This window comes from Nocardioides marmorisolisilvae (assembly GCF_003725775.1).
Taxonomy (GTDB): domain Bacteria; phylum Actinomycetota; class Actinomycetes; order Propionibacteriales; family Nocardioidaceae; genus Marmoricola; species Marmoricola marmorisolisilvae.
The window spans coordinates 1,123,737-1,179,610 of record NZ_RJSG01000002.1 but is presented as its reverse complement, the minus strand read 5'-3'; the positions used below and the strand labels follow the sequence as shown (position 1 = coordinate 1,179,610).

At 69.5% G+C, this 55,874-nt stretch carries 56 protein-coding genes, 3 rRNA genes and 1 riboswitch (2 of these 60 cut by a window edge); of the genes, 5 read left to right on the top strand and 54 right to left on the bottom strand.

Annotation, left to right across the window (positions count from 1 at the left end; genetic code table 11):
* From EFL95_RS09710 to EFL95_RS09660, 11 genes are all read right to left on the bottom strand, one after another.
* On the bottom strand, positions 1–947 hold the 5' portion of the coding sequence (locus tag EFL95_RS09710) for an HAD-IIA family hydrolase (protein WP_246004883.1). The gene continues 37 nt to the left of window position 1, outside the view; 947 of the gene's 984 nt are visible here — the first part of the coding sequence; it begins with the start codon at positions 945–947; its stop codon lies off the left edge, out of view.
* 2 nt (positions 948–949) lie between these two features.
* Positions 950–1,963, bottom strand: coding sequence for a tetratricopeptide repeat protein (locus EFL95_RS09705; RefSeq protein ID WP_123233775.1), 1,014 nt, complete (start codon positions 1,961–1,963; stop codon positions 950–952).
* Between the two features lie 149 nt (positions 1,964–2,112).
* Positions 2,113–2,229, bottom strand: a 5S ribosomal RNA gene (gene rrf, locus EFL95_RS09700).
* 84 nt (positions 2,230–2,313) lie between these two features.
* Positions 2,314–5,420, bottom strand: a 23S ribosomal RNA gene (locus tag EFL95_RS09695).
* Between the two features lie 365 nt (positions 5,421–5,785).
* Positions 5,786–7,307: ribosomal RNA gene (locus EFL95_RS09690) — 16S ribosomal RNA — on the bottom strand.
* The 16S, 23S and 5S rRNA genes sit together here, the layout of an rRNA operon.
* A gap of 529 nt (positions 7,308–7,836) precedes the next feature.
* Positions 7,837–8,874: an alpha-hydroxy acid oxidase gene (locus EFL95_RS09685; RefSeq protein ID WP_123233774.1), complete on the bottom strand. Its 1,038-nt coding sequence runs from the start codon at positions 8,872–8,874 to the stop codon at positions 7,837–7,839.
* Between the two features lie 3 nt (positions 8,875–8,877).
* Entirely contained in the window at positions 8,878–10,140 is a 1,263-nt protein-coding gene (gene tyrS / locus EFL95_RS09680) for a tyrosine--tRNA ligase (RefSeq protein WP_123233773.1), read from the bottom strand.
* Between the two features lie 69 nt (positions 10,141–10,209).
* Positions 10,210–11,763 (bottom strand): succinic semialdehyde dehydrogenase, encoded by a 1,554-nt coding sequence (locus EFL95_RS09675; protein ID WP_123233772.1) that lies wholly within the window; start codon positions 11,761–11,763, stop codon positions 10,210–10,212.
* A 73-nt stretch (positions 11,764–11,836) separates the two neighbouring features.
* Complete coding sequence (locus tag EFL95_RS09670; protein WP_123233771.1) at positions 11,837–12,328, bottom strand: hypothetical protein; 492 nt, start codon at positions 12,326–12,328, stop codon at positions 11,837–11,839.
* 102 nt (positions 12,329–12,430) lie between these two features.
* Positions 12,431–12,898, bottom strand: a complete 468-nt coding sequence (locus EFL95_RS09665; protein ID WP_123233770.1) for a hypothetical protein — start codon at positions 12,896–12,898, stop codon at positions 12,431–12,433.
* Between the two features lie 44 nt (positions 12,899–12,942).
* The gene (locus EFL95_RS09660) at positions 12,943–13,536 is read right to left on the bottom strand and encodes a DNA-3-methyladenine glycosylase (protein ID WP_123233769.1); all 594 of its coding nucleotides are present in this window, start codon (positions 13,534–13,536) and stop codon (positions 12,943–12,945) included.
* A gap of 45 nt (positions 13,537–13,581) precedes the next feature.
* Here EFL95_RS09660 and EFL95_RS09655 point away from each other — a divergent pair, with 45 nt between their 5' ends.
* Entirely contained in the window at positions 13,582–13,932 is a 351-nt protein-coding gene (locus EFL95_RS09655) for an MmcQ/YjbR family DNA-binding protein (protein WP_123233768.1), read from the top strand.
* Between the two features lie 19 nt (positions 13,933–13,951).
* Complete coding sequence (locus tag EFL95_RS09650; protein WP_123233767.1) at positions 13,952–14,779, top strand: class I SAM-dependent methyltransferase; 828 nt, start codon at positions 13,952–13,954, stop codon at positions 14,777–14,779.
* A gap of 1 nt (position 14,780) precedes the next feature.
* Here the strand turns inward: EFL95_RS09650 and argH are convergent, their stop codons facing one another.
* The 8 genes from argH to argC are packed head-to-tail and all read right to left on the bottom strand — an operon-like array spanning position 14,781 to position 22,366.
* A complete protein-coding gene (argH, locus tag EFL95_RS09645; protein ID WP_123233766.1) occupies positions 14,781–16,193 on the bottom strand; it encodes an argininosuccinate lyase in 1,413 nt (470 codons plus the stop codon).
* Positions 16,193–16,711, bottom strand: coding sequence for an arginine repressor (locus EFL95_RS09640; protein ID WP_123233765.1), 519 nt, complete (start codon positions 16,709–16,711; stop codon positions 16,193–16,195). Before EFL95_RS09640 ends, argH begins: the two co-directional genes overlap by 1 nt.
* On the bottom strand, positions 16,708–17,640 hold the full coding sequence (argF, locus tag EFL95_RS09635) for an ornithine carbamoyltransferase (protein ID WP_123233764.1): 933 nt from the start codon (positions 17,638–17,640) through the stop codon (positions 16,708–16,710). Before argF ends, EFL95_RS09640 begins: the two co-directional genes overlap by 4 nt.
* Entirely contained in the window at positions 17,637–18,809 is a 1,173-nt protein-coding gene (locus EFL95_RS09630; RefSeq protein ID WP_123233763.1) for an acetylornithine transaminase, read from the bottom strand. The genes argF and EFL95_RS09630 overlap by 4 nt, the downstream gene beginning before the upstream one ends.
* Positions 18,806–19,750, bottom strand: coding sequence for an acetylglutamate kinase (gene argB, locus EFL95_RS09625; RefSeq protein WP_246004882.1), 945 nt, complete (start codon positions 19,748–19,750; stop codon positions 18,806–18,808). Before argB ends, EFL95_RS09630 begins: the two co-directional genes overlap by 4 nt.
* On the bottom strand, positions 19,747–20,898 hold the full coding sequence (gene argJ / locus EFL95_RS09620; protein ID WP_123233762.1) for a bifunctional glutamate N-acetyltransferase/amino-acid acetyltransferase ArgJ: 1,152 nt from the start codon (positions 20,896–20,898) through the stop codon (positions 19,747–19,749). The genes argB and argJ overlap by 4 nt, the downstream gene beginning before the upstream one ends.
* Before the next feature lie 14 nt (positions 20,899–20,912).
* Positions 20,913–21,329 (bottom strand): ACT domain-containing protein, encoded by a 417-nt coding sequence (locus EFL95_RS09615; RefSeq protein ID WP_183407119.1) that lies wholly within the window; start codon positions 21,327–21,329, stop codon positions 20,913–20,915.
* On the bottom strand, positions 21,326–22,366 hold the full coding sequence (gene argC / locus EFL95_RS09610; protein ID WP_123233760.1) for an N-acetyl-gamma-glutamyl-phosphate reductase: 1,041 nt from the start codon (positions 22,364–22,366) through the stop codon (positions 21,326–21,328). Before argC ends, EFL95_RS09615 begins: the two co-directional genes overlap by 4 nt.
* A gap of 78 nt (positions 22,367–22,444) precedes the next feature.
* Here argC and EFL95_RS19525 point away from each other — a divergent pair, with 78 nt between their 5' ends.
* Positions 22,445–23,164 (top strand): sortase family protein, encoded by a 720-nt coding sequence (locus tag EFL95_RS19525; protein ID WP_183407117.1) that lies wholly within the window; start codon positions 22,445–22,447, stop codon positions 23,162–23,164.
* Positions 23,165–23,174: 10 nt separating this feature from the next.
* Here the strand turns inward: EFL95_RS19525 and pheT are convergent, their stop codons facing one another.
* From pheT to EFL95_RS09555, 10 genes are all read right to left on the bottom strand, one after another.
* A complete protein-coding gene (pheT, locus tag EFL95_RS09595; protein ID WP_123233758.1) occupies positions 23,175–25,652 on the bottom strand; it encodes a phenylalanine--tRNA ligase subunit beta in 2,478 nt (825 codons plus the stop codon).
* Positions 25,653–25,655: 3 nt separating this feature from the next.
* On the bottom strand, positions 25,656–26,768 hold the full coding sequence (gene pheS / locus EFL95_RS09590) for a phenylalanine--tRNA ligase subunit alpha (RefSeq protein WP_123233757.1): 1,113 nt from the start codon (positions 26,766–26,768) through the stop codon (positions 25,656–25,658).
* 108 nt (positions 26,769–26,876) lie between these two features.
* A complete protein-coding gene (locus tag EFL95_RS09585) occupies positions 26,877–27,905 on the bottom strand; it encodes a sensor histidine kinase (protein WP_123234899.1) in 1,029 nt (342 codons plus the stop codon).
* Positions 27,906–27,944: 39 nt separating this feature from the next.
* Positions 27,945–28,109, bottom strand: a complete 165-nt coding sequence (locus EFL95_RS19520) for a hypothetical protein (RefSeq protein ID WP_183407116.1) — start codon at positions 28,107–28,109, stop codon at positions 27,945–27,947.
* Positions 28,102–28,311 carry a hypothetical protein gene (locus EFL95_RS09580; RefSeq protein ID WP_123233756.1) on the bottom strand — a complete coding sequence of 70 codons (210 nt, stop codon included), beginning with the start codon at positions 28,309–28,311 and terminating at the stop codon, positions 28,102–28,104. The genes EFL95_RS19520 and EFL95_RS09580 overlap by 8 nt, the downstream gene beginning before the upstream one ends.
* Positions 28,308–29,102, bottom strand: a complete 795-nt coding sequence (locus EFL95_RS09575; RefSeq protein ID WP_123233755.1) for a TrmH family RNA methyltransferase — start codon at positions 29,100–29,102, stop codon at positions 28,308–28,310. The genes EFL95_RS09580 and EFL95_RS09575 overlap by 4 nt, the downstream gene beginning before the upstream one ends.
* A gap of 5 nt (positions 29,103–29,107) precedes the next feature.
* Positions 29,108–29,491 (bottom strand): 50S ribosomal protein L20, encoded by a 384-nt coding sequence (gene rplT / locus EFL95_RS09570; RefSeq protein WP_123233754.1) that lies wholly within the window; start codon positions 29,489–29,491, stop codon positions 29,108–29,110.
* A gap of 32 nt (positions 29,492–29,523) precedes the next feature.
* On the bottom strand, positions 29,524–29,718 hold the full coding sequence (gene rpmI, locus EFL95_RS09565; RefSeq protein ID WP_123233753.1) for a 50S ribosomal protein L35: 195 nt from the start codon (positions 29,716–29,718) through the stop codon (positions 29,524–29,526).
* Between the two features lie 15 nt (positions 29,719–29,733).
* Positions 29,734–30,465 carry a translation initiation factor IF-3 gene (gene infC / locus EFL95_RS09560; RefSeq protein ID WP_123233752.1) on the bottom strand — a complete coding sequence of 244 codons (732 nt, stop codon included), beginning with the start codon at positions 30,463–30,465 and terminating at the stop codon, positions 29,734–29,736.
* 219 nt (positions 30,466–30,684) lie between these two features.
* The gene (locus tag EFL95_RS09555) at positions 30,685–31,209 is read right to left on the bottom strand and encodes an SseB family protein (RefSeq protein ID WP_123233751.1); all 525 of its coding nucleotides are present in this window, start codon (positions 31,207–31,209) and stop codon (positions 30,685–30,687) included.
* A 36-nt stretch (positions 31,210–31,245) separates the two neighbouring features.
* Between EFL95_RS09555 and EFL95_RS09550 the strand changes: the two genes are divergently transcribed.
* Together EFL95_RS09550 and EFL95_RS09545 are read left to right on the top strand one after the other, a co-directional pair.
* Entirely contained in the window at positions 31,246–32,481 is a 1,236-nt protein-coding gene (locus EFL95_RS09550; protein WP_246004881.1) for an amino acid deaminase/aldolase, read from the top strand.
* Positions 32,478–33,026, top strand: coding sequence for a nucleoside/nucleotide kinase family protein (locus tag EFL95_RS09545; RefSeq protein ID WP_246004880.1), 549 nt, complete (start codon positions 32,478–32,480; stop codon positions 33,024–33,026). The genes EFL95_RS09550 and EFL95_RS09545 overlap by 4 nt, the downstream gene beginning before the upstream one ends.
* 4 nt (positions 33,027–33,030) lie before the next feature.
* Here the strand turns inward: EFL95_RS09545 and EFL95_RS09540 are convergent, their stop codons facing one another.
* From EFL95_RS09540 to carB, 25 genes are all read right to left on the bottom strand, one after another.
* Positions 33,031–33,492, bottom strand: a complete 462-nt coding sequence (locus EFL95_RS09540; protein WP_246004879.1) for a PH domain-containing protein — start codon at positions 33,490–33,492, stop codon at positions 33,031–33,033.
* Between the two features lie 22 nt (positions 33,493–33,514).
* Positions 33,515–34,357 carry an ATP phosphoribosyltransferase gene (hisG, locus tag EFL95_RS09535; RefSeq protein WP_123234895.1) on the bottom strand — a complete coding sequence of 281 codons (843 nt, stop codon included), beginning with the start codon at positions 34,355–34,357 and terminating at the stop codon, positions 33,515–33,517.
* 92 nt (positions 34,358–34,449) lie between these two features.
* Positions 34,450–34,713, bottom strand: coding sequence for a phosphoribosyl-ATP diphosphatase (locus tag EFL95_RS09530; protein ID WP_123233750.1), 264 nt, complete (start codon positions 34,711–34,713; stop codon positions 34,450–34,452).
* A 79-nt stretch (positions 34,714–34,792) separates the two neighbouring features.
* A complete protein-coding gene (gene ribH / locus EFL95_RS09525) occupies positions 34,793–35,287 on the bottom strand; it encodes a 6,7-dimethyl-8-ribityllumazine synthase (protein ID WP_123233749.1) in 495 nt (164 codons plus the stop codon).
* Positions 35,284–36,555 (bottom strand): bifunctional 3,4-dihydroxy-2-butanone-4-phosphate synthase/GTP cyclohydrolase II, encoded by a 1,272-nt coding sequence (locus tag EFL95_RS09520; RefSeq protein ID WP_123233748.1) that lies wholly within the window; start codon positions 36,553–36,555, stop codon positions 35,284–35,286. The genes ribH and EFL95_RS09520 overlap by 4 nt, the downstream gene beginning before the upstream one ends.
* Positions 36,548–37,141, bottom strand: coding sequence for a riboflavin synthase (locus EFL95_RS09515; protein ID WP_123233747.1), 594 nt, complete (start codon positions 37,139–37,141; stop codon positions 36,548–36,550). Before EFL95_RS09515 ends, EFL95_RS09520 begins: the two co-directional genes overlap by 8 nt.
* A 1-nt stretch (position 37,142) precedes the next feature.
* The gene (gene ribD / locus EFL95_RS09510) at positions 37,143–38,177 is read right to left on the bottom strand and encodes a bifunctional diaminohydroxyphosphoribosylaminopyrimidine deaminase/5-amino-6-(5-phosphoribosylamino)uracil reductase RibD (RefSeq protein ID WP_246004878.1); all 1,035 of its coding nucleotides are present in this window, start codon (positions 38,175–38,177) and stop codon (positions 37,143–37,145) included.
* A gap of 87 nt (positions 38,178–38,264) precedes the next feature.
* A riboswitch (FMN riboswitch) is annotated at positions 38,265–38,395 on the bottom strand.
* A gap of 81 nt (positions 38,396–38,476) precedes the next feature.
* On the bottom strand, positions 38,477–39,892 hold the full coding sequence (locus tag EFL95_RS09505; protein ID WP_123233746.1) for a hypothetical protein: 1,416 nt from the start codon (positions 39,890–39,892) through the stop codon (positions 38,477–38,479).
* Positions 39,889–40,401, bottom strand: a complete 513-nt coding sequence (locus tag EFL95_RS09500; protein WP_123233745.1) for a SigE family RNA polymerase sigma factor — start codon at positions 40,399–40,401, stop codon at positions 39,889–39,891. The genes EFL95_RS09505 and EFL95_RS09500 overlap by 4 nt, the downstream gene beginning before the upstream one ends.
* 47 nt (positions 40,402–40,448) lie before the next feature.
* A complete protein-coding gene (gene rpe / locus EFL95_RS09495; protein WP_123233744.1) occupies positions 40,449–41,114 on the bottom strand; it encodes a ribulose-phosphate 3-epimerase in 666 nt (221 codons plus the stop codon).
* Between the two features lie 39 nt (positions 41,115–41,153).
* On the bottom strand, positions 41,154–41,561 hold the full coding sequence (locus tag EFL95_RS09490; RefSeq protein WP_123233743.1) for a VOC family protein: 408 nt from the start codon (positions 41,559–41,561) through the stop codon (positions 41,154–41,156).
* Between the two features lie 31 nt (positions 41,562–41,592).
* Complete coding sequence (locus tag EFL95_RS09485; protein WP_246004877.1) at positions 41,593–42,903, bottom strand: RsmB/NOP family class I SAM-dependent RNA methyltransferase; 1,311 nt, start codon at positions 42,901–42,903, stop codon at positions 41,593–41,595.
* Positions 42,896–43,333 carry an MmcQ/YjbR family DNA-binding protein gene (locus EFL95_RS09480; protein WP_123233741.1) on the bottom strand — a complete coding sequence of 146 codons (438 nt, stop codon included), beginning with the start codon at positions 43,331–43,333 and terminating at the stop codon, positions 42,896–42,898. The genes EFL95_RS09485 and EFL95_RS09480 overlap by 8 nt, the downstream gene beginning before the upstream one ends.
* A gap of 7 nt (positions 43,334–43,340) precedes the next feature.
* Entirely contained in the window at positions 43,341–44,270 is a 930-nt protein-coding gene (gene fmt / locus EFL95_RS09475) for a methionyl-tRNA formyltransferase (protein WP_123233740.1), read from the bottom strand.
* Positions 44,270–44,812, bottom strand: coding sequence for a peptide deformylase (gene def / locus EFL95_RS09470; protein WP_123233739.1), 543 nt, complete (start codon positions 44,810–44,812; stop codon positions 44,270–44,272). Before def ends, fmt begins: the two co-directional genes overlap by 1 nt.
* 48 nt (positions 44,813–44,860) lie before the next feature.
* Positions 44,861–46,897 (bottom strand): primosomal protein N', encoded by a 2,037-nt coding sequence (locus EFL95_RS09465; protein ID WP_183407115.1) that lies wholly within the window; start codon positions 46,895–46,897, stop codon positions 44,861–44,863.
* A gap of 75 nt (positions 46,898–46,972) precedes the next feature.
* Positions 46,973–48,169 (bottom strand): methionine adenosyltransferase, encoded by a 1,197-nt coding sequence (gene metK / locus EFL95_RS09460; protein ID WP_123233738.1) that lies wholly within the window; start codon positions 48,167–48,169, stop codon positions 46,973–46,975.
* A gap of 143 nt (positions 48,170–48,312) precedes the next feature.
* The gene (coaBC, locus tag EFL95_RS09455; RefSeq protein WP_123233737.1) at positions 48,313–49,557 is read right to left on the bottom strand and encodes a bifunctional phosphopantothenoylcysteine decarboxylase/phosphopantothenate--cysteine ligase CoaBC; all 1,245 of its coding nucleotides are present in this window, start codon (positions 49,555–49,557) and stop codon (positions 48,313–48,315) included.
* Positions 49,558–49,561: 4 nt separating this feature from the next.
* A complete protein-coding gene (gene rpoZ / locus EFL95_RS09450; protein WP_281272200.1) occupies positions 49,562–49,855 on the bottom strand; it encodes a DNA-directed RNA polymerase subunit omega in 294 nt (97 codons plus the stop codon).
* Positions 49,856–49,910: 55 nt separating this feature from the next.
* Positions 49,911–50,489, bottom strand: a complete 579-nt coding sequence (gene gmk / locus EFL95_RS19515; RefSeq protein ID WP_183407114.1) for a guanylate kinase — start codon at positions 50,487–50,489, stop codon at positions 49,911–49,913.
* A complete protein-coding gene (gene mihF, locus EFL95_RS19510; RefSeq protein ID WP_183407113.1) occupies positions 50,486–50,803 on the bottom strand; it encodes an integration host factor, actinobacterial type in 318 nt (105 codons plus the stop codon). The genes gmk and mihF overlap by 4 nt, the downstream gene beginning before the upstream one ends.
* 144 nt (positions 50,804–50,947) lie before the next feature.
* Positions 50,948–51,379, bottom strand: coding sequence for a hypothetical protein (locus EFL95_RS09440; RefSeq protein ID WP_123233735.1), 432 nt, complete (start codon positions 51,377–51,379; stop codon positions 50,948–50,950).
* A 5-nt stretch (positions 51,380–51,384) separates the two neighbouring features.
* The gene (pyrF, locus tag EFL95_RS09435; protein WP_123233734.1) at positions 51,385–52,212 is read right to left on the bottom strand and encodes an orotidine-5'-phosphate decarboxylase; all 828 of its coding nucleotides are present in this window, start codon (positions 52,210–52,212) and stop codon (positions 51,385–51,387) included.
* The gene (locus EFL95_RS09430) at positions 52,209–53,261 is read right to left on the bottom strand and encodes a quinone-dependent dihydroorotate dehydrogenase (protein ID WP_123233733.1); all 1,053 of its coding nucleotides are present in this window, start codon (positions 53,259–53,261) and stop codon (positions 52,209–52,211) included. Before EFL95_RS09430 ends, pyrF begins: the two co-directional genes overlap by 4 nt.
* Positions 53,258–55,874: the 3' portion of a carbamoyl-phosphate synthase large subunit gene (gene carB / locus EFL95_RS09425; RefSeq protein WP_123233732.1), read on the bottom strand. Its footprint extends 680 nt past the window's final position; the window shows 2,617 of its 3,297 coding nt (coding positions 681–3,297); its start codon lies beyond the right edge, outside the window; it ends in the stop codon at positions 53,258–53,260. Before carB ends, EFL95_RS09430 begins: the two co-directional genes overlap by 4 nt.

The following is a 55,874-nucleotide window of genomic DNA, read 5'->3' as shown; positions in this document are numbered from 1 at the left end:
GTCGCCGGTCGGCCGGTGTCGTCCAGGTGCGACCACAGAGCCGCAGCGACCGCGGCCCACCACCCGTGCAGGTCGCCGGAGCCGTCGACCTCCAGCGCGCCGTCACGCACCGAGGCCACCCAGCTGCCCGGTTCCGCCGGGGGTACCAGGAGGGCACTCAGGTCCGCTCCGAGGTAGGTCGGTCGACGCGCGGCCTCCAGCGATGCGAGCTCTGTCAGGCCGGTGACTCCGGTCATCACCAGCAAGGAGTCCCAGCCGACTGCGAGCGCGCCGTCGATGTCGGTGTCGAGCCGGTCCCCCACGACGAGCGGGTGCTCCCCGCCGACCCGGGCCAGCGACTCCTCGTAGAGCGGCTTCGCCGGCTTGCCCGCCGCGACCGGGCTGCGGTCGGCGTACTCGGCCACCAGCCGCACCAGGGTGCCGTTGCCCGGACCGGGACCGTGACGCGTCGGCACGGTGAGGTCCAGGTTGGTGGCGACCCACGGCAGCCCTCGGCGGACCAGGATCGCTCCGTTGATGACCTGGCGCCACGGCATGTCAGGGCCGTACCCCTGCACGACGGCAACCGGCTCCTCGTCGAGGTCGATCACCGGTACCAGGCCGCGCTCGCGCAGTGCCGCGTGCAGCCCGTCGCCGCCGATCACGTACACCCGGCTCCCGGCCGGCACCTGCTCGGCGACCAACCGGGCCGCCGCCTGGGCGCTGGTGACCACGTCGCTCGCCGCCGTGGCGATGCCGAGCTCGCTGAGGTGCTCGGCGACGTAGTCAGGCGTGCGGGCGGCGTTGTTCGTCACGTAGGCCAGGTGCAGGCCGGACTCGCGGGCGGCGTTCAGCGCTTCCACCGCACCCGGGACCGCGCTGGCCCCGATGTACACAACCCCGTCGAGGTCGAGCAGGGCGACGTCGTACGACGCCACCAAAGCGTCCACGGCTCCGGTCGCAGCCACGATCAGTCCTTGGGCAGGCTTCGCTCGATCTCCAGGGCCCGCGCTCCGGCGTCGGTGATCTCCTCGATGTCGGTCGCCTCGGTCCGGTGGAACCACTCCAACGCGTCCTCGGGACGCCCGGCGGCAAGCAGGGTCTCCGCGTAGGTGTAGCGCAGGCGCGCCACCCACGGAGCCCGCGAGCGCGAGTTCAGCGAACCGTTCTCGAGGGTGCGCAACGCGGCGTCGAGCTCGCCGCGGTCGCGACGGGCCCCCGCCTCGACGATGAGCACCTCGGCCAGCAGCGGCGGCGCGAAGTTCTCCCGCGAGGCGTTCTTGAGCAGGGTCAACGCCCGGTCCGGGCGCCCCAGGGCCCGCTCGCAGTCCGCCATGATCGCGATGTACTCCTGCGCGCCGTTCATGCGCTTGGCCGAGCGGAGCTCCGAGAGCGCCTCGGCGTAGTCACCCGCGGCGTAGGCGGCCTCGCCCACGGCTTCGCGCACGACCGCGAGCCGCCCGGCGCGACTGCGCGCAGCGAGGGTGTGCTGGTAGGCCGTCTTGGGGTCGCTGTCGAGCAGCTCGCCGGCAGCGACCAGGTGGCGGGCGACCCGGAGCATCAGCTTCTCGGGCAGCGACTTGAGCTGGTCGACGACCGAGCGGTCCAGCTCCTTGCCGGTGATCCACTCGGGGATCTCCGGTCCGTCGTACCGCTTCTGGTCCTCGGTGCGCTCAGCGTCCGTACGCCGCGGGCGCTGGTCGTCCCGCCGGTCACGGCTGTAGGGCCGGGACCCACCCCGCGCGTCGTCGCGCTTCCCGTACGGCTTCTTGTCGCCGTCCCGCTTGGGGTACGGCTTCTTGTCACCGTCGCGCTTCGCGTAGGGCTTGTCCCCGTCCCGCGACGCCGAGCGTCCGCCGGCGCCCCTGCTCGGAGCCGCGCCCCGCGAAGAACCACCCTGCGGCCGCCCACCCGCGCGACCACCCTGGCTGCGTCCACCGCCCGAGGACGGACGGGAGCTTCTGGGCTGACGATCTTCGGGCACGACGGCTCCTCCTGGGTGGTACGACACTCTTGAATTGGTTCGGTGCTGGCTAGGTGCTGCAGGTCGAGTTTGGAACACGAATCCCAGCGCAACAAGCCCGAAAATGACGCAAGGGCCGCCCCCGGAGGGGCGACCCTTGCTAAAAATATGTCCGGCGACGTCCTACTCTCCCACAACCTCCCGGTTGCAGTACCATCGGCGCTGAACGGCTTGACTTCCGGGTTCGGAATGGAGCCGGGTATTTCCCGTTCGCTATGGCCGCCGAAACTCTATTGAGTTATATCGAAGCCTGATTTCTCAGGTTCCCGACCGTAACTCGGGAACCACACAGTGGACGCGCAACATCTTTGAGGGACAAGCCCTCGGCCTATTAGTACCGGTCGGCTAGGCATTACTGCTGTACACCTCCGGCCTATCAACCCAGTCGTCTACTGGGGGCCTTACCCGGTTAACCCGGTGGGAAACCTCATCTTGAAACGTGCTTCCCGCTTAGATGCTTTCAGCGGTTATCACTTCCGAACGTAGCTAACCAGCCGTGCTCCTGGCGGAACAACTGGCACACCAGAGGTTCGTCCATCCCGGTCCTCTCGTACTAGGGACAGCCTTTCTCAAGTTTCCTGCGCGCGCGGCGGATAGGGACCGAACTGTCTCACGACGTTCTAAACCCAGCTCGCGTGCCGCTTTAATGGGCGAACAGCCCAACCCTTGGGACCTACTCCAGCCCCAGGATGCGACGAGCCGACATCGAGGTGCCAAACCATCCCGTCGATATGGACTCTTGGGGAAGATCAGCCTGTTATCCCCGGGGTACCTTTTATCCGTTGAGCGACGCCGCTTCCACATGCCAGCGCCGGATCACTAGTTCCGACTTTCGTCCCTGCTCGAGCTGTCACTCTCACAGTCAAGCTCCCTTGTGCACTTACACTCGAAACCTGATTGCCAACCAGGCTGAGGGAACCTTTGAGCGCCTCCGTTACATTTTAGGAGGCAACCGCCCCAGTTAAACTACCCATCAGGCACTGTCCCTGATCCAGATAATGGACCTAGGTTAGATGTCTAGAGCGATCAGAGTGGTATTTCAACGTTGACTCCACCTGAACTGGCGTCCAAGCTTCAAAGTCTCCCACCTATCCTACACAAATCGAACCAAACACCAATACCAAACTATAGTAAAGGTCCCGGGGTCTTTCCGTCCTGCCGCGCGTAACGAGCATCTTTACTCGTACTGCAATTTCGCCGAGTCCATGGTTGAGACAGCGCCCAAGTCGTTACTCCATTCGTGCAGGTCGGAACTTACCCGACAAGGAATTTCGCTACCTTAGGATGGTTATAGTTACCACCGCCGTTTACTGGGGCTTAAGTTCTGCGCTTCGCACAAGTGCTAACACGTCCCCTTAACCTTCCAGCACCGGGCAGGAGTCAGTCCGTATACATCGTCTTACAACTTCGCACGGACCTGTGTTTTTAGTAAACAGTCGCTTGGGCCTGGTCTCTGCGGCCATCAATGCTTTCTGCAGCAAGTGCATACACATATCCGGCCCCCCTTCTCCCGAAGTTACGGGGGCATTTTGCCGAGTTCCTTAACCATGGTTCACTCGATCGCCTTGGTATTCTCTACCTGATCACCTGAGTCGGTTTGGGGTACGGGCGGCGCATAGCTCGCTAGAGGTTTTTCTCGGCAGCATAGGATCATCGACTTCGCTCATAAGAGCTCGGCATCGTGTCTCAGGCATATAGGTGACGGATTTGCCTATCACCAACCCTACGCACTTACCCGTGGACAACCATCGCCACGGTTCGACTACCTTCCTGCGTCACCCCATCGCTTGACTACTACCGGTTCGGGTTCTGTGCTCCGCCTTGCCCTCTCGCCCCGAAGGGTCTGATAAGCAAGGTTTCGGACAGTTAGCATCACCGGGTTCGTCATGGGCGCTATTTTGCCGGTACGGGAATATCAACCCGTTGTCCATCGACTACGCCTGTCGGCCTCGCCTTAGGTCCCGACTTACCCAGGGCAGATTAGCTTGACCCTGGAACCCTTGATCATTCGGCGGAAGAGTTTCTCACTCTTCATTCGCTACTCATGCCTGCATTCTCACTCGTGTCGCGTCCACGGCTGGATCACTCCGCCGCTTCACTCGCGACACGACGCTCCCCTACCTATCCGTGCAACTGGACCACGAAGGCCTGTCTTACGCACGAATACCATAGCTTCGGTGGATAACTTGAGCCCCGCTACATTGTCGGCGCAGAATCACTTGACCAGTGAGCTATTACGCACTCTTTCAAGGGTGGCTGCTTCTAAGCCAACCTCCTGGTTGTCTGTGCGACTCCACATCCTTTTCCACTTAGTTATCGCTTAGGGACCTTAGCTGATGGTCTGGGCTGTTTCCCTCTCGACAATGGAGCTTATCCCCCACTGTCTCACTGCCGCGCTCTAACTTACCGGCATTCGGAGTTTGGCTAATTTCGGTAAGCTTGTGGGCCCCCTAGACTATCCAGTGCTCTACCTCCGGCAAGAAACACGCGACGCTGCACCTAAATGCATTTCGGGGAGAACCAGCTATCACGAAGTTTGATTGGCCTTTCACCCCTATCCACAGGTCATCCCCTCAGTTTTCAACCTAAGTGGGTTCGGTCCTCCACGCGGTCTTACCCGCGCTTCAACCTGCCCATGGATAGATCACTTCGCTTCGGGTCTAGAGCGTGCCACTCAATCGCCCTATTCGGACTCGCTTTCGCTACGGCTACCCCACACGGGTTAACCTTGCGACACACCGCTAACTCGCAGGCTCATTCTTCAAAAGGCACGCTGTCACAGGTGTAAACACCCGCTCCAACGGTTTGTAGGCACATGGTTTCAGGTACTATTTCACTCCCCGCCAGGGGTACTTTTCACCTTTCCCTCACGGTACTTGTCCGCTATCGGTCACCAAGGAGTATTTAGGCTTAACGGGTGGTCCCGCCAGATTCACACGGAATTTCAGGGGTTCCGTGTTACTTGGGGTGACGCTTCAGAGTCATTGACTTACGTGTACGGGGGTATCACCCTCTACGCCGGGACTTTCCAGTCCTCTTCGACTTCATCAATGATTTCTTACTCTGTGTTGACTCGGCAGAATCAACTAAACGGCCCCACAACCCTCAAACAGCAACGCCTGCCGGCTATCACACTGCTTGAGTTTGGCCTCTTCCGATTTCGCTCGCCACTACTCTCGGAATCACTTTTGTTTTCTCTTCCTGAGGGTACTGAGATGTTTCACTTCCCCTCGTTCCCTCCAACTGCCCTATGTGTTCAGGCAGAGGTAACTGGACATGACTCCAGCTGGGTTTCCCCATTCGGAAATCCCCGGATCACAGCTCTGTTGCCAACTCCCCGGGGCTTATCGCAGGCTCATACGTCCTTCATCGGCTCTTGGTGCCAAGGCATCCACCATGTGCCCTTAGTAGCTTGTCTTGCTACAAAGATGCTCGCGTCCACTGTGTAGTTCTCAAGATACGGGCGGTGCCGCCATCGGTTCCACGCTTTCCCGTTCACATCCTCACGGATGGAACGAGAAGTTCGAGGGGATGGTGGCCCTAGAAGGTTCGATCTCTCGATCCCTCAGGACCCAACAGTGTGCCTGATTCGTATGCGGCGCCGGCCTCGAGGTTCCACTCCGTTGATCCCACACGAGGTGGGCGGTTGTACTGACGAGACGTCTTCCGTCTACAAGCCAAATAGTCGACGTTCCACTAGTGAGCAGTGCTCGGCGGTAGAACGTGTGTCTACACAAACCGAACGCCCTGGACAGGTTGAGCCTGCCAGATAAAGCTCCTTAGAAAGGAGGTGATCCAGCCGCACCTTCCGGTACGGCTACCTTGTTACGACTTCGTCCCAATCGCTCGCCCCACCTTCGACAGCTCCCTCCGTAAACGGTTGGGCCACTGGCTTCGGGTGTTGCCAACTTTCGTGACGTGACGGGCGGTGTGTACAAGGCCCGGGAACGTATTCACCGCAGCGTTGCTGATCTGCGATTACTAGCGACTCCGACTTCATGGGGTCGAGTTGCAGACCCCAATCCGAACTGAGACCGGCTTTTTGGGATTCGCTCCACCTTGCGGTATCGCAGCCCTTTGTACCGGCCATTGTAGCATGCGTGAAGCCCTAGGCATAAGGGGCATGATGACTTGACGTCATCCCCACCTTCCTCCGAGTTGACCCCGGCAGTCTCTTATGAGTCCCCACCATTACGTGCTGGCAACATAAGACGAGGGTTGCGCTCGTTGCGGGACTTAACCCAACATCTCACGACACGAGCTGACGACAGCCATGCACCACCTGTATACGAGTGTCCAAAGAGACCTCTATCTCTAGAGGCTTCTCGTATATGTCAAACCTAGGTAAGGTTCTTCGCGTTGCATCGAATTAATCCGCATGCTCCGCCGCTTGTGCGGGCCCCCGTCAATTCCTTTGAGTTTTAGCCTTGCGGCCGTACTCCCCAGGCGGGGCGCTTAATGCGTTAGCTGCGGCACGGAACTCGTGGAATGAGTCCCACACCTAGCGCCCAACGTTTACGGTGTGGACTACCAGGGTATCTAATCCTGTTCGCTCCCCACACTTTCGCTCCTCAGCGTCAGGTAATGCCCAGAGAACCGCCTTCGCCACCGGTGTTCCTCCTGATATCTGCGCATTTCACCGCTACACCAGGAATTCCGTTCTCCCCTGCATACCTCTAGTCTGCCCGTATCGGAAGCAGGCTCAGGGTTAAGCCCTGAGTTTTCACTCCCGACGTGACAAACCGCCTACGAGCCCTTTACGCCCAATAATTCCGGACAACGCTCGCACCCTACGTATTACCGCGGCTGCTGGCACGTAGTTGGCCGGTGCTTCTTCTGCGGGTACCGTCACTTGCGCTTCGTCCCCGCTGAAAGAGGTTTACAACCCGAAGGCAGTCATCCCTCACGCGGCGTTGCTGGATCAGGCTTTCGCCCATTGTCCAATATTCCCCACTGCTGCCTCCCGTAGGAGTCTGGGCCGTGTCTCAGTCCCAGTGTGGCCGGTCACCCTCTCAGGCCGGCTACCCGTCGAAGCCTTGGTGAGCCATTACCTCACCAACAAGCTGATAGGCCGCGAGCTCATCCTTCACCGCCGGAACTTTCCACCACCATCAGATGCCTGAAGTGGTCGTATTCGGTATTAGCTCTCGTTTCCGAGGGTTATCCCAAAGTGAAGGGCAGATTGCTCACGTGTTACTCACCCGTTCGCCGCTCGTGTACTCCCGAAGGAGCCTTACCGCTCGACTTGCATGTGTTAAGCACGCCGCCAGCGTTCGTCCTGAGCCAGGATCAAACTCTCCATTGAAATCTTGCGCCAACCACCGAAGCGGCTGACAAATCTCTTAGATCGTTTTCCTCTAGCGGGATCAAAAACTGACATATGTCAGAATTATTGTTCCTACAAAGGAACCGTCGACTAACCGTCCGGCGAACCGGACAAACCAGTCGAACGGGTATCAAACTAATTCGTCGACTTTTGGCACACTGTTGAGTTCTCAAGGATCAAGCGCGCACCGCAGTTCGGCCTCTCGGCCTGGCTGGGGGGCAACCTGGTAAAACTTACCGGTCTCGGTCAGTCGAGTCAAATCGACTTCTTCGTCCGGATCCCCGCTCCTGGCGACCTCCACCGAGCTGGTCTGAGGCCGTCAAAGCGCGCACTCGTTCCGCCCCGGTTTGGGGGTCTTGCGAAGGGGGTTTCGCCTCGGGGCCGGCCGCCCGGCCTTCTGGCCTTGCGTCCCGCCGCTCCCTGGCGACAGGAGAGAACATTATGGGCGAGTTACACGCGCGTCAAATCGAGACGGTGTGGTCCGGGCCACATTCCGCGTTGTCGCAGGTCAGGGCCCGTTTGTCTGGTTCGCGACCAGTCCTCGCGCGTCCTCCGGACGGGTGCACCCGGCTCGACGCAGCGCGCTCTCGAGCTCCTCGCGAACCCGCTCCAGGACCTCCACGACCCCCGCTTCTCCCCCGGCGGCCAGGCCGTAGAGCGGCAGTCGTCCGAGAAAAACAGCATCGGCACCCAACGCAAGTCCGGCGAGGACGTCGAGCCCGCTGCGCACGCCGCCATCGACGAACACCGGGACATCACGGGCGAGCTGGTCGCGGATCGCTCCCAGGCTCTGTGCGGTCGCGACCGTCCGGTCGAGCTGGCGGCCGCCGTGGTTCGACACCCAGACCGCGTCGGCACCGGCCTGCACGGACCGCAGCGCGTCATCGGCCCGTGAGACGCCCTTCACCACGACCGGGAGTCCGGTCAGGCGCGCCACGCGGGCGAGATCGTCCGGTCCGAGGTCGGCCGCATGGCCCGGCGGACCGAGCAGTGCCGGGTCGTCGTGGTTGAGCCGGTAACCGGCAGCCTCCTCGTCGAGCGCCTCGTCCAGATCGGCGCGGACCCGGGTCCCGGCCGCATCGACGGTCACGGCGATCGCGCGCGCGCCGGCAGCCGCGGCGCGCTCGAGCACCGGCTCGATCAGCGAACGGTCCTCGGGCACGTACAGCTGCAACCACCAGGTGGCTCCGGTGTCCCCGATCTCGGAGAACAGCGTCCCGGCGTTGCTGGGCACGCAGAGCAGGGTGCCGGTGGCGGCCGCGGCACGGGCCATGGCCAGCTCGCCGTCGGGGTGGGCCAGGCGTTGCAGCGAGCTGGGCGCGATCGCGATGGGAGTCGTCACGGTGGCACCGAGGACCTCCGAGCTCAGATCGACCCGGCTCACGTCGGTCAGGACGCGCGGTGCCAGTCGGACCCGGAGCCAGGCCTGCTCGGCCTCAGCCGTGGTGAGGCCGTCACCGGCTCCGTCGGCGAAGTAGCGGAACACGGCGGCGGGCAGGCGCTCCTGTGCCCGCGCCACCAGGGCGTCCTGCCACCGCTGTTCCACGACTCAGCCGATCTCGACGCCCGCCAGGTTGCGCTTGCCGCGCCGCAGCACCAACCAACCGCCCGCCACCAGGTGGCTCTCGTCCGGGACGAGCTCGGGATCGGTGACCCGCTCGTTGTTCAGGTAGGCACCGCCCTCGGCGATCGTCCGCCGCGCGTCGCCCCGGCTCTTCACCAACCCCGAGCCGACCAGCAGGTCGACGTACGAGGTCCCCAGCGATGCCTGGGTGGCACCAGCTTCGCGCAGCGCCGAGGCCAGCGTCGCCGGGTTCAGGTCGACGAGCGCTCCTCCACCGAACAACGCCGCAGCGGCCGCTTTGGCGTTCTCGGTCTCCTCCGCGCCGTGCACCAGGGTGGTGACCGCGTCGGCGAGTGCCTTCTGGCCGGCCCGCAGGTGGGGCGTCTCGGCGGTCTGCTTCTCCAGGTCCTCGATCTCGGCCCGGGAGAGGAAGGTGAAGACCCGCAGCAGCTCGCCGATCTTGGCGTCCTCGGCGTTCAACCAGAACTGGTGGAACGCGTACGGGGACATCATCGTGGCGTCCAACCACAGCGCGCCGCCCTCAGTCTTGCCGTACTTGGTGCCGTCGGACTTCGTGATCAACGGGGTGGCGAACGCGTGGGCCCTGCCACCGTCGGCCCGCCGGATCAGCTCGACCCCGCCGGTCAGGTTCCCCCACTGGTCGGAACCACCGAACTGCATCGTCACGCCGTGCTGGCGGTACAGCTCGAGGAAGTCCATCGACTGGAGCAGGATGTAGCTGAACTCGGTGTAGCTGATGCCCGCCTCGAGGCGGCTCTTCACCACGTCCCGGGCGAGCATCCGGTTCACCGGGAAGTGCTTGCCGATGTCGCGCAGGAAGTCGATCGTCGAGAGCGATGCGGTCCAGTCGTAGTTGTTCACCATGGTCGCGGCGTTCTCGCCCTCGAAGGACAGGAACGGCTCGATCTGCCGACGGACCCGGTCGACCCAGTCCTTGACCGTGTCGAGCGAGTTCAGGGTCCGCTCCCCCGACTCCTTCGGGTCGCCGATCATCCCGGTGGCACCGCCGACCAGCGCGTACGGCGTGTGTCCGGCCAGCTGCAGGCGGCGCGCGGTGAGGATCTGCACCAGGTTGCCCATGTGCAGGCTGGGAGCGGTCGGGTCGAAGCCCACGTAGAACCGGACGCTCCCCGACGTCAGCGCCTCACGGAGCGCGTCGAGGTCCGTCGAGTGCGCGATCAGGCCGCGCCACTCGAGGTCGTCCAGGAGCTGGGGATCAACAGTCACAGGGCAAGCCTGCCGTATGGGGCCGCTGTTCGCCGCACCGGGTTTCGACAGGCTCAACCAGCAAGTACGTCAGCGGATCCCGAACTTCCGCATGAACCGAAGTCCCTTGACCGTCTGGTCGACCTGCTTGGTCCAGTCGGTGTCCGGCGGGTTGCTCAGGACCTGCTTCTTGAGGACCGCGACGTTCTGGACGTCGGTGTACTTGAGCATGCCGGCGTCGCCGTGGCGGCTGCCGACACCGGAGGTCTTGAAACCACCGGAGGTGCTCTTCTTCGAGGCGTACGACGCCGCGAGGCCGTCGTTGATGTTGATGTTGCCGGCCTCGATGCGGCGCCCGACCGCCTCGGCGGCCTTGAGGTCCTTGCCCCAGACGCTGGCGTTCAGGCCGTAGTCGGTGTCGTTCGCCAGGGCGACGGCCTCGTCGACGGTCTTGTAGGTGTAGATCGAGGTGACCGGCCCGAAGGTCTCGGTCTTCGCCAGGATCATGTCGGGAGTGATGTCGGTGAGCACGGTCGGCTCGTAGAAGGCCGGGCCGAGGTCCGGGCGGGCCTTGCCGCCGGTCAGCACCGTGGCACCCTTCGCCACGGCGTCGTCGACGTGCGACTCGATGCGCTCGCGTTGCGGTACCGAGACCAGCGATCCCATGTCGGGGCTGAAGTCGTACTTGGCGTCGACACCGATGGCCTGGGCTGCCTCGACGAAGCGCTGGGTGAACTCGTCCTTGCGCTGCTCGGAGACGTAGATCCGCTCGATGTGCATGCAGGCCTGGCCGGTGTTGAGGAACGCAGCCATGATCGTGCCCGGGATGACCTCGTCGAGGTTCGCGTCGTCCAGGACGATCAGGGGGTTCTTGCCGCCGAGCTCCAGGGTGCAGCCGATCAGGTTCTGGCCGGCCTGCGCGCCGATGACGCGACCGGTCGCGGTCGAGCCGGTGAACATCACGAAGTCGGCGTTCTCGACGATGGTCGAACCGATGTCCGGGCCCTCGCCGCAGACGATCTGCACCAGGCCCTGCGGCATTCCGGCCTCGTAGAGCAGGCCGACGCCGTAGGCGACGTTCAGGGTCGACTTGTTGTCCGGCTTGAGGACGACGCCGTTGCCCGCGATCAGCGCCGGCATCGCGTCGGACAGGCTGGTCGCGAACGGGAAGTTCCACGGCGAGATCAGGCCGATGACGCCCTTGGGCACGCGGACCTCGGTCGAGGTCGACACGAGCGGCACGACGCCGCCGTGCTTCTTCTCCTTGAGGATCCGCGGCGCGGCCTTGATGTAGTGGCTGGTGACCATCAGGACGTCGCAGGTCTCCTCGAACGCCATCCGCCGGGCCTTGCCGGTCTCGACCTGCATCAGGTCGGCGATGATCAGGCCGTCGCGCAGCAGCAGCTCGTGGAAGCGCTTCATCACGTCGATGCGCTGCTTCAGCGGCCACGACGCCCAGACCGCCTGGGCCTTGCGCGCGCCGGCGTACGCCGTCTCGACGTCCTCCGGGCTGGACTGCGGGAGGTCGAGCACCTTCTCGCCGGTGTAGACCTCGGTCAGCGGGTAGCTGCGACCGCTGGTGGAGACCACCATGCCGGTGAGCTTGGCGAGGAGTTCGGGCGTGACGGACGCGGGCAGAGTCATGGACAAACTGTAACGCGTTCTAGTTCTGCTGTCACCGGCTCCGTCACGAGTCGGTCCCTTGCTCCCCGACGTGTCAGCCGGCGGACTTCAGGTCGATCTTGCAGGTGTCCTTCGCCTGCTTGGCGATCGCCGCCCCGGCCTTCTGCACCTTGTCCGAACCGATCTCCTGGAGCTTGCTGGTCAGTCCGGCCAGCTTGCTCGGGTCGGCGCCGGCGGGCAGTTGCCCGGTCATCAGGGTGCCGATGTCCTCGACCTTCAGGCCGGCCTCGTTGAGCGCGTCGGTCAGCGCGTCCATGGCGGCGACCATCGTCGCCCAGTCGTCCTTGATGTCGCTCGGCGCCTTCTTCGCCAGGCCGTGCGCGTTGTCGATGAAGTCCGCGACCTTCGCGAAGTCCGGAGTGGCGTTGTCCGCGGTGAAGGCCTTGATGCCGGCTGCCGAGGACTTCAGATCCTTGCAGTAGTCGCTGCTGCTGCTTCCGCTGCCGCCACCGCTGCTGCTTCCGCACCCGGTGATGAGACCGGTCGCTAGGACCGCCGTGGCCGTCAGGGCCGAGAACCTACGCATGCCGTACTCCCTCGATCAGGTCCGCCGCACGCGGACGGCGCCAACCTAGTGGTTCGCCACGGACCTGGGAACCGTCCGTACGGCTGGTCCAGCCCGGTTCGATCAGCCCTTGCGGGTCAGGTCCACGTCGCAGGAGTGGGCTGCGTGCTGGGTGATCTCGTTGGCTGCCTTGGTCACGATGTCCGCGCCGAGCTGCTGGTACTTCAGGGCCAGGCCGGCGGTCTGCGCCTGGGTGACCCCGTCGGGCAGCGTGCCGGTGCTCAGGAAGGTGGCGAACTGGGCGTACGTCATCCCGACGTCGGCGAGGCCGTCGCTGAGGCTCTGCAGGGTGCTGGTGATGACGCTCCAGTCCTCCTTCACCTCCTTCGGGGACTTGCTCTCCAGGTCCTTCGCGTCCTTGAGGAAGGCCGGGATCTTGGCGAAGTCCGGCTGGACGGCCGGCGAGGTGAAGTCGGTGAGCGTCTGGGCGTCCGCCTTGACGGTGTCGCAGTAGCCCGAGCTGCCGCCGCAGCCGGAGACCAGGCTGGAGCCGAGCAGCGCGGCTGCCACCATGACGGGGATCTTCTTCACTGCCGCTCTCCTGGGATCGGGGCCGCGCTCGCGGCGCGCCCAAACTAGTTCGTCGTGCGTGAACGCGGCTTGGCCGGCACGTAACGGGAGACCGTCGGGTCCTCGGTGATCCAGAAGCGCCACGGACGTTCCGCCGCCGGCCGCAGGCCGACGCGCGGACCCGTGGAGATCGCGGCCGTGTCGAGCGGATCGCCGAGCTCCAACCGGACCGGCCCGTCCACCAGGCTCGTCCCCTTGTCGCGCAGGTCGATCGCCAGCGCGTCGCAGAGCCGTGCCGGCCCGCGCGCCAGGTCCCGGGCGGATCCGGTACGCCGGGCGCGCGCGGTCTCGACCCCCTCGACGACCTCGCCGGCTCGGAGCAGCACGGCCGAGGCATGGCCGTCCGGGCCGCACACGACGTTCGCGCAGTGGTGCATCCCGTAGATGAAGTAGACGTAGAGGAAGCCGGGCGGGCCGAACATGATCTCGTTGCGCGGTGTCGGCCCGTTCGCCGCGTGGCTGCCCGGATCGTTCGTCCCGTCGTAGGCCTCGACCTCGGTCAGACGCACCGCCACGTCGCCGTGTCGCAGGGTCGCCCCGAGCAGTCGTGGGGCCACCTCCAGGACGGGGCCGGCGAGCACGTCGGCGAGGGTGGCCATGCACCGATCCTCCCCGTTGTCGGTGGTCGGTGTGAAGGTAGGTCCATGCCCGTGAGCCTCGAGGACGTGCGCGACATCGCGCTCACCCTGCCGCGCGCCTACGAGGCGACGGTGCGGGAGGCGACCAAGTTCCGCGTCGGCAGCATCGTGTTCGCGGCCGTCTCCCCCGACGAGACACGGCTCGGCTTCGGCTTCCCCCGCGAGGAGCGGCAGGCACTGGTCGACAGCGAGCCCGACAAGTTCATGCTGCCGCGGCCCTCGGACATGCGCTACCAGTGGGTGGCTGCCCGGATGGAGGCGCTCGAGGTCGACGAGCTGCGCGAGCTGATCATCGACGCCTGGACGATGTGCGTGCCGAAGAAGGTCGCCGCGCAGTACCTGGCCGAACTCGACTGACCCGGGCAGGATCGGTGCCATGGACGAGAAGCAGACACCGACCGTCGCCCAGGTCTTCGACATGCTCGCCAGCACCTACGACCAGACCGGGGTGGAGTTCTTCGGCCCGGTCGGCGCGAAGCTCGTCGAGCTGCTGGACGCCCAGCCCGGCGAGCGCTGCCTGGACGTCGGGTGCGGGCGCGGCGCGGTCACCCTGCCGCTCGCTGCAGCCGTGGGAGCCGGGGGCAGCGTCCACGGGGTCGACGTCTCCCCCGGGATGCTGGAGGAAGCCCGCGGGCTCGCGGCCCGAGCAGGCCTGACCCAGGCGACCTTCGACGTCGCCGACGCGGGCGACCTGAGCCACCTGCCCGCCGACCACGACGTGGTCGCGTCCTCGCTGGTGCTGTTCTTCCTGGCCGACCCGGCGAGCGCGCTGCGCACCTGGGTCGAACGGCTCGCGCCCGGCGGCCGGATCGGGCTGGTGACCTTCGGCGTCGAGGACGAGGCCAGCAACGCCCTGGTCGACCTGCTCGACCCGTACGTGCCGCCGACGTACCGGGACCCGAAGTTCGTCGCCGCCGAGAGCCCCTTCACCAGCGAGAGCGGGATGGAGCGCCTGCTCGGCGACGCGGGCGCGCGCGAGGTGTCCACCACCCTCGTGCCGACGACCCTCGAGTTCCCCGACGTTCTGCACTGGCAGCGGTTCTCGCTCTCGACCGGTCAGCGGGCGATGTGGATGCGGATGCCCGAGGAGGACAAGCCGCGGATCCTGGCTCAGGCCGACGAGATCCTCGAGTCGACCCGGACAAGCGCAGACCAACCGTGCCGGTTGATCTGGAACATGCGTTACACCCTGGGACGGCGCTGAGTCAGAGCCGGTCGCGGGCTGCGGACGCACGGGCCCGGAGCTCGGTCAGCTGCTCGGCCACCCGCACCGGCGCCGTGCCGCCGCGGCCGGTCCGCGACGAGACCGAGCCCTCGACCGTGAGTACCGCCCGCACCGCGGGCTTCAGGTTCTCGTCGATCGCGGCGAACTGCTCGTCGGTCAGCTCGTGCAGCTCGATGCCGAGCTCCTCGCAGCGCCGTACGCACGCACCGGCGACCTCGTGCGCCACCCGGAACGGGACGCCTTCCCGGACCAGCCACTCGGCGATGTCGGTGGCGAGCGAGAAGCCCTGCGGTGCCAGCTCGGCCATCCGGTCGGTGTCGAAGCGCAGCGTGGCGACCTGCCCCGCGAAGGCCGGGAGCAGGACCTCGAGGGTGTCGACGGAGTCGAACACCGGCTCCTTGTCCTCCTGGAGATCCCGGTTGTAGGCGAGCGGCAACGCCTTCAGGGTGGCCAGCAGGCCGGAGAGGTTGCCGATCAACCGGCCGGACTTGCCACGCGCGAGCTCGGAGATGTCGGGGTTCTTCTTCTGCGGCATGATGCTCGACCCGGTCGAGAACGCGTCGTCGAGCGCGACGAACCCGAACTCCTTGGTCGCCCAGAGGATGACCTCCTCGGCGATCCGGCTGACGTCGACGCCGATCATCGCGGTCACGAAGGCGAACTCGGCCACGAAGTCCCGGGACGCGGTGCCGTCGATCGAGTTCGCGACCGAGCCGGTGAAACCCAGGTCCGCGGCCACCTGCTCGGGATCCAGACCGAGGCTGGAGCCGGCCAGCGCACCGGCGCCGTACGGCGACTCCGCGGCGACGCGTGCGTCCCAGTCGCCCAGCCGGTCGACGTCGCGCAGCAGCGCCCAGGCGTGCGCCATCAGGTGGTGCGAGAGCAGCACCGGCTGGGCGTGCTGCAGGTGCGTGCGCCCCGGCATGATCGCTCCGTGGTGCGTCTCTGCCTGGGCAGCGAGTGCGTCCACCAGGTCGAGCACATGCCCGGCGATCACGGCGGCGTGCTCGCGCAGGAACACCTTGAACAAGGTGGCGATCTGGTCGTTGCGGCTCCGTCCGGCCCGCAGCTTGCCACCGATCTCGGTGCCGACCTCGTCCAGCAGCAGGCGCTCGAGCGCGCCGTGCACGTCCTCGTCCGAGGGGTCCGGGTGCAGCGTGCCGGCGGCGAAGCGCTCACCCAGCGCGTCGAGCCCGCGCTGGAGCTCGTCGTGGTCGGCGTCGGTCAGCAGCCCCGCGGTGTGCAGCGCCCGGGCGTGCGCCTTCGACCCGGCGAGGTCGTACGGCGTCAGCCGCCAGTCGAAGTGGGTGCTGCGGGAGAGCGCTTCGAGCTCAGGCGCCGGTCCGCCGGCGAAGCGACCGCCCCAGAGCTTGCCCTCGTTGGTGGTGTTCATCAGTCCTCGTGTCCGTGGGTCTTGTTCGCCAGGTCGAGCAGCCGCTGGGCCAGCGCCTCGCCGCCGAGCGGGTCGCGGGAGATCACCAGCACCGTGTCGTCGCCGGCGATGGTCCCGAGCACCGCCCCGAGCTCGGCCTTGTCGAGCGCAGAAGCCAGGAAGTTCGCCGCCCCCGGAGGGGTCCGCAGCACCACTAGGTTGGCCGAGGCGTCGGCGGCGACCAGGAGCTCGGCGCACAACCGCGCCAACCGCGCCTCCGAGGCCGCGGTCTCACGGGCGACCAGGGGGGTGCGGTCGCCGCCCTCCCCGGGCACCGCGTAGACCAGCGCGCCCGAGGCCGCGCGTACCTTGACCGCGTCCAGCTCGACCAGGTCGCGGGACAGCGTGGCCTGGGTGACCACCACGCCGGCGGCCGAGAGCAGGTCCGCGAGCTCGGTCTGCGAGCGCACCTCCTCGGTGGCGAGCAGCTCGATGATGCGTTGCTGGCGGGCGTTCTTGGTCAGCGGGATCTGGCTCATCGGGTCACCAGCCACTGCATGATCGCCTTCTGGGCGTGCCGCCGGTTCTCGGCCTCGTCCCAGATCACGCTGCTCGGTCCGTCCAGCACGTCGGCGGTGATCTCCTTGCCCCGGTACGCCGGCAGGCAGTGCATCACGATCGCGTCGTTGCCCAGCGCCAGCAGGTCGGCGTTCAGCTGCCAGGGCCGGAACACCTCGGCACGGTCGGCCGACTCGGCCTCCTTGCCCATCGAGATCCAGGTGTCGGTGATGAGCACGTCCGCGCCCTCGGCAGCCTGCTTCGGGTCGTCGACGATCTGCGCCGAGCCTCCGGTGCCGGCCGCGATCTCCTGGGCCCGCGCGAGGATCGCCGGATCCGGCTGGAAACCGTCCGGGCCGCTGACCCGCACGTGCATCCCGGCGAGAGCACCGGAGAGCAGGTAGGAGTGGCCCATGTTGCAGGCGGCGTCCCCGAGGAAGGTCATGGTCAGGCCTGCGGTCGAACCCTTGTGCTCGCGGATCGTGAGCAGGTCGGCCAGCGTCTGGCAGGGGTGGAACTGGTCGGTCAGTGCGTTCACCACCGGCACGCCCGCGTAGGCGGCCATCTCCTCGATCCGGCTCTGGTCGTGGGTGCGCCAGACGATGAGGCTCGCCTGCCGACCGAGGACCCGGGCGACGTCGGCGATCGATTCGCGGGTGCCGATCTGGGCGAGGTTGCCGTCGACCACCATCGGGTGGCCCCCGAGCTCGGCGATGCCGGCCACGAACGAGGCCTGGGTCCGCAGGGTCGGCTTGTCGAAGATGATCGCGACCGTCTGCGGTCCGGCCAGCGGCTTGCTGTCGTACGGAGCAGCCTTCAGAGCCGCCGCCAGGTCGAGCACCTCCGCCTGCTCGGCAGCAGTCAGGTCGTCGTCACGCAGGAAGTGTTTGATCGGGCTGGGCGTGCTCACTTCTCCCCCTCGTAGGCGGCGTCGAGGATCGCGGGCCACGCCGCGAGGAACGCCTCCGCGTCAGCGTCGGTCAGGACGAACGGTGGAGCGAGCCGGATCCGGTCCGGGGTGGCGTTGTTGAGGATGAAGCCGGCAGCCAGCGCAGCCGCTGCGACCTCGGCGGTCAGCGGCTCGGTCAGCGTCAGCCCGATCAGCAGGCCCTCACCCCGGACCTCGACCACGCGCGGGTCGGCCCGGAGACCGTCGCGGAGCTTCTCGCCGAGCACGGTCGCCCGCTCCAGCAGGCCCTCGGACTCCAGCGTGCCGATCACGGCCAGGGCAGCCGCGCACGCCGGCGGATTGCCGCCGAACGTGGTGCCGTGGTTCCCGGGCTCGAGCAGGAACGCCGCGTCCCCGAGCGCGATGCAGGCGCCGATCGGGAACCCGCCGGCCAGGCCCTTGGCCACCGTGACGATGTCGGGCGCGACCTCCGGGTCCGCCGCTGCGGCGAACCACCGACCGGTCCGTCCCATCCCGGTCTGGATCTCGTCGAGCCACAGCAGGGAGCCGTGCTCGGCGGTGATCCGCCGGGCAGCGGCGAGGTAGTCGGCGGGCGGGACCATGACGCCGGCCTCACCCTGCATCGGCTCGAGGATGACGGCCGCGGTCTCGTCGGTGACGGCCGCAGCGAGTGCGGCGGCATCGCCGTACGGCATGAAGGTGACGTGGCCCGGCAGCGGCTCGAACGGTTCCCGGTACGCCGCTTTGGCGGTGAGTGCGAGCGAGCCCATCGTCCGGCCGTGGAAGGCCTCGGTCGCGGCCACCAGGTGCGTCCGGCCGGTGCGCCGGGTGATCTTGAGAGCCGCCTCGTTGGCCTCGGTCCCGGAATTGGTGAAGAACACCCGACCTTCCCGGCCGGTGAGCGAGAGCAGCTTCTCGGCGAGCTCGACCGCGGGCGGCGAGGTGAAGAAGTTCGAGACGTGCCCGAGCGTCTGCAGCTGCTCGGTCACCGCGGCGACGAGGGCCGGGTGTCCGTGCCCGAGGGCGTTGACGGCGATGCCGCCGAGCAGGTCGACGTACTCGTGGCCGTCCTCGTCCCACACGTGCGCACCCGCGCCCCGCACCAGCGCGACCTTGGGCGGGCCGAAGGTGTTCATCACGGCCTCGGCGTACCGGCTCTTGACGCTCATGCCGACCCCTTCGCCTTCCGGATCTTGGTGGCGACCCCGGGCAGCACCTGGGTGCCGACGCCCTCGTCGGTGAAGAGCTCGAGCAGCACGGCGTGCGGTTCGCGACCGTCGACGACGGTGGCCCGCGGCACGCCGCCGTTGAGCGCTGCGAGGCACGCCGCCATCTTGGGGACCATCCCGCTCTCCAGCGACGGCATCAGCTCGGCGAGCGCCTCGGGGCTGATCTCGCCGATGACGTCGTCGCTGTTCCCGTAGTCGCGGTAGAGGCCCTCGACGTCGGTGAGCACCAGCAGCTTCTCGGCCCCGAGCGCAGCCGCCAGCGCGGCAGCGGCAGTGTCCGCGTTCACGTTGTGCACGGCGCCGTCCTCGTCGGGTGCCACCGAGGAGATCACCGGGATCCGGCCGGCGTCGATCACGTCCTGCACCGCCTCGGGCCGGACCGAGGCGACTTCGCCGACCAGGCCGAGATCGACCTCCTCGCCGTCGATGATCACGTTGGTCTTCTTGGCGGTGAACAGGCCGCCGTCCTCGCCGGACAGGCCGACCGCCAGCGGTCCGTGCTGGTTGATCAGGCCGACCAGCTCGCGCTGCACCTGACCGACCAGCACCATCCGGACCACGTCCATCGCCTCGTCCGTGGTCACCCGGAGACCGCCCTTGAACTCGCTCTTGATGCCGAGCCGGTCGAGCATCTGTGAGATCTGCGGTCCCCCGCCGTGCACCACGACCGGCTTGAACCCGGCCATCCGCAGGAACACGATGTCCTCGGCGAACGCCTTCTTCAGCTCGTCGTCGACCATCGCGTTGCCGCCGTACTTCACCACCACGATCTTGCCGTGGTACTTCATCAGCCAGGGCAGCGCAGCAGCCAGCGTGCTCGCCTTGGCGGGCTCGACGGCGGGCCGCATCTCGTTCTCCTCGCCGATCTCCGGGGCGGTCATGAGCTGTACGCGCTGTTCTCGTGGACGTAGGCATGGGTCAGGTCGTTGGTCCACACCGTCGCCCGCTGCGTACCCGTCTTCAGGTCGATGGTCACACTCACCTCGCGCGGCTCCAGGTCGACGCCCGCCGGATCCTCCGCCGGGGTGGACTGCTTGCAGACCCAGACGCCGTTCATCGCCACGTCCAGGTCGGCCGGGTCGAAGGCAGCGCTGGTGGTGCCGACACTGGCCAGCACCCGGCCCCAGTTCGGGTCCTTGCCGAACACGGCGGCCTTGAAGAGGTTGCTCCGCGCGACGCTCCGACCGACCTCGACCGCGTCGTCCTCGCTGGCCGCGTTGAGGACCGTGATCGCGATCTCGTGGTCGGCGCCCTCGGCGTCCTTGAGCAGCTGCATCGCCAGGTCGGTGCAGACCTGGGTCAGGGCGTGCGTGAAGTCGTCGGCACTCGGTGTGATCCCGCTGGCCCCGCTGGCCATCACCGTGACCGTGTCGTTCGTCGACATGCAGCCGTCGGAGTCGAGCCGGTCGAAGCTGACCCGGGTCGCGGCCCGCAGCGCGGTGTCGAGGTCGACGGCGGGCACCACGGCGTCAGTGGTGATGACCACCAGCATCGTGGCCAGCTGCGGGGCCAGCATGCCGGCGCCCTTGGCCATGCCGCCGATGCTCCAGCCCGCGCCCTCGACGACGACCTGCTTGGAGACCGTGTCGGTGGTCATGATGGCGTGCGCTGCGTCGTCACCGCCGTCGGCGGCGAGACCCGCCACGCAGGCGTCGACCCCGTCGAGCAGGTTCTGCCGCGGGTTCGCCAGGCCGATCAGGCCGGTCGAGCAGACGACGACGTCGATCGCTCCGATCCCGAGTCCCGAGGCAACCTGCTCGGCGACCGCGTGGGTGGTCTGGAAGCCCTCGGGGCCGGTGTAGCAGTTGGCGCCGCCGGAGTTCAGCACGACGGCCTTCACGGTGCCGTCCTTGACGACCTCCTGGCTCCACAGGACCGGGTTGGCCTTGCAGCGGTTGGAGGTGAACACGGTGGCGGAGTCGAAGGTCGGGCCCTGGTTCACGACCAGGGCGAGGTCCTTGGCGCCGGTGGACTTCAAGCCGGCGGGTACGCCGGCGGCAACGAAGCCGGCGGGGTGGGTGACAGACATGGATCAGCTCTTTCTCACGAAACGACGGGGGCGGGGACGACGGTGTGCCCTCGTCGTCGCCAGGCCTCGGCCGCTTCGTCGGCCTTCTCGGTCGGAACCAGGATCCAGTCGGTCGGGTACGTCGAGAGGGAGAAGATGCTGATCCCGGCCTCGGCGATCGGGTCGAGCAGCCCGTGCAGGACGCCGGTCAGCGCGAAGTCGAGGGTGTCCGCGACCGCGAACGCGGTGAACGGTCCCTGCTTGACGACCTTGGCCGGGACCGACCGTCCGGCGCAGACGACCGTGGTCTCGGTCGCGGTGGCGATGACGGCGAACACCGAGGACGACTCCGCCCAGGCCGGCACGTCGGCGCCCGGGCCGAGCTGGGCCACGATGAGCTTCTCGGGGTACTGGTTCAGCGTGTAGGTGACGTCGCTCGAGGACTCGCTCACGGGGCCACCCCTACCGTCGACAGGCCGGTTGCCTCGGGCAGGCCGAGCGCCAGGTTCATGCACTGCACCGCCGCACCGGCGGTGCCCTTGGCGAGGTTGTCGACCGCGCCGATCACCACGGCCCGCCCGGCGTCCTCGTCGAGTGCGACCTGGAGGTGCACGCTGTTCGAGCCGTGCACGGCCTTGGTGGCCGGCCACTGGCCCTCGGGCAGCAGGTGCACGAACGGCTCGTCGGCGTACGCCTTGAGGTACGCCGTCCGCAGGTCCTCGAGCGTGACGCCCTCGGCCACCGGGGCCGTGCAGGTGGCCAGGATGCCGCGCGGCATCGGGGCCAGCAGCGGCGTGAAGCTGACCTTGACCGGCTGGTCGGTGAGTGTGCCGAGGTTCTGCACGATCTCCGGCCCGTGCCGGTGCACCCCGCCCACGCCGTACGCCGTCATGCTGCCCATCACCTCGCTGCCGAGCAGGTGCGGCTTGGCGGCCTTGCCGGCGCCGCTGGTGCCGGAGGCGGCGACCACCACGATGTCGCTGGTGTCGACCAGGCCCGCGACCACAGCCGGGGCCAGGGCCAGCGAGGAGACCGTCGGGTAGCAGCCCGGGACCGCGATCCGCCGGGCGCCGGTCAGCTGCGCCCGCTGACCGGGGAGCTCCGGGAGGCCGTAGGGCCAGGACCCGGCGTGGGGCGTGCCGTAGAACTTCTCCCAGACGCCCGGGTCGGTCAGCCGGTAGTCCGCGCCGCAGTCGATGATCACCACGTCCTCGCCCAGGGCGGCGGCGTACTGGGCCGACTGCCCGTGTGGGAGCGCGAGGAAGACGACGTCGTGACCGCTGAGCACCTCGACGGTGGTGTCCTCCAGGACGCGGTCCGCGAGCGGCACCAGGTGCGGCTGCAGCGAACCGAGGGTCTCACCGGCGTTGGCACCGGCGGTGAGCGCGCCGATCTGCACCTCGGGGTGGCCCAGGAGCAGCCGCAGCACCTCGCCACCGGCGTACCCGCTGGCGCCGGCGACGGCGACGGAAATCGGACTCATGTGCATGACTATACAGAGTTATGCATGTTTGCGCGAGGCGGTTCGCTCCCGCGCTGGACGCCTGCTCGACCCTAGAATTTTCCCATGGCCGGCAGTCACCGAGCAGAAGCGCCTCCGCGGCGCACCGGTCGGCTCGGACGCACCCTCGGGATCGCGGCGATCGTCGCGGTGGTGATCGGCGGCGGCTACGCGCTGAACCGCGCCCGTCAGGACGACCCTGACCCGGGCGGCTCGAGTGCGACCCCTCCGGCCTCGCAGACGCCGACGGCGCTGCCGACGGTGACGTTGACCCCGACGCCGACACCGACACCGACCGCGACTCCCACCCGGACCAGGACCCCCAAGCCGCTCCCCCGGGTCAAGGCGTCCGCCCCGAAGCGGCTGGTGGTCAGCGGTGTCCTCGACGTCGGCTTCGACAGCACGGTGTCCCCGAAGAACGGCGTCCTCACGCCCCTGTCCACCGCCGAGATCGCCCGCTGGGGCGGACGCGGTGTCCCGGGCAGCCCCAGCAGCGACACCGTGTTCCTGATCGGCAAGGTCTCTTCCGGCGGCGCCTTCGAGAAGCTGCCCGACCTGCACCGCGGAGCCCAGATCACGCTGCGCACCCAGACCGGGGTGCTCACCTACACGGTGCACACGGTCGTCGGGCACAAGGCGACCGGGCTGACCAAGGACTCCACGTTCACCCAACGCGTCCCGGGCAGGCTGCAGCTCGTCGGGATCCGCTACGACCGTTCGGGCGACCGCACCGGGACGGTCGTCCTCGTCACCGCGCAGCTCACCGGAGCACGCAGGACGTCCTGATCGCTGCCGATCAGCGCTGGACGGCTCCGTGCCGCTCGGCGGCCAGCGCCACCGCGGCAGCCCGGGCCTCGCCGGTCTCCGCCTCGGTCAGCGTCCGGTCGGGAGCCCGGAAGCGCAGGGCGAACGCCAGCGACTTCTGACCCGCGCCCACCTGCTCGCCCGTGTAGACGTCGAAGAGGCGGACGGACTCGCAGAGCGGGCCGGCACCCTCGCGCAGGGTCGCGGCCACGTCCTCGGACGCGACCTCGACCGCGACCTGAAGCGCGACGTCCTCCTTCGCCACCGGGAACGTCGAGAACTCCGGAGCCGGGGCCACCGCGACCGCGAGCTCGAGCAGCGCGCTCAGGTCGATCTCGGCGACCGCCGTCCGCGCCGGGACGCCCAGCGCCTTGCAGACCCGCGGGTGCAGCTCCCCCGCGTGGCCGAGGGAACGTCCGCCGGCGAACACCTCCGCACATCGGCCCGGGTGCCACGGCTGGGCCGACCCGGTGCGGATCTCGACCTCGACGCCGAGCGCCGCGGCGACTTCCCGCACGGTCTCGATCGGGTCGCTCCAGCTGACCGGACGACCCCCGCCCCACCAGCCGGCCGGGTCGCGGTCACCGGTGAGCGCCAGGGCCAGGTGCAGCGGCTGGTCGGGCAACGCCTTGTTCAGGTCGTCCCACTCGCCCTCGGTCGGGCGTCGGTCGACGGGCAGGATCGGCGAGGCGATGCCGACGTGCGGCAACGTCACCGTCGCGGCCTCGAAGATCGCCACGTCGGTGGTGCCGCGCCCGACGTTGCGGGCCAGCGTCTCCAGGACCCCCGGCAGCAGCGTGGTGGTCATCAGCGGCGCCTCGGCGGACAACGGGTTCGCGAGCCGCAGGGCGGTCCGGCGTACGTCGTCGGCGCCGAGCTCGAGGGTGTCGAACGCCTCCGGGCCGACGAACGGGAAGGTCAGCACCTCGACGTACCCGGCTCCGGCCAGGGTCCGGCCGACGCGACGGCGCAGCTGCTGACCCTGGGTCAGACCACGTCCGGCCGGGGCCGGCGGCAGCACCGACGGCACGTTCTCGTAGCCGACGATCCGGGCCACTTCCTCGACCAGGTCGAACGGGTCGGAGATGTCGCGGCGCCACGGCGGCGGGACCACGACGAGCGTCTCGTCCCCGTCGACGTTGCAGCCGATCGCGGTCAGGTTCTCGATGACGGTGGCCGGCTCGATGTCCATCCCGGTGATCCGGGCCGGCAGGCTGGCCGGGATCGTGACGACCGGGCTGGTCGGCGCGGTCCCGACCTTGGTCACGCCGGGACCTGCGGTGCCGCCGCCGTGCTCGACGAGCAGCTCGACGACCCGGTCGGCCGCGGCCTCGGGGATCGTCGGGTCGACGCCGCGCTCGTTGCGCTTGCCGGCCTCCGAGGAGAGCTTGTGGCGCTTGCCGGTGCGGAACATCGACACCGGGTCCCAGGAGGCGACCTCGACCATGATGTTCGTGGTGGCGTCCGACATCTCGGTGGTCGCGCCGCCCATGACACCGCCGAGCCCGATCGGGCCGGAGTCGTCGACGACGACCAGGTCGCCGGCGTCCAGGGTCCGCTCGACGTCGTCGAGGGTGGTCAGCTTCTCCCCCGGCGTCGCCCGGCGGACCCGGACGGTGCCCTGCAGCTTGTCGGCGTCGTAGCCGTGGATCGGGTGGCCCATCTCGAGCATCACGTAGTTGGTGACGTCGACCGCCAGCGAGATCGGTCGCATCCCGGCCAGCTGGATCCGTCGCGCCATCCAGCGCGGGGTCGATGCGGTCGGGTCGAACCCGGAGACGGTGCGGGCCACGAAGACCGGGCAGCCCTCGAGGTCGTCGATCTCGACCGGGTAGCCCTCACCGTTCGGCGCGGGCACGTTGCGCGCCGCCGGATCGGTGAACATCGCGCCGGTGGCCAGCGCGGCCTCGCGGGAGACGCCGCGCAGCGAGAGCGCGTAGGCGCGGTCGGGGTTGATCTCGAACTCGATGACGTCGTCGTCGAGCAGCAGGTACTCGCGCACGCTGTCGCCGGGCTCGCCGGCGTCGGCCGGCAGCACGATGATCCCCGAGTGGTCGTCACCCAGGCCCAGCTCCTTGGCGGAGCAGATCATGCCCGCGGAGAGGTGCCCGTAGGTCTTCCGCTCGGAGATCTCGAAACCACCCGGCAGAACGCCGCCCGGCAGCACCACGACGACCAGGTCGCCGGGCGCGAAGTTGTGGGCACCGCAGACGATCCCCTGCGGCTGCCCGGTGCCGTTGGCTGCGCCGACGTCGACCGTGCACCAGTTGATCGTCTTGCCGTTCTTCTGCGGCTCGGGGTCCATGGTCAGGACGCGGCCGACCACCAGGGGTCCGGTCACGTCGGCACCGGGCTTCTCGAGCGCCTCGAGCTTGAGGCCGAGCGCAGTCAGGCGCGCGGCGAGGTCCTCGACGGACACGTCAGCCGGCAGGTCGACGTACTCACGGATCCAGGAAACAGGGGCCTTCATCGCTCAGATCTCCGTTCCGAAGGCGCGGGAGAAGCGGACGTCACCCTCGAAGAAGGACCGCAGGTCCTCCACCCCGTGGCGGAACATCAGCGTCCGGTCGATGCCCATGCCGAAGGCGAAGCCGGTGTAGCGCTCCGGGTCGACCCCGCAGGCGACCAGCACCCGCGGGTTCACCACACCGCAGCCGCCCCACTCGATCCAGCCCTCGCCGCGACAGGTCCTGCAGGTGGCGTCTCCGGTCTCGTTCAGCCCCGAGCCCCGGCAGACGAAGCAGATCAGGTCGACCTCGGCGCTCGGCTCGGTGAAGGGGAAGTACGACGGCCGGAACCGGGTCGTGATGCCCTCACCGAAGGTGGCCTGCGCGAAGTGGTCCAGGGAGCCCTTGAGGTGCGCCATCGTGATGCCCTCGTCGATCACCAGGCCCTCGACCTGGTGGAACATCGGGCTGTGGGTGGCGTCGTACTCGTCGGTGCGGAAGACCCGCCCCGGGCAGACGACGTAGATCGGCGGCGTACGGGTCAGCATCGTGCGCGCCTGCACCGGCGAGGTGTGGGTCCGCAGCACGACGTGGTTCTCGGCGGGCTCGGTCCAGAAGGTGTCCTGCATGGTGCGGGCCGGGTGGTCGGCACCCAGGTTGAGGGCGTCGAAGTTGAGCCACTCCGCCTCGACGAGCGGACCCTCGGCCACCTCCCAGCCCATCGCCACGAACGTGTCGGCGATGCGCTCGGACATCGTGGTGATCGGGTGCCGGGCGCCGCGCGAGCGCCGGTCCCAGGGCAGCGTGACGTCGACGGTCTCGGTGAGCAGCATCTGCTCCTCGGCCGCTTCCTCGAGGACCTCCTGGCGGGCCGCCAGCGCCTGGTTCACCGCGCCGCGGGCCTGGCCCACGCGCATGCCGACGTCCTTGCGGGCCTGGGGCGGCAGCGCGCCGATCTCGCGGTTGGCGAGCCCGAGCGGCGAACGGTCCCCGGCGTGGTCGCTGCGGACCTGCTTGAGGGCCTCCAGGTCGGCGGCCGCCTCGATGGCCGCCAGCGCCTCGTCGCGCATCGCAAAGACCTGCTCCTCCCCGAGCGGGGTCACCTGCACAGGGTCGTAGGAGCTGTTCGGTCCGGACACGTCAAAGGCCTCTCACATCGGGGTGTTCGCGGGATGAGTCTAGGGAGCGGAGCACCGCACCCACGAACCGGATACGGTCGGTCGCTCCGCTCCCCCGTGGCTGCGCCGTCAGGTTCGCGGGTCCGCGGACGGCCAGTCGACGGTGATCCGGGCTCCCCCGCCGGGCGCGTCGCCGATCCGCAGCTCGCCGCCGTGCACCCGGACCAGGCCGTTGACGATGTACATGCCCAGGCCCGAGCCGCCCCGCACGCCGTGCTTCCAGAACTTGGTGAAGACCCGGGAGCGGAGCGCCTCGGGGATGCCCTCGCCCTGGTCGTCGACGGTCAGCCGCAACCCGCTGGCGGTGTTCTCCAGGTGCACCCGGACCGTGCCCTCCCCGTGCCGGACGGCGTTGTCGACCAGGTTGGTGACGACCTGCACGAACTTGTCCGGGTCGGCGAACACCGGGTGCTCCCCGTCCTCGGCATCCAGGAGCACCGAACGACTGGTCCCCGTCTGCACCGAGGCGATCACCCGCTCGATCACCCCGGTCGCGTCGAGCTCGCGCCGGTAGAGCGGCAGCCGGCCGGTGTCGATCCGGGCCACGTCGAGCAGCTCGGTGATCAGCCGCGAGAGCCGCTCGGCATCGGTGCTGACCGTGGTCAGCATCAGCTTCTTCTGCTCATCGTTGAGCCGGTCCCACTTGCTCAGCAACGTCGTCACGAAGCCCTTGACGCCGGTCAGCGGCGAGCGCAGCTCGTGGGCGACGGTGGCGACCAGGTCGGAACGCTCCCGGTCGAGCCGGGCACGGCCCCGCCCGGACCGGAGCACCAGGGCGACCCGGTCGACGGTGCCGTTCGGGGCGCTGCGCAGCAGCCGCGTGGTGACCAGCACCTCGGACCCGTCGGGCAGCAACCACGACTGCTCCGGTACGCCGGACCGGGTGCCCAGACCCTCGAACGGGCGGACCACGCTGAACCAGTCGGCCGCGTCCTGGTCCTGGAGCGGAACGGCGGCTGCCAGGTCGGCACCCACGTGGGCCGCGTCGCCGAGCATCTCGCGGGCACCGGCGTTGACGAGCAGCACGACACCGTTCCCGTCGGCGATGACCACGCCGTCCGGGAGGGCGTCCCAGAGCCCCGCGTCCCGCTCGTCCACGTTCGCCACCCTAGGGCCTGACGGCCTCGAAGCCGTGGCTCAGAGTGCGCCGTACCGGATCAGGAAGGCGGTGTCCGGGTTGATGTCGCCGTCCGGGTCGGGCACGGGACGGGTCTCCTGCTCGGCGATCGTGTCCTCGAGCCGGACGGGCTCGGGCAGGTGCCGGTAGTCCGGGCGCGTTCGGGGCTCGGTGGGCTCAGCCATCACCGGACCTCTTCCGCGCGGTCGCGGTCAGCCCGACGCCCGCGATGATCGCCCCGACGGCGGCCACCACCGGTCCGACGACGGCCCAGAGGGTCTCGTCGGTCATCGAGCTGCCGTGCAGCCACCCGATGCCCTGGGCGAACCAGACGCACCCGACCAGGACCATCACCAGGCCCAACGGGGTGATCAGGGAACCCTTCATCCCTCCACGGTGCCACGCACCTGGGCGGAGGCATAGAGGCACACGGCCGCGGCGGTCGAGAGGTTCAGGCTCTCGGCGCGGCCCAGGATCGGGATCGCGACCCGCGCGTCGGCCGCGGCGGCGATCTCCTCGGGCAGGCCCCAGGCCTCGTTCCCGAACAGCCAGGCGACCGGGCCGTCGAACAGCTCGCCGGCCGAGAACAGGTCGGTCTCGCCGGCGCCGTCAGCGGCCAGCACCCGGTAACCGGCGGCCTGCGCCGCCCGCACCGCCTCGAGCACCGGGACGCCGGTGGTCAGCGGCAGGTGGAAGAGCGAGCCGACGCTGGCCCGCACGGTCTTGTCGTTGTACGGGTCGACGCTGCTGCCGGCCAGGACCACGCCGTCCGCGCCCACGGCGTCGGCGGTCCGGATGATGGTGCCCGCGTTGCCCGGGTCACGGACGTCCGCGCAGATCACCAGCAACGAGCCGGCCAGAGCGGCTTCCAGCGGCCGGTCGACGAACCGGCAGACGGCCACCAGCCCCTGCGGGCTGACCGCACCGGAGAGCGAGGCGACAGCACGGTCGTCAGCGAGCTGGACCGGCACCTTGAGGCCATCGAGCAGCGCAGCGTGCTCGGTCCGGGCGTCGGCGGTCACGAACACCTCGACCAGGCACCCGGGAACCGCGGCTGCCTCGGCGACGGCCTTCCAGCCCTCGGCAAGGAAAAGCCGCCGCTCGGTACGGACCGAGCGGCGGCTGAGCTTCCGTGCCTCCTTGACGCGGGCGTTGCCCGCCGCCAGAGGGGAAACCATCAGGGTCAGGCGTTGACCGGAGCGTTGACGTCCTCGGGCAGCGCGGCCTGGGCGACCTCGACGAGGGCGGCGAAGGCGGCGGTGTCCGTGACAGCCAGGTCCGCGAGGATCTTCCGGTCGACCTCGACGCCCGCCAGGGTCAGACCCTGGATGAAGCGGTTGTAGGTCATCCCGTTCTCACGGGCACCGGCGTTGATCCGCTGGATCCAGAGCTTGCGGAACTCGCCCTTCTTCTTGCGGCGGTCGTTGTAGCTGTAGACCAGCGAGTGGGTGACCTGCTCCTTGGCCTTGCGGTACAGGCGCGAACGCTGACCGCGGTAGCCGGAGGCCCGCTCGAGGACGACCCGGCGCTTCTTCTGGGCGTTTACCGCCCGCTTGACGCGTGCCATGTTGTGTTACTCCTTCAAATTCCGGGTGGGGCTCAGAGACCGAGCAGCTTCTTGGCGCGGGGGACGTCGGCCTTGGCGACCTCGTCGGTGCCCGAGAGGCGGCGCGTCAGCTTGGAGGGCTTCTTCTCCAGGTTGTGGCGCATGCCAGCCTTCTGGCGCCGGATCTTGCCGGACCCGGTGACCCGGAACCGCTTGCTGGCTCCGGAGTGCGTCTTGTTCTTCGGCATCTGTCTTCCTTCTTCTCAGGCTTCGATCTCGGGATCGAGGTTCTCTGAACGCTTGCGGACCTTCTTCTGGGCGGCCGGCCCGGTGTGTGCTGCCTTGATCTCGGCGTCCACCGCGGCCTGCTCGGCTGCCTTCTCGGCGGCGGCCTCGACCTTCTCGGCCTTCACCTCGGCCTTGGCCTCGGCCTTCTTCTTGTGCGGGCCCAGAACCATGATCATGTTGCGGCCGTCCTGCTTGGGCGACGACTCCACGAAGCCCAGCTCGGTGACGTCCTCGGCCAGCTTCTGCAGCAACCGGAACCCGAGCTCGGGGCGGTGCTGCTCGCGGCCGCGGAACATGATCGTGATCTTGACCTTGTCGCCCTGGCGGAGGAACCGCACGACGTGACCCTTCTTGGTCTCGTAGTCGTGCGAGTCGATCTTGGGGCGGAGCTTCATCTCCTTGATGACGACGTTCGTCTGGTTCCGGCGAGCCTCACGGGCCTTCTGGGCGTTCTCGTACTTGAACTTCCCGTAGTCCATGAGCTTGCAGACCGGCGGGCGTCCCTGGGGAGCGATCTCGACGAGGTCGAGGTCGGCTTCCTGGGCAAGCTTGAGCGCCTGGTCGGTCGGCACGATGCCGACGGTCTCGCCGTTGGGGCCAACGAGACGGACCTCGGGTACCCGGATCCGGTCGTTGATGCGCAGCTCGGTGCTGATGTGTCCTCCTGGGTCGGATTTCTCTTCACGACCACCCGGGTCACCCCTCAAGCAAGAAGGGCCTCCGCGCCGACGCACGGAAGCCCCTGGAACCACGGCACGAAGCACGCTTCGCGCCGTTGGACCGGACCCGACGACCTGTGCCCTGGTTGTCCTGAGCGGCGGTCGATGCGGGTGGGAGGAGGCCTCCACTTGTCGGATCGGCTCCCCCGGATTGCTCCGCGGACGCCGATCGGTCGTTCACAAGGGTACAGGCTCCCCGCCCACGAGTCACATCGAGCGCGTCCAGCCCCACCCGGTGCCCTGCTCCGCCTGCACCTGCTGCAGCACCAGACCCTCGGCCAGGGAGCGCAATTCCGGACCTTCCACCGCGAACAGGACCGGTCCGGCGATGTCGAGGACGATCGCGTCCGCGCCGTCCTGGATCGCCGAGAGCGCGGCCTTGCGCAGCGTCACCGCGACCGGCCGGGCTTCGGGGTTCCAGGCGGTGAGGCTGGCCGTGGAGGTGAACGAGAGCAGCGCCGTGCGCCCGTCGCGGCCGGTGATCAGCACCGTGGCCATGTCGCTGGTCTTGTCGTGAGCCAGCCCGTTCTCGTCGTACTCGACCTCGCCGAGCACCGCCACCACCGGCACCAGCACCCGGCTGTCCTGCAGCAGGGCCAGGGTCGGGGCGTGCAGGGCGTCCGGGTCCGCGTCGTACGCCGCCAGCGCGTCGGCGATCCCGGCCGGAGCGTTCCCGTCGTCGTCGGCGAAGCCGGGGTCGGGGATCACGCGTTCGAGGGGCACGGACCCCATCCTCCCAAACCGGGCGGTCCCCCTAGGCTGGGGGCCGTGACGCAGAAGTCGACCCCGACCCCGCGCAGCGCCGCCCGGGCCCGGCTGGCCCAGCGCCTGGCCGTCGCCGTGAACGCCCTCGAGGACCCGGCGACCCCGATGGTCGTCGTCGACGTGGACGCGTTCGACGCCAATGCCGACGACCTGCGCCGCCGCGCCGGCGGCACCCCGATCCGGGTCGCGTCGAAGTCGCTCCGCGTCCCGGCTCTGATCGAGCGGGCGCTGGCCACCCCCGGCTACGCCGGTGTGCTCGGCTACACGCTGCGTGAGGCGCTCTGGCTGGTCGCGAACAAGGTCACCGCGGACGTCGTGGTCGCCTACCCCACCGTCGACCGCGGCGCCGTACGCCGACTGCTCGCCGATGCCTCGGCCCGGTCCGCGATCACGCTGATGGTCGACGACGTGGCGCACCTGGACCTGATCGACACCTGCCGCAAACCCGGGACCCACGAGGACGTCCGGGTCGCGCTCGACATCGACGCCGGGCTTCGCCTGGGCCGCGGGCACGTCGGCCCCAAGCGTTCCCCGCTGCACGACCCCGCCGAGGTGCTGGGCTTCGCCCGCCAGGTGCTGGCCCGGCCCGGTTTCCGGCTGGTCGGCGTGATGACCTACGAGGGCCAGGTCGCCGGTGTCCAGGACGACGTCCCGGGTCAGCGCGCGAAGTCGGCGGTCATCCGCCGGCTCAAGGACGCCTCGATGACCCAGCTCGCCGAGCGCCGCGGTGCCATCGCCGCGGGCCTGCGGCCCCTGGTCGACCTGGAGTTCTGGAACGCCGGCGGTTCCGGCAGCATCGCCGCGACCGCTGCTGATGCCGCCGTCACCGAGATCGCCGCGGGCTCGGGCCTGCTGGTGCCGACCCTGTTCGACCACTACCAGAGCTTCGCTCCCCGGCCGGCAGCGTTCTTCGGCGTTCCGGTGGTGCGGCGACCGTCGGAAACCATCGCCACCGTCGCCGGTGGCGGTTTCATCGCGAGCGGAGCCGCCGGCAAGGACCGCCTGCCCACTCCCTGGGCTCCCGACGGTCTCCACCTGACCAACCTCGAGGGCGCCGGAGAGGTGCAGACCCCGCTGAGCGGGCCGGGTGCGGCCTCCCTGCGCGTCGGCGACTGGGTCTGGTTCCGGCACGCCAAGTCGGGCGAGCTCGCCGAGCACACCAATCAGGTGCACCTGGTCTCGGGCGAGGCCGTGGTGTCCTCGGTGCCGACGTACCGGGGCCTGGGCCTGTCCTGGTGACCGCTCCGAGCCTTGCCGCGGCCCAGGTCGCCGAGCACGTGAACAGCCGCCCCGCCACCCTCGGCGCCGGGAAGCTGATCTGCATCGACGGCCCGTCCGGGTCGGGCAAGACGACGCTGGCGGATCGCCTGGTCCGCCTGGTGCCCGCGACCGTGGTGCACACCGACCAGCTCTGCCCGGGCTGGGACGGACTTCCTGCGGTGCCGGCGATCCTGTCGACGCTGCTCACGCCGCTGGCCGAGGGACGCACCGGCCGGTTCCGCGAGTGGGACTGGATCCGCGACAGGCTCGCCGAGACCGTGGAGGTCGACCCCGCCCCGGTGCTGCTCATCGAGGGTCTGGGCGCCGGCGCCCGGTCGATCGCCGGCTGGACGACCACCCTGGTCTGGGTCGACGCCGAGGTGGGCCAGCGCAGGACGCGCGCCTTCGAGCGCGACGGCGACTACTTCCGCGACCAGTGGGCCGGGTGGGCGGCGGCGGAGGATGCCTACTTCAGCGCCGAGCAGGTCCGCGAGCGCGCCGACCTGTCCTTCCGCACCGGCTGAGGGCCTACTCGGGCCGCTCGATCTTCGTGTTCTCGGCGATCAGCCGACGCAGGTTCACGACGGCCTGCTTCGCCCGGTCACCGTCGGACCCTTGGATCGCCAGTGCCGAGATCGAGGTGCCGTCGGACAGGTCGATCCCGGCCCAGGGCGCCCCCCGACGCAGGTTGACCGCGACCAGCTGCGACCAGGCGTACTCGCGACGGCGGTACCCGTTGACCACCACGATGCCGTGCTCGTCGGCGCTGACCCGGCAGCGCATCAGCGCGAACCAGACGCCGAGCGCGATCAGCCCGAGGAAGACCAGGGTGCCCTCCTGGAAGACGGTGAACTTCCCGCGGATCTCCGCGCCGAGCGCGAACCAGACCGTGGTCACCATGGCGAGCAGCATCGCGCCGAGGACCCCGCCCATCATCCGCGCGCCGAACGGCCGCCAGGTGTGCGGCAGCGTGACCGGCTTGTCGCTCACGCGTCCACCTCCACGGCCGGCATCACAGCCGGCAGGCGTGGATGTCGGTGAGCAGGATCGCGCGGGCGCCGATCTCGTACAGGTCGTCCATCAGCTGCTGGGCGCCGGCGCGCGGAACCATCGAGCGGACCGCGACCCAGCCCTCGCGATGCAGCGGTGAGATCGTCGGACCCTCGAGACCGGGGGTCAGCTTGATCGCCTCCTCCAGCCGGTCGCTGGGGATGTCGTAGTCCATCATCAGGTACGACCGGGCGACCAGGACTCCCTCGAGCCGGCGCCGGAAGGTGGTCAGCCCCTTGGGCTCGGCACCCTCGCGGCTGATCAGCACCGCCTCGGACTCCATGATCACGTCGCCGACGATCACCAGGCCGGCCTGCTTGAGGGTGCTTCCGGTCTCGACCACGTCGGCGATCGCGTCCGCGACGCCGAGCTGGATGCTGGTCTCCACCGCGCCGTCCAGGTGCACGACGCGGGCGTCGATCCCCTGCTCGGCCAGGTAGCGCTCGACCACCCCGACGTACGAGGTTGCGATCCGCTTGCCGGTCAGGTCGGCCAGGGTGTCGAGCTCCCCCGGCCGGGCCGCGAAGCGGAAGTTCGAGCGACCGAAGCCGAGCTGCATCGCCTCGACGGCGGCCGAGCCGGAGTCGAGCAGCAGGTCACGGCCGGTGATGCCGATGTCGAGGGTGCCCTCACCGACGTACAGCGCGATGTCGCGCGGGCGCAGGTAGAAGAACTCGACGCCGTTGGCCGCGTCGAGGAGCGTGAGCTCCTTGGAGTCCGAGCGCTGCCGGTAGCCGGCTTCACGGAGCATGTTCGAGGCCGCGTCGGACAGCGAGCCCTTGTTGGGCAGCGCGACCCGGAGCAGGCCGCCGTTGCTGCCGCCGTTGGTTGAGCCTGTTCCCGCGGTGGTTGAGCTTGTTCCCGCGTTGGTTGAGCTTGTCGAAACCATCAGAAGTCCTAGAGGTGGGCGTAGACGTCGTCGAGCGAGATTCCGGCGGCGAGCATCAGGCACTGCGCGTGGTACAGCAGCTGGCTGATCTCCTCGGCCGCCCGCTCATGGCCCTCGTGCTCGGCCGCCATCCAGGACTCGGCGGCCTCCTCCACCAGCTTCTTGCCGATGAAGTGCACGCCGGCGTCCAGCGCCGCCACGGTGCCGGAGCCCTCGGGACGCGCCTCAGCCTTCTGGCTGAGCTCGGCCCACAGCTCTTCGAACGTCTTCACGGAAGACAAGCCTAGTGGGCGGCGCGACCGGTTTTGCCGCCGGTCTCACCACGTCTCGACAAGCTCGACGAACAACAGGTCAGCCGCCGAGATGCTCGCGGCGGCGGATCTTGCGCAGCGTGATCGCGGTCTGCAGCGCCGCGGAGGTGGCCTCGTAGCCCTTGTCCTCCTTCGAGCCGTCCAAGCCGGCCCGGTCCAGCGCCTGCTCCTCGTTGTCGCAGGTGAGCAGCCCGAAGCCGATCGGGATCCCGTGGTCGAGCGCGACCCGGTTGAGGCCGTCGGTCGCCGCGGAGGAGACGTACTCGAAGTGCGGGGTGCCGCCGCGGATGATCACACCCAGGGCGATCACCGCGTCGAAGCCCTGCTTGGCCAGGGCGTCGGCGACCACCGGCAGCTCGAAGGAGCCCGGGACCCGGACCACCACCGGCTGCTCGACCTGGTGCCGCTTGAGCGCGTCCAGGGTGCCCTCCAGCAGGCCGTTCATGACCTTCTCGTGCCAGCTGGCCGCAACCACCGCGACCCGCAGGTCGTGGCAGTCGAACGGACGGTCGGTGGGGCTGCCTTCGCCGCTCACGGCGTGACTCCTGTCGTCAGGTCCGGGAGGTCGTGACCCATCCGGTCACGCTTGGTCCGAAGGTAGGCGATGTTGTGGTCGTTCGGCCGCGGCGTCAGCCCGACCTGCTCGACGACGGGGATCCCGTACGACGACAGGCTCGAGGTCTTGTCCGGGTTGTTGGTCAGCAGCCGGACCGAGGTCACCCCGAGGTCGCGCAGGATCTGGGTCGCGGCACCGTAGTGGCGGGCGTCCGCGGGCAGGCCGAGGTCGAGGTTGGCGTCGACCGTGTCCCGACCGCCGTCCTGCAGCTGGTAGGCCTGCAGCTTCGCCAGCAGCCCGATCCCCCGGCCCTCGTGGCCGCGCAGGTAGATCACCACGCCCCGGCCCTCGGCGGCGACCCGGTCCAGAGCCTCGTCGAGCTGCGGCCCGCAGTCGCAGCGGGAGGACCCGAAGACGTCGCCGGTCAGGCACTCGCTGTGCACCCGGGTCAGCACCGGCTCGCCGTTGCGCAGCTCGGCCGGGTCCCCGAAGACCAGCGCCATGTGCTCGGAGTCGTCGACCGTGATCCGGTACCCGAAGGCGGTGAAGTCGCCGTGCGCCGTGGGCAGCCGGGTCTCGGCGACCCGCTCCACGTGCTGCTCGGTCCGGCGTCGGTAGTGCACCATCTGCTCGATCGAGATCATCTTGAGGCCGTGCTCGTCGGCGAAGGCCCGCAGCTCGGGGCCGCGCTTCATGGTGCCGTCGTCGTTCACGACCTCGACGAGCACGCCGGCGGGAGTCAGCCCGGCCATCCGAGCCAGGTCGACGGCCGCCTCGGTGTGGCCGCGACGGACCAGCACGCCGCCCTCGCGGTAGCGCAGCGGGAAGACGTGGCCGGGACGGGTGATCTCCCAAGGCTCGGTGGCAGAGTCGGCCAGCACCCGGGCGGTGTGCGCCCGGTCAGCGGCCGAGATGCCGGTGGAGACGCCGTCGCGGGCGTCGACCGAGATCGTGTACGCCGTGCGCAGCTTGTCCTTGTTGTGCGGCGTCATCAGCGGGATCTCGAGGCGGTCGAGCATGTCGGCGGGCATCGGCACGCAGATCACGCCCGAGGAGTGCCGGATGGTGAACGCCATCAGCTCGGGGGTCGCCTTCGCAGCAGCGAAGATGATGTCGCCCTCGTTCTCACGGTCCTCGTCGTCGACGACGACCACGGCTCTGCCGGCGGCGATGTCGGCGATCGCCTCCTCGACGTCGTCCAGGCGGATGCCGACGTGCTGCCGGTCTGCGGGGTTGTTCTCAGTCATGTGCCTTCACCATCTTCTCGACGTACTTGGCGATCACGTCCACCTCGAGGTTGACGGGGTCGCCGGGTTGCTTGAAGCCCAGCGTCGTGCGGGCCAGGGTCTCGGGGATGAGGCTGACGGTGAACGACTCGGCGTCCACCTCGGCCACGGTCAGGCTGATGCCGTCGACAGTGATCGAGCCCTTGTCGACCAGGTAGCGGTTCAGCTCGAAGGGCAGCGAGATCTTCACCAGCTCCCAGTGCTCGCTCGGGGTGCGGGCCAGGATCTCGCCGGTGCCGTCGACGTGCCCCTGCACGATGTGCCCGCCCAGCCGGGTGGCCGGGGTGACGGCGCGCTCCAGGTTGACCCGGGTGCCGACCTTGAGGGCACCGAGCGAGGTGTGCGCGAGGGTCTGCAGCATCACGTCGGCGGTGAAGACGCCCTTCTTGCTCGTCACCACCGTCAGGCAGACGCCGTTGACGGCGATCGAGTCGCCGGCGCGGGCGTCGCTGGTCACGTCCGGTCCCTTCACCGAGAGGCGGACCGCCTCGTGCTGGGGCTCGATGTGCTCGACGCGACCGAGCTCCTCGACGATGCCGGTGAACATGTCAGGCCTTCTTCCGTGGAGTGGCGGTGATCCGGACGTTGTCGTCCAGGACGGTGATGTCGGTGACCTTCAGGTCCAGCGCTTCGGAGATCGATCCGATTCCCAGGTCCGCCACGGCGCTGGTGCCCGCGCCCAGCAGCTTCGGGGCGACGTAGGCGACGACCTCGTCGACGAGGCCGGCCGCAGCGAAGGCGGCGGCCACGGTCGGGCCACCCTCGAGGAACAGGTGCTGGCGACCGCGGGCGTGCAGCTCGGCGAGCACGGCCTTGGGCTCGCGGGTGCGCAGCTGGACGGTCTCGGCCAGGTCGTTGAGGACGCGGGCGTCGGCGGGGATGTCGCGGTCACCCATCACGACCCGCAGCGGCTGCAGCTCGCGCGCCAACGGTGCGTCGACGGCATCGCGGACGGTCAGCTCGGGGTCGTCGCGCAGCACGGTGCCGGTGCCGACCAGGATCGCGTCGCACTCGGCCCGCAGACGGTGGGTGTCGCGGCGAGCGGTCTCGTTCGAGATCCAGCGGCTCGAGCCGTCGGCGGCCGCGCTGCGCCCGTCCAGGCTGGTCGCGAACTTCCAGGTGACGAACGGCCGTCCGTGCTCCAGGGCGAACGTCCAGGCCCGGTTGAGGCGGCGTGCCTCGCGCTCCAGCAGCCCCAGCTCGACGGCCACGCCCGCTGCGCGCAGGGTCTCGGCTCCCCCGGCGGCAACCGGGTTGGGGTCGGGCTGGGCGAAGACCACGCGCGCGACACCGGCCTCGATGAGCGCCTGTGCGCACGGACCGGTGCGTCCGGTGTGGTTGCAGGGTTCCAGGGTGACGACGGCGGTGGCGCCCCGGGCCGACTCACCAGCGGCGGCGAGCGCGGCGGCCTCGGCGTGCGGGGTGCCGGCGCCGCGGTGGAAGCCCTCGGCGATCTCGGAACCGTCCGGAGCGAGCAGGACGCAGCCGACCCGCGGGTTCGGCCCCAGCGGGACGCCCGGCGTGGCAGCGAGCTCGAGGGCACGCCGCATGGCGCGCTCGAGGTTCTGCTGCTCGGTGCTCATGGTCCGCCTTCTCGTCTCAGGCTCACGGGCGCTGAGGAGAAGGGACGCACGGGCGCAGCCCGCGTTCGAAAACGCGTACTGACGACCCAGCGTGCAACTTCCCATCCGGACTCTCACCGTCGGTCCAGGAGTTTCACCTGGTCAACCGGCCACTGGCTGTGGTCGGGTCGCGGACTTTAACCGCCGGCTCGGACTTTCACCGATCCCAGTGCACGCGAGCTTTCACTCGTCAGGCATAAGCCTGCCACAACCCGGACAGAAGTGGTCAGGTCGTTTCATGTGAGGGCCCTCACGCCGGGTCAGCAGCCGAGACCGTGCTGGTACAACCCGTGATCCGACCACGACAAGATCCGCCACGGCTCGAAGTCGGACTGCCGCACCAGCACGAAGGTCTTCGCGCGGTTGTCCGGGCAGGTCGCCGTGCTGTCGCCCCACAGGGCATCCATCTCGACCGCTTGGGCATATCCCGCGACCGCAGTGACGCGCTGGCCGTTCGGCAGCACATCGCCCTTGCCCGGTGAGATGAAGACCGGGTTCACGTCTGCGACCCCGGACGGTTGTCCGTGGACCCAGAGGTCATCAGCCCGAGGGTCGCCCGCGTTGACCAGGTCCGCCCAGGTGAACAGCACCTGCTCCACCGATGTCGCCGGTGCGGGAAGTTCGAGCGTCGTGCTCCCGGTTGCGACCATCTTCGCGAGAATCGCAGCCGCCTCGCCCTGGGGCTTCCAGATCCGGAAGTCGTCCCCGCTCCCGACTTCGAAACTGCCGCAATCGCCGTAGAGCACATAGCGGTCTCCCCAGGCGGTCTCCCCCACGATGCGGTAGTTCACCGAGCCTTTCCCGCAGTCCCTCCTGACCGAACCCTGGGACGTGTCGCTCCTCATCCTGTCCAGCACCAGCCGGAGGTCCTGGGGGTCGAACGCGTCCTCCTGGGTCGGCTGTTGGGAGAAGAGATTCCCGTCCCAGCACAGCACCGCAGAGGTGAGGCTGGGGACGTCTCCCTGGTCGAGCTGGCTCCTCCCGTCCCCGAGATGGTCACCACTGGCACAGCTAACCGTGGTCTGGGCACCTGATGGGGGCTGCTGACCCAATCGCTGCGCGAGCAGCGCAGCGTTGAACTGCTTGAAGATTGCAACCGCGTCCTGGGCGAGGCCGCGGACCTGGCCGTTGCCGATCGACACGCCGCCAGGGCAGCCTCGATCAACGGTGACGCCTTCCGTGTGCCCATCCGGATAGGAGAACACGAACGAGAGACGCCTTCCTTCGATGAGGGCCAAGTTGCAAGCAACGCCCGAGGGAGGTTTCTGCGGCCCGACCGCGCGGACGCTTGAGGCGAGATCGTCAGCCGCCTGTCCGACCAGGGCGTCCACGGGCGACTGGTATCCGCGGTCAGAGCCACAGAGACGTACGGCGATGGGGCCGTTGCTGAGCCGGCCCGGCGTACTGCTGAGTGACTGCGGCGCAGCTGGTTGCTGCTGGACCGGCGGGCACGCGAACTCCTTCAGCTGCGGTGCCGGCTCCACCCGCTGGTGGGAGCTCTGGGCGAGCCCGACCGGGATACCGATGGCGATGGCGACCGCGGCCATGCTGACGCCGGCCACGTAGCGGTTGCGTCGCCGCCGGGCCCACGTCCGGGCTGCCTCGGCGCGGTCCCCTGCCGGAGACGCCTCGGGCACGGCATCGGTCAGCAGTTGGCGCAGCTCGCTCTCGCTCACGCGTCCTCCTCGGTCAGTGCGCGGGACGCCCGCAGGGCCACCAGCGCTCGCGCGGTCTGGCTCTTGACGGTGCCGATGGTGCAGCCGAGGACGTCCGCGGTCTGCTGCTCGGTCAGGTCGTCGAAGTAGCGGAGCACGACGACGGCCCTTTGTCCCTTGGGCAGGGTCGCGAGGGCCGAGATCAGGTCGGTGCGGGCATCGACATCCGCAGCGACGGTCGCGGACTCCGGCAACGTCGCAGTGGCCACTTCGCCGTTCCATCGGCGCCGCCACCAAGCGGTGTAGGTCGTGAACATCGTTCGGCGTACGTACGCCTCGAAGGAGCCGTTAGCGCTGACCCGCTCGAACTTCGGCCAACACTTGCCGAGCGCGGTCTGGACCAGGTCCTCGGCCCGATGAGCATCGCCGGTGAGCAGCCAGGCACTGCGCCACAGCGCGTCACCGCGCTCGGCGACGAAAGCGTCGAAATCGGCCGTGCTCACGTGCTGGACCACCACCGTTCCGCTCATCGACGCCTCCTCACCTGGAGAAAGCGGTTGAACCACTCAGATGGTTGTCACAGCGAGTTGGTTGCCTCGGCCGCCTTCTTCAGGTCGCGGACCATGGCGTCCGGGTCGGCCGCGGAGAAGACTGCGGAACCCGCCACGAAGACGTCGGCGCCGGCCTCGGCGCAGCGCTCGATGGTGTCCAGGGAGACTCCCCCGTCGACCTGGAGCCAGACCTCGAGGCCGGCGGCCGAGATCAGCTCGCGGGCGCGGCGGATCTTCGGCAGGCACACGTCGAGGAACTTCTGGCCGCCGAAGCCTGGCTCGACGGTCATGATCAGCAGCATGTCGAGCTCGCCGAGCATGTCGGCGTACTGCTCGATCCCGGTGGCGGGCTTGAGCGCCATCGACGCGCGGGCGCCCTTGGCGCGCAGCTCGCGGGCGAGCCGCACCGGAGCCTTGGCGGCCTCGGCGTGGAAGGTCACCGACTTCGCCCCGGCCTCGGCGTACGCCGGAGCCCAGCGGTCGGGGTCCTCGATCATCAGGTGGGCATCCAGCGGGAGGTCGGTGTTCTTCACCAGCGACTCGAACACCGGGACGCCGATGGTCAGGTTCGGCACGAAGTGGCCGTCCATCACGTCCACGTGCACCCAGTCCGAGCTGGGGATGCGGGCGACCTCGTCCGCGAGGCGGGAGAGGTCGGCGTTCAGGACGCTGGGCGTGATCTGGATTCCCATGAGGGCTCTGATCCTAGTGGCCGCGGACGCGCGGCCCGGTCAGGCGACGAAGATGCAGAACGGGTGCCCCGCCGGGTCGGCGAGGACGTAGAGCGGCTCGTCCGGGTTGTCCGTGCGGTCGAGCACCAGACGCGCACCGAGGGCGAGCGCCCGGTCGCGGTGGCGTTCCAGCTCGGCCACGTCGGGGACGGTGTAGTCGACGTGCAGCTGCATCGGAACGTCGTGCTCGGGCCAGGTGGTCGGCTCCAGCCGGTCGACCAGCTGGAACGCGAGTCGCCGTCGGCCGTCCTCGCCCACCAGCACCAGCCAGTCCTCGTCGTCCGGACCGTCGAGCGGCGGCTCGTCACCGGGCCGGTACTGCAGGCCGAGGAACTCCCGGTAGAACTCGGCCAGGCCGCGGACGTCGGTCGTGTCGAGCACCGTGTGCAGAAGCTGCGGGTACGCCATGCCCGCCACGCTAGCCCTGCGGTACGACCCCTCAGGTGCGGCGCAGCAGGGCGACGAACATCGCGTCGGTGCCGTGCCGGTGCGGCCAGAGCTGGACCGCGCCGGGCAGGTGAGCGCTCTCGGCGTCCGCGATGCCTTCCAGGTACGACGTGGCTGGCACGAGCTCCGCGTCGGGGCGTCGGGCCAGAACCTCCTGCACGACGCCGGCGGTCTCCGCGACGACCGGAGAGCAGGTCGCGTACGCGACGACGCCACCCGGGCGCAGCGCACCGACCGCCGAGTCGAGCAGGCTCACCTGGAGCGGCACGAGCTCGGTGACATCGGCTTCCGTGCGGCGCCAACGGCTCTCCGGGCGGCGGCGTAGCGCACCGAGTCCGGAGCACGGCGCATCGACCAGCACCCGGTCGAACGAGCTCTCGGCCCAGGCGGGTCGGGTCCCGTCCCCCGCAATGACACCGGCGAGTCCGGCCCGGGCAGCGCGGGCACCCTGGGCGACGAGCGTGGCGCGGTGCGGCTGTCGTTCGTTCGCGAGAACCCGGGCGCCGCGCTCCGCTGCGATGGCGGCCAGCAGCGCGGCCTTGCCCCCGGGGCCGGCGCAGACGTCGAGCCAGCGCTCGTCGCGGCCGTCGACCTCGGCACGCGCGAGCAGCAGCGCGACCAGCTGCGATCCGGCGTCCTGGACCCCGGCACGGCCCTCTCGGACCGCGGGGATCGCTCCCGGGTCTCCGCCTTCCAGCTGCACCGCGTACGGCGAGACGGGGTGGGGAGCGCCGCCCAGCTCGGCCGGGTCGCACAACCCGGGGCGGGCGACCAGCACCACGCCCGGGCGCTCGTTGTCGGCGGCGAGCAGCGCGTCGAGCTCCTCCGGGCGGGCGAGGGCCTCGGCCAGGGCATCCAGGATCCACTGCGGGTGGGACGTCCGCGCCGCCAACGACCGATTCGTGAGCCAGTCGTCGAGCGACCGCTCGCTCACCCTGCGCAGCACCGCGTTGACGAGGCCAGCCGGCCGGTGACCGATCCGGTCCTTGACCAGGTCCACAGTGGTCGCGACCGCGGCGTGGGTCGGCACCCGCATGGAGAGCAGCTGGTGGGCGCCCAGCCGCAGGGCGTCGCGTACCGGCGGGTCGAGCTTCCCCTTCGCCAGCCGGTCGAGGACGTCGTCGTAGCTGCCCTGGAGCCGCAGGGTGCCGCCGACCAGCTCGGTGGCCAGCGCGGCGTCGCGGCCGTCAAGACGGTGCTCGCGCAGCAACCGGGACAGCTCGAGGTTGGCGTAGGCGTCCTTCTCCGCCACGGCCCGGATCACGTCGAAGGCGACCAGGCGGGCCCCGTCGACCTTAGGCACCGGAACCTTCGGCATCGAACGTCTTCACCAGGGACTTCGGCGCGCACGCCCGCCACGCCTCGGTCAGCACCTCGGCCAGCTCGTCGCGGGTGATCTCGCCGAGCCGGGAGAGCTGGACCAGCACGGCGTTGTAGCCCTTGAAGTGGTCGATGGTGAAGAACGGTCCGTCGTCCTCGACCAGCGCCTGCTTGTCGTCCGCGTTGGCGGTGCGGATCACCAGGAGGTCGTCGTACTCGGCGCCCGTTGCCGGGTCGACCGCGTCGTGGCGCGGCGTGCGGTACAGGACGAACCCGCGGCCCTTGTCGACGCCGTCGCGGACCCGGTGCGGGACCAGCCAGGTGGGCACGTCGCCCCAGCTGGTGCCGAACCAGTTCTCGGGAAGGTCGCCGCAGATCGCGTCCACGTCCTTCGCGCTCGCCTTGCGCGCCATCAGGCCATCATTCCTCGCCTAGCACCGTGCCGGGCTCGATCTGGACGCCGCGGGCCCAGTCGGCGGCCGGCATCTGCTTCTTGCCGAACGCCTTGACCTCGCCCAGACGGACCGGTGCGGTGGCCGTGCCGACGTACACGTCGTTCTTGGTGACCTCGAGCAGGCCGGGTGCGATCGGGTCCCGGTCGGTGATCCGAACCGGGCCGACCTTCATCCGCTCGCCCTCGAACGTGGTCCAGGCACCGGGCGCCGGGGTGCACCCGCGGATCCGGCGGTCGATGCCGAGCGCCGGGTCGTCCCAGTCGATGCGGCCGTGCTCGACCAGGATCTTCGGCGCGAAGGTGATCCCCTCCGCCGGCTGCTCACGGGCCTCGATGCTGCCGTTCTCGATCCCGTCCAGGGTCGCGACCAGCAGTCCGGCACCGCCCTCGGCGAGCTTCACGAGCAGGGTGCCCGCGGTGTCGTCGTCGTGGATCAGCTGGGTCATCAGCCCAAAGGTCGGCCCGGCGTCCAGCTCGGAGACGATCCGGAAGGTGGTCGCGCCGGTGACCTCGTCGCCGGCCATGATCGCGTGCTGCACCGGGGCAGCACCCCGCCACTGCGGCAGCACCGAGAAGTGCAGGTTCACCCAGCCATGGGTGGGGATGTCGAGGGCCGACTGCGGCAGCAGCGCCCCGTACGCGACGACCGGGCAGCAGTCCGGCCGAAGGGCCTTGAGCGCCTCCTGGAACTCCGGGTCGCGCGGGTGGTCCGGCTTGAGCACCGGCACCCCGAGCTCCTCGGCGAGCTGCGCGACCGGTGAGGCGACCAGCTTGCGGCCGCGCCCGGCCGGGGCGTCGGGCCGGGTCACCACCCCGACCAGCTCGTGCGGGCTGTCGGCGATCGCCTGGAGGGCGGGCAGCGCGGGTTCGGGCGTCCCGGCGAAGACGACCCGCATCAGAAGCCGAAGCCGTTGGTCGCGTGCGGGGAGACCTTGACCTGGGTATCCGGGCCGAACCACTCCGACTCGCGGATGATCTTCATCGCGGCCTTGCGGGACTCCTGGCTGAGCCGGTCGATGAACAGGATCCCGTCGAGGTGGTCGGTCTCGTGCTGGATCGCGCGGGCCAGCAGGTCCGAACCCTCGATGGTGACCGGGTCGCCGTGCATGTTGAAGCCGGCCGCGACGACGGACTGGGCCCGGACGCAGTCGATGGAGAGCTCCGGGATCGACAGGCAGCCCTCCGGTCCGTCCTGGGTCAGGTCGGACAGCGTCAGCACCGGGTTGATCAGGTGGCCGACCTGCCCCTCGACGTTCCAGGTGAAGACCCGCAGACCCACGCCGATCTGCGGAGCGGCCAGCCCCGCGCCGGGGGCGTCCAGCATCGTGTCGGTCAGGTCGGCGACCAGGGTCTGGATCTCCTTGTCGAAGGAGGTCACCGCGGCCGCGGGCGTGCGGAGCACCGGGTCGCCAAACAACCGGATCGGCCTGATGGACACTCGTTCTCCTTCACTCCTGGACCGGACGAGTCTAGAGGCCGGCTCCGACTAGCCGAGGGTCACGGGGTCGACGTCCACCCGCAGGTGCTGCTCCTTGCGGGCCGACCGGCTCGCCTGCAGCGCGACCAGGGCCGCGGAGAGCTGGGCGCCCGCGGTGCGCGGGACCCGGACGACGTAGCGCTGCTCCTCGCTCCCGTCCCCCACCTCGACCGGACCGAGCACCTCGGCACCGGCCGGCAGCTGGAGCACGGCCAGGGCTCCCTCGAGCAGCTCGGCGGGCCCGGTCAGGGTCGCGACCCGGGACGCGGGCGGCAGGTGTGCCTCCTGGCGCTCGGCGATCTCGCGTTGGGCGAAACCGGCCGGGTCCCAGCGGACCAGCGCTTGCAACGAGCCGCGGGCGGGGTCACCCACGGCGACCACGCGGCCGGGCCGGTCGGCGGTGGAACCGACCAGCGCTGCCGCGTTCAGCCAGCGTCGGAGCGCCTCCTCCTCGGCGCGCAGGTCCGATCGCGCGAGCAGAAGCCAGGTGTCCAGCAGGACCACGGCCGCGTAGCCGCCCTCGGCTGGGGGCTCGGCGCCGGGGGTCGCCACCACGATCCCCGGGCGGGCCCTGACCCGATCGATGATCCGCTCGGCGCTCGAGGTCTGCACCGGAATCGAGGGGAACGCCCGTCCCAGCTCCTCGGCGGTGCGGCGGTCACCGAGAACCGGCGCCCGCAGGCCGCGCCCGCCGCACTCGGGGCAGCTCCAGCCGGTCGCGACCGTCCCGCACCAGGTGCAGCTCGGCGGCGCCTGGGCGGCACCGATGCGGAGCGGGCCGTGGCACGCCGGGCACGACGCCGGCGTCCGGCAGCTCTCGCACGCCAGTCGGGTGGCGTAGCCGGCGCGCGGCGTCTGCACCAGGACCGGCCCGACGGTCAGCGCCTCGCGCAGGACCTCGAAGACCTCCTTGGGCAGCCGGCTGCTGCGGGCGCGCGGGTCCCGGGCGAGGTCGAGGTCGGAGTCGCCGGTGACGCTCACGGCTGCCCGGCGGCGGACCTCGTCCCGCGGCAGGGCGACCGAGGTGGCCCAGGCGCTCCGAACCAGGTACTCAGCCTCCACGCTGCGAGCGTGGGCAGCCAGCAGGACGGCGGTCTCGGCCCGCTGGGCGCGCAGCAGCAGCACCTCGCGCGTGTGCGGGTACGGCGCCCGCGGCTCGGCGTACAGGTCGTCGCCGTCGTCCCAGATCGCGACCAGGCCGAGGTCGTGCACCGGGGCGAACGCGGCGGCCCGGGTCCCGATCACGATCCGCACCGCTCCGCGCGCGACAGCGAGGAACGCGGCGTACCGCTTGGCCGGACCCGCGTCCGCGGTCAGCACGACGTGCCGGCCCTTCCCGAGCCGTTGCACCAGGGCCTTGTCCAGGCGAGCGACGTCGCGGACGTCGGGCAGGCACACCAGTGCGCCGCGGCCGGCCGACGCCGTTGCCACGGCCGCGTCGGCGAGCAGCTCGATGCCGTCGTCGCCCGGGCCCACCGTCCAGACGAGACGTGGGCTCTCCCCCGCCGCCAGCCCGGCCAGCGCAGCCGAGCCCTCGTACGTCGACCACGCCGCCAGGTCCGGGGGCGGGACGGTCCCCGCGGGAACGCTGTCGGCTTTCTCGGTGGTCGCGTGCCGGGCGGGCACGGCCAGGCGCAGGACGTCGGAGCGGGTGCCGGCGTAGCGCGCCGCGACGTCACCGACGAGCTCGGCGATCTCGGGCGCGAGCACCGGCTCCGCCGAGACGGCCCGGCGCAACGGCTGCAACCGTCCCGGGTGCTCGCTCTCCGCGATCCGGGCCAGCACGAACCCGTCCACCGCTTGACCGGCGAACGGCACCTTCACCCGCGTGCCCGGCAGGGCTGTGTCGGCCATCGTCGCCGGCACCGCGTAGTCGAACGGCCGGTCCAGGTGGGCCAGCGGCAGGTCGACGAGCACCTGGGCCACCGGATCCACCGCGGCCCGCTCGAAGAGCTTCTTCTCGACCGGGGGCTTGGCCTTGCGCGCCTCGGCGCGCGCGATCCCCGGCAGCGAGAGCTGGTCGTCTGGGTCGGGCACGCGCACCATCCAACCAGCCGCCCTCGACATGCAACGAGCCCTCCCGACCGCTGTGGTCGGGAGGGCTCGTCAGCAGCCTGTTGATCAGATGCCGGCAGCGGCCTTCAGGGCGTCGGCCCGGTCGGTGCGCTCCCAGTAGAACTCCGGGAGCTCGCGGCCGAAGTGACCGTACGCCGCGGTCTTGGCGTAGATCGGGCGCTTCAGGTCCAGGTCGCGCACGATCGCGGCCGGGCGCAGGTCGAAGACCTCGAGAACGGCCTTCTGGATCGCCTCGTCGGAGATCACGCCGGTGCCGAACGTCTGGATGAAGACGCCCACCGGGGCGGCCTTGCCGATCGCGTAGGCGACCTGCGCCTCGCAACGGGTGGCCAGGCCGGCCGCGACGACGTTCTTGGCGACCCAGCGCATCGCGTACGCGGCCGAGCGGTCGACCTTGGACGGGTCCTTGCCGGAGAACGCGCCGCCACCGTGACGGGCCATGCCGCCGTAGGTGTCGACGATGATCTTGCGACCGGTCAGACCGGCGTCACCCATCGGGCCGCCGACCACGAAGTTGCCGGTCGGGTTCACCAGGAGGCGGTAGCCCTCCGACGGGATGTCGAAGGTCTCCAGGATCGGGTCGATCACGTGCTTCTTGATGTCCGGGGCCAGCGTGTTCTCGAGGTCGATGCCCTCGGCGTGCTGAGTGGAGAGGACCACGGTGTCGACGCGGACCGGGCGGTCGTTCTCGTCGTACTCGACGGTGACCTGGGTCTTGCCGTCGGGGCGCAGGTAGTCCAGCGTGCCGTTCTTGCGGACCTCGGTCAGCTTCTCGGAGAGGCGCTGGGCCATCGAGATCGGCAGCGGCATCAGCTCGGCGGTGTCGTCGCAGGCGTAGCCGAACATGAGGCCCTGGTCACCGGCGCCCTGGCTGTCGAGCTCGTCGCCGGAACCGTCGACGCGGGCCTCGAAGCCCTTGTCCACGCCCTGGGCGATGTCCGGGGACTGCGCGCCGATGGCGATCTGGACGCCGCAGGACGCGCCATCGAAGCCCTTCTCGGAGGCGTCGTAGCCGATGTCCAGGATCTTCGCGCGCACCAGCTGGGCGATCGGGGCGTAGGTCTTGGTGGTCACCTCGCCGGCGACGACGACCAGGCCCGTGGTGATCAGCGTCTCGACGGCGACACGGCTGTGCGGGTCGTCGGTCAGCAGTGCGTCCAGCACGGTGTCGCTGATCTGGTCGGCGATCTTGTCCGGGTGACCTTCGGTCACGGACTCCGAGGTGAACAGGCGTCCAGTCACTTCAAATTCTCCTGAAAGGGGGGTTACCGGGCCGGATCTCGGCCGGTGCGTACATGGTCGGGCGTTTGTCGCCCGATTTTGGTCAGATTAACGAAACGTCCTCATGGTGAGACGCATGTCTCAGATGTTCCCCCGTGAACTTCTCAACGAGACCGTAGCAAATCGGTCACGCGGTCCCAGATCACCTGTGCCAGTGCGCTTTTCGTGCCGTGCGGGACGGGCGTCGCGGTGCCGTCGGCACCCAGCACCACGGCCTCGTTGTCCTCGGAACCGAAGACCTTGCCACCACCGACGTCGTTGACCACGAGCAGGTCGCAGCCCTTGCGGGCGAGCTTGGCCCGGGCGTGGTCCATCACGGTGCCGTTGGCATCCCCGGTCTCGGCGGCGAAGCCCACCACGACCAGGCCGGGGTTCGGCCGGTCGGTGACCAGTCCCTTGAGGATGTCGGGGTTCTGGGTCAGCTCCACGACCGGGGCGCTGCCGTCCTCGGACTTCTTGATCTTCGACTCCGCGAGCGACGTCGGACGGAAGTCGGCGGGCGCTGCAGCCATCACCACGACGTCCGCGGTGCGGCTCGCAGCGACCACGGCCTCCTGCATCTCGGCGGTGGTGACCACCCTGACGACCTTGACCCCGGCCGGGTCGGGCAGGCTCACGTTCGCCGCGACCAGGGTGACCTCGGCTCCGCGCGACGCCGCGGTCCGGGCCAACGCGTAGCCCTGCAGGCCCGAGGACCGGTTGCCGAGGAACCGCACCGGGTCGAGGAACTCGCGGGTGCCGCCGGCGGAGACGACCACGTGCTTCCCGGCGAGGTCGCGGACGCCGATGCCGCCGCGGGCGAGCACGTCGGTGGCGACGGCGAAGATCTCCGCCGGGTCGGGCAGCCGGCCCTTGCCGGTGTCCGCACCGGTCAGGCGGCCCTCGGCCGGCTCGATGACCAGCGCGCCACGCTCGCGGAGCGTGGCCACGTTCGCCTGGGTGGCCGGGTGCTCCCACATCTCGGTGTGCATCGCCGGGGCGAACACCACCGGGCAGCGCGCGGTGAGCAGGGTGTTGCTGAGCAGGTCGTCGGCCAGCCCTTGGGCAGCCTTGGCCAGCGTGTTGGCAGTGGCGGGAGCCACCACGACCAGGTCGGCGGTCTGCCCGATCCGCACGTGCGGCACCTCGTGGACGTCGGTCCACACCTCGGTGCTCACCGGCTTGCCGGACAGCGCGGCCCAGGTCGGGGCGCCGACGAACTCGAGCGCTGCCGCCGTCGGGACGACGGTGACGTCGTGACCGGACTCGGTGAACCGGCGCAGCAGCTCGCAGGCCTTGTACGCAGCGATCCCGCCGCTCACGCCGAGGACGACGTGAGGGCGGGACCGGTCAGCAGGGGTGGTGACCATCAGGTCACTCGGCCGCAGCCTCCGCTGCAGCCTCTTCAGGGTCGATGTCCTCGCAGACCAGCAGGTCCTCGTTGATCTCGCGCATGGCGATGGACAGCGGCTTCTCCTGGACGTGGGTGTCCACCAGCGGGCCGACGTACTCCAGCAGGCCCTCGCCGAGCTGGGAGTAGTAGGCGTTGATCTGCCGAGCACGCTTGGCGCTGTAGAGCACCAGCTTGTACTTGGAGTCGGTCTTGGTCAGCAGGTCGTCGATCGGGGGGTTGGTGATCCCGAGGGCGACGGGCTGGTTGCCGGACACGCTCATTCGAGCCTCTCAGACGGGGTTGGCAGGCGGGGTCCCGGGCGGATTCGCCTCAGGACCGCATCAACTCTATCAATTCTTCCGCCGCAGCGGGAATCGTGTGGTTCACGACCACTGCGTCGAACTCCGGTTCCGCGGCCAGCTCGGCCCGCGCGGTCTCCAGGCGGCGCTCCCGCTCGGCCTCGTCCTCGGTCCCGCGGCCGACCAGGCGGCGCACCAGCTCCTCCCAGCTGGGCGGGGCCAGGAAGACGAAACGGGCCTCGGGCATCCGCTCACGGACCTGACGAGCACCCTGGAGGTCGATCTCCAGCAGCGCCGGCCGACCCTCGGCCAGGGCCTCGAGCACCGGACCGCGCGGCGTCCCGTAACGGGCCTGCTTGTGCACCACTGCCCACTCCAGCAGGTCGTCGGAGGCGACCATCGCGTCGAACCTCGCGTCGTCGACGAAGTGGTAGTGCACGCCGTCGACCTCGCCGGGCCGCTGCTTGCGGGTGGTCGCCGAGACCGAGATCCAGATCTCCGGGTGGTTCTCGCGGAGCCAGGACGTCACCGCCCCCTTGCCGACCGCGGTCGGGCCGGCGAGAACCGTCAGCCGGGTCGGCGAACCAACCTCGCTCCGGGCATCGCTCACTGGTCGGGGAACTCTGCCACCAGCGCCGCGACCTGCTTGGCGCCGAGGCCGCGCACGCGCCGGCTCTCCGAGATCTTCAGCCGCTCCATCACCTGGGCGGCACGGACCTTGCCCAGGCCCGGCATCGACTGCAGCAGCTCGCTGACCCGCATCTTGCCGATGACCTCGTTGTTCTCCCCCTCGGCCAGCACCTCGGCGATGGAGGCGCCCGAGTGCTTCAGCCGGTTCTTCACCGCGGCCCGCTCCCGTCGCGACGCCGCAGCCTTCTCCAGGGCCGCCTGGCGTTGTTCGGGGGTGAGCGGTGGCAGTGCCACGGAGGACCTCTTTCAGACTTCTGGAGAGCGCATCGGGTGTGCAGGAGAATCTAAGGCGTGCCGCGCGCTGGCTGCAACGCGGGGGTTTAACCAATCGCGTTAGCTCGCGTGAGAATCAGCCGAACGGCTGATCCGCAGGCCGTTCTACAGGCCCAGCTGGAGCTTGCAGACGTCCTTGGCCTGCTGCTCGATGCCGCTGGCCGCGGTGACGACGTCGTCGTCGGAGAGCTGGTCGGCTGCCTGCGCGATCGCGGTCCGCGCCGCCGCAGACGTCCCGGCCGGCGGCTTGCCGTCGACGAAGTCGCTCGGCTTCAGTCCGGCGGCCTTGATCGCATCGCGCAGCGATTCCAGCGAGGTCGTGAAGGTCTGCCACTCGTCGTCGAGGTCGTCGGGCGACTTCTGCTCGAGCTTCAGGAGCTTCGGGAGGTTGGTGATCAGCGCGACCCCGGTGCCGTCGTCGGCGAAGATCGTCTGGTCGCTCTTCAGCGCGGCGCAGTAGGCGTCCTCGCTGTTGCCACCGCAGCCGGTGGGCAGCAGCACGAGGACCGCTGCCAGGGCCAGGAGACGCGCCTTCACGTACCTCATCGAACCAGGGCGGCGAAGGACGCGGCGGTCGACTCCACAGCCGCCCGCAGCGCAGCGGTGTCCGGGCCGGCCCCGAGGATCTCCCGCGAGCTCGACGGGAGCACCAGGTGCAGGACCCCGTCGAAGATCCGCCGTACGTCGTCCGCGGTGCCTCCCTGGGCGCCGATCCCGGGCACCAGCAGCGGGCCGTTGATGTCCAGGGCGACCGTCGGGTCCTCGATGGTCGCGCCGACCACGGCCCCGAACGACCCCAACGGGGACTCCCCCGTATTCGCGTCCCGGAGCGAGTCCAGCACGGTCTGGGCCACGGTCCGGCCGTCGGCCCCGCTCGCGTGCTGGAACTGCGGGCCCTCGGGGTTGGAGGTCAGCGCCAGCACGAAGACCCCGGCATCGTTCTTGCGTGCGGTCTCGATCATCGGGTCCAGGCTGCCGAAGCCCAGGTAGGGGCTGGCGGTGATCGCGTCGGCCGCGATCGGGGACGACTGGTCCAGGTAGGCGTCGGCGTAGGCCTGGGCGGTCGAGCCGATGTCGCCGCGCTTCACGTCCAGCACGACCAGCGCGCCGGCTTCCCGGCAGATGCGGATGGTCTCCTCCAGCACCGCCACGCCGGCCGCACCGAAGCGCTCGAAGAACGCCGACTGCGGTTTCACGGCAGCGGTCACCGGGCCGAGCGCCTCCGCGGCACCGAGGGCGAAGGAGCGCAGTCCCTCGACCGTCTCCGGCAGGCCCCAGGCGGTGAGCAGGCCGGCGTGCGGGTCGATCCCCGCGCACAGCGGTCCGCGCTCGTCCATGGCGCTGCGCAGCCGTGCTCCGAACGTGCTCATCTCCGCTGCTCCTTCGCGATCGCGGCATTCACCTTCCGGGGCCAGAACGGGCCCTCGTAGATGAACGCGGTGTAGGCCTGGAGCAGGTCCGCCCCGGCCGCCAGACGCTCCACGGCGTCCTCGGCGCTGGCGATGCCGCCCACGCCGATCAGGGTCATGTCCCCCGGCACCTGGCTTCGCAGCAGCCGCAGCACCTCGAGCGAGCGCTTGCGCAGCGGCTCCCCGGAGAGTCCCCCGGCCCCGGCGCGCTCGATCTCGGTCGCCGAGGACGCCAGACCGTCGCGGCTGATCGTGGTGTTGGTGGCGACGATGCCGTCCAGCCCGATGGAGGTCGCCAGGTCCGCCACGGCGAGCACGTCCTCGTCGGAGAGGTCCGGGGCGATCTTGACCAGCAGCGGGACGCGCGCCTCGGTCACCTCGTCCGCCCGGCGGCGTACCGCGGTCAGCAACGGCTCGAGCTTGGCCACCGCCTGCAGGTCGCGCAGGCCCGGGGTGTTGGGCGAGGAGACGTTCACGACCAGGTAGTCGGCGTACGGGGCGAGCAGCGTGGTGCTCTTCTCGTAGTCGCCGATCGCGGCGTCCTCGGGCACCACTTTCGTCTTGCCGATGTTGACCCCGACGACCGGGCCGCGACCCGGCTGCGCCCGCTTGGCGCGCGCCGCGAGCCGCTGGGCGACGACCTCGGCGCCGTCGTTGTTGAAGCCCATCCGGTTGACCACGGCGCGGTCCTGCGGCAGTCGCAGCAACCGCGGCTTCGGGTTGCCCGGCTGCGGCTCCCCGGTCACGGTGCCGATCTCCACGAACCCGAACCCGAGCGCGGCCAGGGCGTCGATCCCGACGGCGTTCTTGTCGAACCCGGCTGCCAGGCCGAGCACGCCGGGGAAGTCCAGGCCCATCGTCCGGACGCCTGCGCGCTTGGGCAGCACCCGCTCGGCCCCCCGCAGGCCGGCACCGGCGGCACGGATGCCCGCGAAGGCGGCGTGGTGGGCCTGCTCCGGGTCGACCCGCGTGAGCACCTTGTCGAAAAGGAACCGGTAGGGACCCGTCATGCGTTGCCTGCCGCCCAGTCCTGCAGCGACCGGACCCCGATCGACCCGGACCGGATCGCCGCGATGCCCTGCACCGCGGCGGCGAGGCCCTGGATGGTGGTGATGCACGGCGTGCCGGTGAGCACCGCGGCCGAGCGGATCTCGTAGCCGTCGATCCGGGAGTCGCCGCCCGCGGTGGAGCCGTGCGGGGTGTTCACGATCAGGTCGATCTCCCCGTCCAGGATCATCTGCACGGTGGTCTTCTCCCCCGACGGCCCGGTGCCCTCGAAGTGCTTGCGCACCACGGTGGCCGCGATCCCGTTGCGGCGCAGCACCTCGGCGGTGCCCTGGGTGGCCAGGATCTCGAAGCCGTAGTCGGCCAGCACCCGCGCCGGGAAGATCATCGTCCGCTTGTCCCGGTTCGCGATCGAGACGAAGACCCGCCCGCTGGTCGGCAGGCTGCCGTACGCCGCGGCCTGCGACTTGCTGAACGCGGTGCCGAAGTCGGCGTCGAAGCCCATCACCTCGCCGGTCGACTTCATCTCCGGCCCGAGGACCGTGTCGACGAAGCTGCCCTCCTTGGTCCGGAAGCGGTTGAACGGCAGCACCGCCTCCTTCACCGCGATCGGGGCGTCGGCCGGCAGCGTGCCGCCGTCCCCCGTCGCCGGAAGGGCGCCGGAGGCCCGGAGCTCGGCGATCGACTCGCCGAGCATCAGCCGGGCGGCCGCCTTGGCCAGCTGGGTGCCCGTCGCCTTGGAGACGAACGGGACCGTGCGGCTGGCCCGCGGATTGGCCTCGAGGACGTAGAGGACGTCGGAGCCCAGCGCGAACTGGATGTTGATCAGCCCGCGTACGCCCACGCCCCGCGCGATCGCCTCGGTGGCCTCGCGGATCCGGCGGATCTCGGAGTCACCCAGCGTGATCGGCGGCAGCGCGCAGGAGGAGTCGCCGGAGTGGATACCGGCCTCCTCGATGTGCTCCATCACGCCGCCGAGGAACAGCTCGGTCCCGTCGTACAGGGCGTCGACATCGATCTCGACCGCGTCGTCGATGAACCGGTCCACCAGGACCGGGCGGTCCGGGCTGATCTCGGTCGCGGCGTGGATGTAGGCCTCGAGCGCGTCGTCGCTGTAGACGATCTGCATCCCCCGGCCGCCGAGCACGTACGACGGCCGCACCAGCACCGGGTAGCCGATCTCGTGGGCGATCGCGAGGGCCTCGTCGAAGGTGACCGCGGTCCCGTGCTTCGGGGCGACCAGGCCTGCCTCGGCGAGGACCCGACCGAACGCGCCCCGCTCCTCCGCGAGGTCGATCGCCTCGGGGCTGGTGCCGACGATCGGGACACCGGCGTCCTGGAGTCCCTGGGCCAGCCCGAGCGGGGTCTGACCGCCGAGGGTCGCGATGACGCCGGCGATCGGGCCGGCCGCCTTCTCCGCCTCGTAGATCTCGAGCACGTCCTCCAGAGTCAGCGGCTCGAAGTAGAGCCGGTCCGAGGTGTCGTAGTCCGTGGAGACCGTCTCCGGGTTGCAGTTGACCATGATGGTCTCGTAGCCGGCCTCGGCGAGCGCCAGCGAGGCGTGTACGCAGGAGTAGTCGAACTCGATGCCCTGGCCGATCCGGTTCGGCCCCGAGCCGAGGATGATGACCGCCTGCTTGCCCTCGGCGCGCTTCTTGACCTCGGTCTCCTCGTCGTAGGAGGAGTAGTAGTACGGCGTCTCCGCGGCGAACTCGGCCGCGCAGGTGTCGACGGTCTTGAAGACGGGGCGGACCCCGGCCGCGAGCCGGGCGGCCCGGACCTCGGCCTCGGTGAGGCCACGCAGCTGGCCCACCTGGGCGTCGGAGAACCCGTGCCGCTTCGCCAGCCGCAGCACCCGGGCGTCGAGGGCCTCGGCGGCGCCGACCTCGTCCGCGACCTCCTTGATCAGGAACAGCTGGTCGACGAACCAGGGGTCGATCTTCGTGGCGTCGTGGATCTCCTGCTGCGTGGCACCGGCGCGGACCGCCTGCATCAGCTTCTGCACGCGGCCGTCATGCGGCACCGCGATGGCCTCGAGCAGCGCACCCTTGTCACCGGGCTCGCCGGCCCACACGAACGGCGCAGCCTTGTTCTCCAGCGAGCGCAGCGCCTTGTTGAACGCCTCGGTGAAGTTGCGCCCGATCGCCATCGCCTCGCCCACCGACTTCATGTGCGTGGTGAGCACGGGGTCGGCGGTCGGGAACTTCTCGAAGGCGAACCGCGGCACCTTGACCACGACGTAGTCGAGCGTCGGCTCGAAGGAGGCCGGGGTCTCCGCGGTGATGTCGTTCGGGATCTCGTCGAGGGTGTAGCCCACGGCCACCTTGGCGGCGATCTTGGCGATCGGGAAGCCGGTCGCCTTCGAGGCCAGCGCGCTGGACCGGGAGACCCGCGGGTTCATCTCGATCACGATCACGCGGCCGTCGGCCGGGTTGACGGCGTACTGGATGTTGCAGCCGCCGGTGTCGACGCCGACCTCGCGGATGATCCCGATGGCCAGGTCGCGCAGGTGCTGGTACTCGCGGTCGGTCAGCGTGAGCGCCGGGGCGACGGTGATCGAGTCACCGGTGTGCACGCCCATCGGGTCGAAGTTCTCGATCGAGCAGATGATCACGACG

Coding starts and splice junctions, on each gene's coding strand:
- pyrF (WP_123233734.1), bottom strand. CDS start 52,212: ATGAGCACGTTCGGAGCACGGCTGCGCAGCGCCATGGACGAGCGCGGA.
- EFL95_RS09675 (WP_123233772.1), bottom strand. CDS start 11,763: ATGACTCTGCCCGCGTCCGTCACGCCCGAACTCCTCGCCAAGCTCACC.
- EFL95_RS19525 (WP_183407117.1), top strand. CDS start 22,445: ATGGCCGGCAGTCACCGAGCAGAAGCGCCTCCGCGGCGCACCGGTCGG.
- EFL95_RS19520 (WP_183407116.1), bottom strand. CDS start 28,109: ATGGCTGAGCCCACCGAGCCCCGAACGCGCCCGGACTACCGGCACCTG.
- argC (WP_123233760.1), bottom strand. CDS start 22,366: ATGCACATGAGTCCGATTTCCGTCGCCGTCGCCGGCGCCAGCGGGTAC.
- rpmI (WP_123233753.1), bottom strand. CDS start 29,718: ATGCCGAAGAACAAGACGCACTCCGGAGCCAGCAAGCGGTTCCGGGTC.
- EFL95_RS09580 (WP_123233756.1), bottom strand. CDS start 28,311: ATGAAGGGTTCCCTGATCACCCCGTTGGGCCTGGTGATGGTCCTGGTC.
- argJ (WP_123233762.1), bottom strand. CDS start 20,898: ATGTCTGTCACCCACCCCGCCGGCTTCGTTGCCGCCGGCGTACCCGCC.
- coaBC (WP_123233737.1), bottom strand. CDS start 49,557: ATGGTCACCACCCCTGCTGACCGGTCCCGCCCTCACGTCGTCCTCGGC.
- EFL95_RS09500 (WP_123233745.1), bottom strand. CDS start 40,401: ATGAGCGGAACGGTGGTGGTCCAGCACGTGAGCACGGCCGATTTCGAC.
- EFL95_RS09465 (WP_183407115.1), bottom strand. CDS start 46,897: ATGGTGCGCGTGCCCGACCCAGACGACCAGCTCTCGCTGCCGGGGATC.
- EFL95_RS09555 (WP_123233751.1), bottom strand. CDS start 31,209: ATGGGGTCCGTGCCCCTCGAACGCGTGATCCCCGACCCCGGCTTCGCC.
- EFL95_RS09640 (WP_123233765.1), bottom strand. CDS start 16,711: ATGAGCCAGATCCCGCTGACCAAGAACGCCCGCCAGCAACGCATCATC.
- rplT (WP_123233754.1), bottom strand. CDS start 29,491: ATGGCACGCGTCAAGCGGGCGGTAAACGCCCAGAAGAAGCGCCGGGTC.
- EFL95_RS09660 (WP_123233769.1), bottom strand. CDS start 13,536: ATGGCCACCCTCGCCGACGTGCTCGCCGGCCCCGTCCTGGAGGTGGCC.
- EFL95_RS09670 (WP_123233771.1), bottom strand. CDS start 12,328: ATGCGTAGGTTCTCGGCCCTGACGGCCACGGCGGTCCTAGCGACCGGT.
- EFL95_RS09655 (WP_123233768.1), top strand. CDS start 13,582: ATGCCCGTGAGCCTCGAGGACGTGCGCGACATCGCGCTCACCCTGCCG.
- EFL95_RS09630 (WP_123233763.1), bottom strand. CDS start 18,809: ATGAGCGTCAAGAGCCGGTACGCCGAGGCCGTGATGAACACCTTCGGC.
- EFL95_RS09575 (WP_123233755.1), bottom strand. CDS start 29,102: ATGGTTTCCCCTCTGGCGGCGGGCAACGCCCGCGTCAAGGAGGCACGG.
- EFL95_RS09515 (WP_123233747.1), bottom strand. CDS start 37,141: ATGTTCACCGGCATCGTCGAGGAGCTCGGTCGCGTCGAGCACATCGAG.
- fmt (WP_123233740.1), bottom strand. CDS start 44,270: ATGCGGGTCGTCTTCGCCGGGACGCCCGAACCCGCGCTGCCCGCCCTC.
- EFL95_RS09520 (WP_123233748.1), bottom strand. CDS start 36,555: ATGACTGAGAACAACCCCGCAGACCGGCAGCACGTCGGCATCCGCCTG.
- argB (WP_246004882.1), bottom strand. CDS start 19,750: ATGACCGCCCCGGAGATCGGCGAGGAGAACGAGATGCGGCCCGCCGTC.
- EFL95_RS09430 (WP_123233733.1), bottom strand. CDS start 53,261: ATGACGGGTCCCTACCGGTTCCTTTTCGACAAGGTGCTCACGCGGGTC.
- pheT (WP_123233758.1), bottom strand. CDS start 25,652: ATGAAGGCCCCTGTTTCCTGGATCCGTGAGTACGTCGACCTGCCGGCT.
- EFL95_RS09490 (WP_123233743.1), bottom strand. CDS start 41,561: ATGGCGTACCCGCAGCTTCTGCACACGGTGCTCGACACGACCGACGTC.
- argH (WP_123233766.1), bottom strand. CDS start 16,193: ATGAACACCACCAACGAGGGCAAGCTCTGGGGCGGTCGCTTCGCCGGC.
- EFL95_RS09650 (WP_123233767.1), top strand. CDS start 13,952: ATGGACGAGAAGCAGACACCGACCGTCGCCCAGGTCTTCGACATGCTC.
- ribD (WP_246004878.1), bottom strand. CDS start 38,177: ATGAGCACCGAGCAGCAGAACCTCGAGCGCGCCATGCGGCGTGCCCTC.
- EFL95_RS09480 (WP_123233741.1), bottom strand. CDS start 43,333: ATGGCGCGCAAGGCGAGCGCGAAGGACGTGGACGCGATCTGCGGCGAC.
- rpe (WP_123233744.1), bottom strand. CDS start 41,114: ATGGGAATCCAGATCACGCCCAGCGTCCTGAACGCCGACCTCTCCCGC.